The organism is Pseudomonas sivasensis (genome assembly GCF_021391435.1).
Lineage (GTDB): Bacteria > Pseudomonadota > Gammaproteobacteria > Pseudomonadales > Pseudomonadaceae > Aquipseudomonas > Aquipseudomonas sivasensis.
The window spans coordinates 2,848,121-2,905,791 of the sequence record NZ_CP090029.1 but is presented as its reverse complement, the minus strand read 5'-3'; the positions used below and the strand labels follow the sequence as shown (position 1 = coordinate 2,905,791).

Here is a 57,671-nt window from a genome sequence, read left to right as displayed (position 1 = left end):
CGCGGTTGCTCCACAGCGCAGAGACTTCGTAGTTGGTGCTGGTTTCGGGCTTGAGGTCCGGGTTGCCGAACATCACGAAGCGGTTGCGGCGCAGGTAAGCGTAATCCTCGACCACGGCACGCAGTTCCGGCGCCTTGAAGCCACGGGCGATGCCGCCCTTAAGGGTCCACTGATCGGTGGCGCGCCACACGCTGTAGATCCGCGGGCTCAGGTGCGCGCCGTACTCTTCGTGCTCATCCAGACGCAGGCCGGTGGTCAAGGCGAAGCTGTCGGTGACTGACCATTCGTTTTCGGCGAACAGGGCTTTTTGCACCACCGAGAATTTATAGTCGACGCGATCACCCAGGCCCTGGTTCCAGTCGGTCAGCTCGCTTTCGTTCCATTGCACGCCCACGGTGCTGACGTTATGGGCGGTGGGCACCACCAGTTTGGCGTCGAATACGGTGTTCTTGATTTCGGGTTTGCGCCCGTAGATATCGGTCTGGGCCGGGGTGGCCTTGCCTTCGCGGGTCGAGGTTTCCTGGGACAGGGCGATGTCCGAGGTTGCCCAGCCCCAGCGGCCTTGATGGGACAGGGACCAGTGATCGCGGTTGTTTTCCTGCTCGCGAGTGGCCCAGTTGGCGCTCATGCCGTCGCCGTTCTTCAGGCGCGTGGCACCCGCTTCCAGCAGGATGTCGTGGTCAATATTAGGAGTGAAAGCCAGGCGCGCGGTGAGGTCGCGGTGGTCGGCCTTGCTGAAGCCATTGGTCTGTTCGATGTCATCGTCGGCCTGGCGATCGAGGTAACGGCCCCACACCTGCAAGCCAAGGAAATCTTCCTTGAGCGGGCCGCTGAGGTAGAACTGCGTCTGGCGCGCATTGCCCTGGTCGCTGTGCTGGCGGGCTGAGTAGTCATAGCCGATGGAGCCGCCCCAGGTCGGCGAGACCTTGCGGGTGATCACGTTGATCACACCGCCGATCGCATCCGAGCCGTACAGCGACGACATCGGCCCCCGCACCACTTCGATCCGCTCGATGGCGGCGGCTGGTGGTACAAAGCTCTGTTCATAGCCACTGTTGCCGTTGACCCGTGACTCCCGCGCGCTCTGGCGTTTGCCGTCAACCATGATCAAGGTGTAATCGGCCGGCATGCCACGGATGGAGATGTCGGTTTCATTCGCCCCACCGTTGACCGTCACGCCCTCCACATCCCGCACCGCGTCGCCGAGGTCGCGGTAGGACTTGCGGCGCAATTCCTCGCCGTCGATCACCGTCACCGAGGCCGGCGCATCCTCCACACTCTGGGCATAACCGGCGGCCGTCACCACCACGTCGTTGAGTTCCAGGGCAACAGGTTCGTCGGCATGGGCGCTGAAGCTGCTGGCGACCAGCAGAGCCAGGGGCGTAACGCGAAAGGCAGGAAGCATGGGCGTAGACCTTAGGATTAGACTCAAAAGAGAATCGTAATCATCTAGCCCCGATTAAATTGGACAAAGTGTGACAGCTCAAGCCACCGGCACCAGCGCCACACGCCGTTCACGCAGTAGATGAAACGCCACAAACGCCATCACCGCAAAACCCGCCTGGATCATGATCATCGGTAAGGCACTGCCGTCGCGCAGTTGGCTCAGCAGCAGGCCACTGCAGGTGGCGCCGAACATCTGCGCAAAGCCCATCAGGCCTGCCGCCAACCCGGCTCGGTGCGCGTTGGGCATCACCCCGCCCGTGACCGCGCCGGGCAACACCAGCCCGCCGCCGAGCGTCGCCAGGGCAATGGGAATATCCAACCCCAACACCGATAAGCCGAACAGCCCGTAAATCACCGCCGCCAACACCCCGCCGAGGGCTACCAGCGTCACCCCCATCGCCACAATCCGCTGCGCCCCCAGGCGTAGGATATTGCGCCGGGTGTAGGTGGACCCGACGATCAGCATCGAGACGATCACGCCAAAATTGATGCCGTACTCCAGGCTGCTTAAGCCGAGCAGGTTGATAAACACCGCAGATGATCCGGCAATCACCGCGAACATCGCGCCGTAAGTGCACGCCAACGCCACGGCGAATGCGCGGTATGGGCGGCCCTTGAGCAAATCCAGGTACTGCCCGCCGAGGGTGCGCCAGTGGCCGGCCTTGGGGTCGAGGTAAGGGTTGCTTTCGCGAAAGAACAGCAGCACCAGCAGCAACACCACACTGCCGATCACCAGCGCCAGTAGGATCGGCGCACGCCAGCCCACCACGTTGATCAGCAGTCCGCCGACCATTGGCGCGACGACGATTGCGTAGAGCATGCCAATCATCGTCAGCGCCAGGGCCGGCCCCGCTTCGACCTTCCACACATCGCGCACCACCGTGCGCGCCAACACCAGCGCCGCACAGGCGCCGAGGCCTTGCAGCACGCGGGCGGCGATAAATTGATGCATGTCGCTGACCAGCAGCATCGACATAGTCGCCATCACATACAGCACTAACCCGCCGATCAATACCGGACGCCGGCCGATGCGATCCGACAATGGCCCAAACAGTAATTGCCCCAGTCCAAACGCTGCGACAAAGGCAGACAGCGCCATCAGTGCCGACCCCGACGGCGCCACCAGCGCCTGCTCAATGGCGCCGAGGCCGGGGATGATTAATTGGGTCGAGACTTCGCCGAGTGCCGTTAAGGCCACCAGTAGCAACAGCAAGCTTCGCGACGGAACCGGGGCATTCGACATGGGGATTATCCGGGGCTGGCTTAATTTATATTTCGACCATAATATGCGTAAAAAATTATGTCCATAATTTTTTGCCCACTGGTCAGCCCCTGGAGCCCGACATGAACCCTCTTCCCCTGCGTCTTTTCTCGCCCCTGGCTTTGCTGATGATCCTCAGCGGCTGTAACAGTCAGGCCGACACCGCCGCCCAAGCGCCCCAACCGCGCCCGGTACTCGTCGCCAAGGTCGAAGCTGCCGGCACGCAACAAAGCGCCTACACCGGTGTGGTCGCGGCGCGTACGGAAAGCGACTTGGGCTTTCGCGTCAGTGGCAAGGTGATCGAGCGCAAGGTCGATCCCGGCCAGCATGTCTCTCGTGGCGACACCTTATTGGTACTGGATATCGGCGACTTCGAGTTGGCCTTGCGCTCGGCCAAGAACCGCGTGAATGCCGCCCAGGCACAACTGCGCCAGCGCCGCGATGATGCCAACCGCTATGAACGCCTGGCGAGTACCGGTGCTGTGTCGCGGCAGATATTCGACCAATCGGCGACCAACCTGCGCGTCGCCGAAGCGGAATTGGCCTCGGCCCAATCCGACGCCAGCCAAATCGAGAACCGCCGCACTTACTCAGTGCTCAAGGCCGACGGCGACGGCATCATCACCGACGTACGCGTCGACCGCGGCCAGGTGGTCGCCGAAGGGCAGATCGTCGCGCGCCTGGCCCGTGATGGCGCCCGCGAAGCCATCGTTAACCTGCCGGAAAACCAGCGCGACCTGGCCTCGCAAAAAGCTCTGGCCTTCCCGTTCGGCGCCCCTGACCAGGCGGTAACGGCCACGCTGCGCGAACTCTCCGCCAGTGCCGATCCCGTCACTCGTACGTACCGCGCGCGCTATGTGCTGCACGGCGCCGTCGACCGCTTCGCCCTCGGCTCAACCATCACCGTGCGCCTTCAAGGTAACGGCCAGATGCAACAGACCCGCGTGCCCATTGGTGCGCTGCACGATACAGGGCAAGGCACCGGAGTGTGGGTGGTCGGCGCCGATAACACAGTCGCCTTTGCCCCCGTCAACGTCGCCAGCCTCGGCCAGGAAGATGCCCTGCTCAACAGCGGCGTGAACCCGGACACCGTCATCGTCGCCCTTGGCGCCCACCTGCTGCACAGCGGGGATGCGGTGCGCCTGCTGCCCGCCCAGGCGCTGGCCCTCAACCGCAAACAGGACCAATGAGCATGCGCGGCATCAACCTCTCTGAACTAGCGGTCAAGCACCGTGCGGTCACGTTGTTCCTGATCATTGCGATCCTTGCCGCCGGCATTTTCTCGTTCGGCAAACTGGGGCGAGCCGAAGACCCGTCCTTCACCGTCAAGGTGATGACCATCACGGCCGCCTGGCCCGGCGCCACTGCCCAGGAAATGCAGGAGCAAGTCGCCGACCGCCTGGAAAAACGCCTGCAGGAGTTGGATTACTACGACCGCGTCGAGACCATCGCCCAGCCAGGTTTTGTGTCGATGCGCATGACATTCCTCGAATCCACCCGCCCCGGCGAGATTCAGGACTTGTTCTACCAGACCCGCAAAAAGCTCAGCGATGAAGCGTCGAGGCTGCCCAAGGGAGTGATCGGACCGTTTTTCAACGATGAATATTCCGATGTGTACTTTGCGCTGTACGCCCTGGAGGCCGAACACCTGCCCCATCGCCAGCAGGTGCAAATGGCTGAAGAGCTGCGCCAGGGTTTCCTCAATCTGCCGGGGGTGAAGAAGGTCAATATCCTCGGCGAGCAGGCCCAGCGGATTTTCGTCGAGTTTTCCTATGAGCGCCTCGCGACCCTGGGCATCAAACCCGACCAGATCTTCGCCGCCCTCGCTGCGCAAAACGCTGTGGCGCCGTCGGGCTTTGTGGAAACCGCCGGTGCCCGCGCCTATATCCGTATCGACGGTGCCTTCGACAGCCTGGCGCTGATTGAAAACGTGCCCCTGGAAGTCAACGGCCGACTGCTGCGCATTGCCGATGTGGCGACCGTCAACCGAGGTTATGAAGACCCGCCCAGCTACCGTATCCGCCATCAGGGCGACCCGGCGCTGATGCTCGGTGTGATCATGGAGAAACACTGGAACGGCCTGGAACTGGACAAGCTCCTCAAGGACCAGGAAGCCCGGATCCAGGCAGACCTGCCACTGGGCGTGAACTTCGCCAAGGTCTCCGACCAGGCGAAAAACATCAGCCTGGCGGTCAATGAATTCATGCTGAAATTCTTCGTCGCCCTCGCAGTGGTGATGATCATCAGTCTGTTGGCCTTGGGCTTTCGCGTGGGCCTGGTGGTGGCGGCGGCAGTGCCACTGACGTTGTCCATAGTGTTCGTGATCATGCTGGTCACTGGGCGTGAGTTCGACCGCATCACCCTCGGCGCGCTGATTATCTCCCTCGGCCTGCTGGTGGACGACGCGATCATCGCCATCGAGATGATGGTGGTGAAACTGGAAGAAGGGTTTGACCGCATCCACGCCGCCACTTACGCCTGGAGCTCCACCGCCGCGCCGATGCTGACCGGCACACTGGTGACCATCATCGGCTTTCTGCCGGTAGGATTTGCGCGCTCGGCCGCCGGGGAATACGCCGGCAATATCTTCTGGATCGTCGGCTTCGCGCTGATTTCATCGTGGCTGGTGGCGGTGGTGTTCACCCCGTACCTGGGCGTCAAGCTATTGCCGAACATCAAACCGGTGCCCGGTGGCCACGACGCCATCTATGCCGGGCGCTACTACCAGAAACTGCGTGCGGTAGTGGAGCTCTGCGTGCGCAGGCGCTGGTTGGTGACCGGGCTGGTGGTGACGGCGTTTGTGCTGTGCGGACTGGGCATGGGGGTGGTGAAGAAGCAGTTCTTCCCCAACTCCGACCGATCCGAGCTGATTCTGGAGGTGTACATGCCGCCCGGCAGCGCCTTCAAAAGCACTGAGGCAGTCGCGGCGCAACTGGAAAAAGCGCTGATGCAAGAACCCCAGACGAGCATGGTCGACACCTACGTGGGCGGCGGCGCGCCACGGTTTTTCCTGTCGCTGAACCCTGAATTGCCCGATCCGGCTTTCGCAAAACTGATCGTGCAGACCCCGGACTCCCACGCACGCGATGCCCTCAAACTGCGCATGCGTGAGCGTATCGCGGCAGGCGAATTCCCTGCGGCGCGGGTGCGCGTCACGCAATTGCTGTTCGGTCCACCGGTGCCCTTCCCGGTGGTATTCCGTGTGTCCGGCCCGAATCTGGAAGTGCTGCGCGGCTTGTCAGAAGACGTGCGCAAAGTCGTCGCCGCTAACCCGTTGACCAAGGACGCCTTCCTCGATTGGGGCGAGCGCACCAGCGGTTATCGCCTGGTACTCGATCAAGACCGCCTGCGCCTGCTGGGCTTCACGCCCAACGAGGTCAAGTCCCAGCTCAACGCCCTGCTCAGCGGCAACCCGATCACCGAGGTGCGTGAAGGCAACCGCACCGTGTCCGTGGTGGCCCGCGCCCAGGGCAACCAACGCGAGAACCTCGGCAACCTCAACAACATGACCCTGACCAACAGTGCCGGCACCTCAGTGCCGCTGGCCCAGGTCGGGCATTTCCAAGCGGTGATGGAAGAGCCGATCCTCAAGCGCCGTAACCGAGCGACCACCGTGGAAGTGCGCGCCGACATCATCGACGGCGTGCAACCGCCCGACGTCGAAATGGCGGTCTACAAAGACCTGCAACCGCTGATCGCCAAGCTGCCAGCCGGCTATCAACTCAACATCGGCGGACCGGTGGAAGAAAGCGCCAAGGCCAACGTCGCCCTGGCCGCACTGTTTCCGATCATGATCCTGCTGACCCTCACAGTGATCATGTTCCAGGTGCGCTCCTTCGGCGTGATGTTCATGGTCTTCGCCACCGCGCCCTTGGGCTTGATCGGGGCTGTGCCGACGCTGCTGCTGTTCAATCAGCCGTTCGGGTTCAACGCGATATTGGGGCTGATCGGCATTGGCGGCATTCTGATGCGCAACACATTGATCTTCACCGACCAGATTCGCCAGAACCAGGAACACGGCATGGCGATTCGCGAAGCCATCGTCGAAGCCACGGTGCGACGTGCCAGGCCCGTGATCTTGACCGCACTGGCCGCGGCGCTGGCGTTCATTCCGCTGACGTTGTCGGTGTTCTGGTCATCCCTGGCCTACGTGCTGATCGGCGGAGTGCTGGTGGGCACCGTGTTGACGCTGCTGTTTTTACCAGCGCTATGCAGTTTGGTACTGGGGCGGCAGAAGATAAAAGCTGTCGAAACTTCCCACGCAAGCGCCGGATAAGCGCTACTCCCCGCTGCGAAAAACGCCTGCAAAGTCCCTCGCCTGAATACACAGTGCGAGGGATTGCAGATGGTTTTTTTCGTTAAGGCCCTGATTATTGCGACGACTCCTCCAAGGGATACACACTATTGCACCCCCAGAGGGAACACCCATGAAGTCACGTGAAATAACCATTATCAATAACGGTATACGTGAATGCGCAGTCGTCGAATACGCGGGAGGAAAGCCAACGCTTAGTCTATTACTAAGTAATGGCGAACGGAAAACGTACACCGCATTAGACCTGTTCGAAAGCTTTGGCTTATTGAGAGCAGACTTGAAAGATATTAGATTTTTGTGCAAAGGCGCAAAAATCAATGTTCACACGTCTGGAATGTCTTCACAGATGTCGAATGGTCTTGTCGCCTACGAGATGACTATGGGAAACCCTGATGGTGAACTCACCAGTATTTTTGCTTATGAGGAAAGCGACCTCACCAACGATATTCAGGAGCAACGCGATTTCTGCCAGCGCTGGTCCGAGTCAATTAAAGACTAAAAGCCCCAACCCCTGTGGTGAGCAGGCTTGCCCTGCGCAGGGCAAGCCTGCTCACCACAGGGGTTCACTCATTAAAATGAACCCTTTGCGTGGCAGTCCGAGCTTGAGGGAGGTGGTTACTTCAGTTTCCGGGATTAAATTATTCGCGCAAACCCGTATCAGGTATTTCTCGATCTGCTCAAACGAAAAAATTCGCTGCCTATCATAAAAATTTGACCCTGAAGACATTTCGGACTTAACACCTTTTAAGTACGGCGGTAGTTATTTAGGACATTCAGCGCCTAACCCAAACAGGAAATAAAATGAACGCGCAAGTGATAAAAGTAGTCATCGGCGAGCAGAAATTGGAGGTCACGGTAAGATACGACCTCGACAAACGGGTAATGACATTTTCTGAAGCCGATAACTTTAATAAGGTTTACCGTGAAAAAGACATTTATGCTTGCTTTGCTAAAGTCAGAACCGATTTCCCTCATATCGTATTTCTCTGCAAGGGCGCAAAGATAAACGTTATGCCATCGAGGATGGCGTCTCAAATGAGTGCCGGGCTTGTCGCCTATGAAATGACACTGGGCAAACAGGCATCTCGTGAAGACATCGTTCATATATTCGACTATGAGGAAAACAATCTTACGAACAACCCAAAAGAGCAAATCGATTTTTTTAAAATGTGGTTGGCGTCCTTAAATTCGCAAGACTATGAAAAATTCAACTGAGCGTTTTTCCATCTGGCCACTCACATTTCAGGTATCGCAGCCACTCTCTGGTGAGCAGGGGTTCACCGATCAAAATGAACCCCGTACCGGGTCAAATCACCGCTTCGCCAACTCCATAATCATCCGACTCAACAAGTAAACCCGAGGCGCCACGCTCTCCACCTCCGCGTACTCGTCCGCCGTATGGATATTGCCTCCCACAATCCCAAACCCATCCAACGTCGGCGTCCCTACCCCGGCTGACAAACTCGCGTCCGCCGCGCCGCCGCTGCCCTCAATCGTCAGCTTCTTACCCAACTCCCCATAAATTCCTTGGGCAATCGCTACCAACTTGTCCGACTCCGCCGTCTGCGGCATCGGCGGCAGGCCGCGTTTGAGGGTGGTGGTCACTTCGGTTTCCGGGATCAGTTTGTTCGCGGAAACCCGCACCAGGTCTTTCTCGATCCGATCAAACTCTTCCGGCAATGCCGCGCGGACATCTGCCTTGGCGGTGGCTTGGTCAGGAATCACGTTGGTGCGGTCGCCAGACTTGATTACGGTGAAGTTGATGGTGGTTTTCTTTTCTTCATCACCGAGCTTGCCCAGTTGCAGGATCTGATGCGCGGCTTCCATGGCGGCGTTGCGGCCCAGTTCGGGGGCGACGCCGGCGTGGGCGGCTTTACCTTTGACTTCGACCACCGCGGTGGCGCTGCCTTTGCGCCACACCACCAGGCCGTCGGCGGGGCGGCCGGGTTCCAGGTTCAGCGTGACGTCGTGGGCCTTGGCGGTGTTGCGAATCAGCTCGGAGGCGATGTCGGAGCCGGTTTCTTCGCTGGCGTCGAGGAGGAAGGTGATGCGCTCGTAGTCTTTGAAGCCCTGATTCTTCAGGACTTTGAGCGCGTAGATGCCGGCGACGATGCCGCCCTTGTCATCCATCACGCCAGGGCCATAGGCGCGACCGTCTTTGATATGAAACGGGCGCTCGGCCGCGGAGCCTTCCTTGAACACGGTGTCCATGTGGGCCATCAGCAGAATCTTCGCTTTGCCGGTGCCTTTGAGGGTCGCGATCACATGGCTACTGTTGGCGGCGGCATCCGGTATGCGTTCGATGTTGAAGCCCAACTGCTTCAACTCATCCACGGCAATGTCGCTGACCTGGGTCAGGCCCGGTCCGTAGCCGGAGCCCGAGTCGATATTCACCAGGCGCTCCAGCAGTTTCAGGGCCTCGGCCTTGTACTGTTCGGCATCCGCCTGGATCTGTTTGTGGGGTTCGGCGCTGTAGGCCGGAAGTGCGAAGGACAAGGCCAGCGTGGCGGCCAGGAGGGTACGGGGGAAGGCGAAGCGCATAGACCGATCCTTGTTTTTTGTTGAGGTGCAGCCACCCTACCCCACTAAACGGAGCGCAACCAACTCCCGTGCACCGCGCTGACACGGTTGCGCCCGCTGCTCTTGGCTTCATACAGGGCCTGGTCGGCATCGTTGAGCCAGCCGGTGGAGTCGACATGTTCCGGTTGATACCGCGACAGGCCGATGCTCAAGCTGGCACGCAGAGTTGGGTCCTGGGCGTACGCCAAGGCATTGAAGCGGTCACGCAAGGCATCCATCACTTCGGTGGCATGGTTGAGCGGCATTCCCGGCAGGATCACGCAGAACTCATCGCCGCCATAGCGCCCGGCCAGATCGGTGGCGCGCAGGTTCTGGCGCAGTATTTTGCTGAGTTGGCGCAGGACGATATCGCCCGTGACGTGGCCGTAAGTGTCGTTAATGGTCTTGAAGTGGTCGATGTCGATCAACGCAATCGCGGCGCCCTGCTGCTCGCGACGGCAGCGTTGGAACTCGATTTCCAGATGATCTTTCCAAGCGCCGTGGTTGAGCAGACCGGTCAGGCTGTCGGTGCGACTCAGGGCGAGTAATTCACGTTTGTGCTGGGACAGATTCACGGCCTGGCGGTAGCAGATCCAGCCAAGCGCCAGGGAATAGAGCATCAGAATCGGCAAGCATGCATAGACTTGAGCTTGGGTGGTCGTGGCTACAAAGGCCGGCGCGAAGATCAGCAACGAGGTGCCGATGCCAAGCGCTTGCGCCACCCACCCCGCCAACATAAGGCGCGGGCCGCCGAGGGCGACGTTGTTCATGGTCATCATCGACAGCGTGGTTATGCTGGGCAGTGGGTTGAAGTGCATGGCCCCAACCCAGAACCCGCCGCAGAACGAATCGAACAACACGTTGCGGTGTTCACTGCGCAGCATGTTGGCGGTTCGTAGAGACAGTCGGTACGCCAGATGAGGCCAGACGACGGCGTTAATCAGCATCCACGCCCATACCCACACAGAGGGGTTAAGTGGATACATGCCAAACACCACACACACCAAACCGAGCGTCAGCCCCAACGTGCGGGATTTATACAAGCGGGTAGCAAGCGGAAGTCCCTTTCCTCCGGCGGCTGGCATGGTTGGGTGTCATCCTGGATGAATGCCTGGAGTCTATCAGGGCGCCATTAATTCGCCACTACCACTCATAAGCTCATTCCACGGCGCAAATGCACGAGCCAAAGCGCTTAGTGAGAAAAGCCCCGGGCCAGCATCAACGCCACACCCAGCAGCAACACCGCCGTGACCCGCTGCAACAACACGCGGCGTTTGGGGTTTTCCAAGACGTGCTTGATGCGCTGGCCGAAGTAGCAATACAGACAGCCACTGGCAAATTGCAGCATCAGGAACGTCGCGCCGAGGATCGCGATATCCGCCGCCGAACTGTGCTCCCCTGCCCCGGCAAACTGCGGGAACACAGCGCTGAACATGATGATGGTCTTGGGGTTGGAAAACCCGGTCAGCAGCCCTTTGCCGAACAGGCTACGTGAGCCCTCCACGGCGCCGGCCTTGCCGATCGCCACACCGCTGCTGGTCCACTGCTTGTAGGCCAGGTAGAGAATGTAGGCCACACCGACAAACTGGATGGTCTGGGTAATGGCAAGGTTGCCCTTGATCAGCTCCGAGAAGCCCACGGCAAATATCAGGATCGAAATCAGGTAAGACACGCTGGCGCCGATCTGCGCCGGGATCGAGCTGCGCAAACCGTCCTTCAAGCCCAGGCTCAGCAGCAACAGGGTCATGGGGCCAGGGCTGAAAGTCATGGTGGCGCAGAACAGCAGGAAATAGAGAAACGAAGACAGCGTTAACGCAGTGGTCATGGGCCAGGGCCTTGAGTAGGTAGAAACGAAAGCCGTGGGACGGGCACACCGGCGCCCGCCCCGGTATCCATCAGGCGACAGCGATCTCGGTGGTCAGGGATTCGCGGTACATCACCGCCAGCTCACCAAGGGCGGCCTTTGCGGTCTGGTTGCGGGTTTCGAAGGCCACCAGGCCTTTCCAGTTGGTTTCGACAATGGCCTGCACCACGTCGGCGTAATCGCAGTTGCCGTCATGAATACCAAAGTGCTGGTCCTGCACACCATTGTTATTGCTGAAGGAAATACCCTTGATCAGGTGGTGATACTTGCGCACCACCTCGGCCGGCAGACCGTTTTCGATATTGGCGTGGCCCGCATCGAGGAAGAAGTACACGTTGGGGTGGGCCTGCAGACGCTCGAACACAAAGGCGTATTCGGCTTCATGGGTGAAGATGTAGTGGAACGGCCGGTAATTGACGTAGTTCGACAGGTTCTCAAGGTAGATGTCCACGCCCTTGGACTCGGCGTAACGCGCCAGTTCCTGGACCGACTTGAGGTAGTGCTCCAGGGCGACTTTCTTGGCCATCAGCACCATTTTTGGCTCGACGATGCAGCCACCGTGGATGATCAGCGGCGCGCCCAGGCGGCTGGCAATATCAACTTCTTTCTTCACGTATTCGACGGCCGCCACGCGAAAGGCGTCCACATCACTGCCCAGCGGCGCCTTGAAATTGCCGTGGTACACCGGTTTCACACCAGTGGCCGCGATCTGCTCCTGCAGGCTGGCGATGCGCTCATCGGTCCAGTCATCGACCATTTCGCCGAACAGGCTGCCATCGATATACCAGTGGGTGCACCCGCCTTCGATGGCAGTGTCCAGGCCCTTCTCGGCGGCCAGGTATTTCTGGTGGGCCACACCGGTACAGAACGGCACGGCGGCGTTAATCAGTTTGTTTTCCATGAAGCGATTCCTTTCGTGATGGAGCGTTACAGTTCAATGGCCATGAAATCGGCCTTGGTCACGCCGCAATCCGGGCATGTCCAGTCTTCCGGCACCTCTTCCCAAGGGGTACCGGCCGGGATTCCGTCTTCAGGAATGCCCAATTCTTCTACGTACATAAATCCGCAGGGCGCACACATATAAGTCTTCATGAGAATGCGAAATCCATGGTTCGCTGGTAGGAAAGTTCGCCAATTCCGGGCGAGATGGCGCGCAGTCTAGGGGAGCGGCATTGCACAAGGCAGGTGAAGTGATGCCTAATCCGGCCTAACTTCACCGGTAAAATCACCAGCAAACACAAGGAAGGTTTATGTTTGTATCCGCCATCGCCTTTGTGGACGGCACGCCGAAGGTGCAGCAGATCGTCGAGGCGTTCAGCCAAGCCATCGAAAACGGCGAATGGGCGCCCGGCAGCAAATTACCGTCGGTGCGCGAACTGACCCAGACCCTGGGCGTCAGCAAGTTCACCCTCAATGAAGCTCTGGACCGCCTGCGCGGGCGCCACCTGCTCACCTCCAGCCAGGGCCGTGGCTACTTCGTGGCGATGGACAGCGCGCGCCCGGCATCGGTGGCGTGGGTCGACCTGCTGCCCCAGGACCTGCTTAGCGTGTTGCGTCGCCCGTTGGTCACCGCAAGCGGCGAACTGCGCCCTGGCGGCGGCCACCTGCCGGAAGAATGGCTGGACGCCGATGCTATCCGCCAGGCCATGCGCAGCGTGGTGCGCGCGCCGTCGCTGCGCATCGCCGGGCTGGGCACACCGGCCGGACTACTGCCGTTGCGCCAGGCCCTGCAACAGAAGCTGCACGGCGAAGGTTTGTCGGTGCCGGTGGAGCAGATCATCACCACCCCCAACACCGTGCAGGGCCTGGACATGCTGATGCGCCTGCTCGCCCGTCCCGGCGACACGGTGCTGCTCGACGCGCCGTGCTACTTCAACTTTCACGCCAACCTGGCGTTGCATGGGGTCAAGGTGGTGACGATCCAGCGCCGTCCCGATGGTTTCGATTTCGCCGCCCTCGAACAGCTATTGGCCGAACACCGTCCCAGCCTGTACCTGACCACCAGCGTGCTGCATAACCCAACAGGTCACTCCTTCAGTCCCAGCCAGGCGTTTCGGCTGTTGCAACTGACCCAGCAGTATCACTGCCATATCGTCGAGGATGACCTCTACGGCGACCTGCACCCCAACCCGCCACCGCGCCTGGCTGCCGTCGCCGGCCTGGAGCAAGTCACCTATCTGTCGGGGTTCTCGAAGATTCTGAGCGCCAACACCCGCGTCAGTTTTGTGGTGGCCGCACCGCAACTGGCGGCCAATTTGACCAATATGAAGTTAATGAGCGGCGGCGTGACTTCGGAGCTGTTCGAGCAGATCGTCTACCGCATGCTCAGCGAAGGCAGCTACGCCAAGCACCGCAAGCGCATGGTCCAGCGCTTGATGGAAGCCGGTGGCCGCGTCGAGCAATGGCTCAAGCGTTGCGGGTGTGAATTGCCGATGGCGTATGAAGGCGGGATGTTTATCTGGGCGCGGCTGCCGCCAGGGGTCAACGGCGAGCTGTTGGCTCAGGAAGCCTTGAAACGCAGCATGGTGCTGGCGCCGGGCGCGCTGTTTGGCTACGACCCGGCCCATCGCGATTCGATGCGTTTCAACGTGGCCCACAGCGATGAGCCACGGGTGCAACGGGTGTTTGAAGCGCTGTTGCGCCAGAGTATCGGGCAGGATCACGCCCCTGCCTGAATCAACCTACGATATCGCCGCGTTGCAGTTTGCCCTCCACGACAAGGACAAAGTTCGCCTCACCAGGCTTGCCGGTAATCTGTAACGCGCTCATTTCCAGAACCGGGTCATACACAAGCTTTGCCTCACCGACGGCGCCGGAAAATTCGCTGACAAAGCTCAGCGCTGACTTGCCCAGTGCTGCCGTAAGGCCAGACACATCGACCCGGTCTTCGCCACTGACAAAGTCCATGATCCGGTCGAGGGCGACCTCAGTCGATTCACGGGTATGCCCATAGACGAATACGTCCTTGCCCTTTTCTCCCCAAAGTATGTCGGCCCCTTCTGCTCCGTATAAACGGTCGTCGCCCTCGCCGCCTTTCAGCGTGTTGGCAACTTCATTGCCCACCAGCAAGTCATTGCCGGCACCGCTGATGACGTTCTCAAGGGTTGTCCCGTACGCGATAGCGATATTGCCCTTGAGGCCGCCCACATCGGAGAAGGTCCCTTCTTTCAAGCTGATTTGCTGATCTTGCCTGTAGCCGGAGAAGTCCAGCGTATCAACACCACCGCCATCCCAAATGGCAGCCACCATCTTGTCTTCAGGGGCATGAACACTCAGGAAGTCTCGATCCGTATTGGCGTTGAAACCATAGGTAGTGTCATTTTTGCGGGTGTCACGGTTGGCACCGTATTTCTTCTGGTAAGCGCTGATATCGTCCAGTTGCGGCGCCGACGACATGAAGCCGCGGTGGTGCATGTACGTACTGCGCTCGCCTCTGTAGCTCATGACGGTATGACTACGAGAGTCCTCTGAGGAATCGACCTGCCCTGGCTTCAACCCGGCGGCACCGTACGCCCCTGGATGGCTAAGGCCCATAGCGTGTCCCAGCTCATGAACAACGGTGCGCCGACCGGAATTACCAAGGGCCGCGTTGGCCACCGCAGACTGGGTTTTTGTGTTCACAAACCAGACATCACCACTGTTTTTATTGCCGGGATAAGGCAAAAAAGCATGGTTGGTGTAGGAATAGGGACGGCCATTGCGATCGATCATATGGCCGTAATTGCCGATCGTGATATGCCCCTCGCTGCTGGGACTTCTTGCCCCTTGGGTAAACCTGACGTTGGCGACATCTTCGATAGATTGCAAGCTGAGCCGGGTCTGTTGCCGCTGGTGCTCGCCAATCGGAGTAAACCCGACTCTGCCGAACCGTCGTGTATCCGCGCCGGCAGGCGGGACACGAAACTCGTAGGTCACATCGGTACGACCGTCACCATTCTTGTCCGGCCAACCAGGGCTCTGTCGCCAGAGCTGTTGGGTGGCGTCCTCCGACGACTTGGACGGCAATCCGTTGTGCTCGATGCCCTCACCGCGTTTATCGCGCTGCAGGAAGTGTTGGAGGTTCTGGAAGGTAGTGCTGGTGTGGGAGGAAATAGTCGTCATGCTCATACTCTGATCAGGCGAGGAAGGTCCCCGGATCATCAGCATTGCGCCTGAGCTGCGATGTCAGGCTTGTGCGCAACCACCAAGCGTTCGCGCTGATAACAGCCTGGCAATCGACGCTCCAGACGGTAGGAAATAATCACCGCCCCGCGCGTCCCTTGAGCATGCAGTGATTGACCCGCACGACGCTGGCGTGCGGCACACCCTACCCGGCGCAGCACCTCTATCGGCGATGGGCCAATGACCGCACGCAACGATCCCCCAGGCTCTGCACGCCCTGCACCAACACCACCAGCACAATCACCGTGACTACCATGATCTGGTTGTTGAAGCGCTGGTAACCGTAGCGGATAGCGAGGTCGCCCAAGCCGCCACCGCCGATCACCCCGGCCATGGACGAAAAACCGATCAGCATCACCAGGGTCAAGGTCACTCCGGCCACCAGTGCCGGCAAGGCTTCGGGCAACAGGACCTTGAGGATCACATGGCGAATATCACCGCCCATGGCCACGATGGCTTCGATACGACCCTTGTCCACTTCATCCAGGGCGGTTTCGACAATGCGCGCAAAGAACGGAAACGCGCCAATAGTGATCGGCACCACGGCGGCGGTGCTGCCCAGGGTGGTGCCGACGATCAGGCGCGTCAGCGGGATCAGCGCGATCAACATCACCACGAAGGGCAATGAGCGCCCCAGGTTGATCACCCCGCCCAATACCCGGTTGAGGCGCGGCAACGGTAACAAGCCATCGCGTCGGCTGATAAACAGCAACACGCCCAGAGGCAGGCCGATCAACAGGGTGAATAGCCCGGCCAGCAGCACCATATAGAGGGTTTCGCCGGTGGCGTTGAGCAGCAACTGCAGGATGTCGTTCCAATCGGTTTTCATACGGCCCTCACCACTTGCGGGCTCGGCGTCAGCGAGCGGCCCAGGCGCGAGGATGGGTCGGCCTGCAACTGCAGCAGCGTGCCACTTTCCACCACGCGGCCATCCGCCAGGGACACCGCGCTGTCACAGATCGCCTTGACCACGTCCAGTTCGTGGGTGATCAGCACGATGGTCACGCCAAGCTGTCGGTTGATGTCGCGCAACAGCTCAAGAATCGAGGTGGTGGTTTCCGGGTCGAGGGCGCTGGTGGCCTCATCCGACAGCAGATACGCCGGCCGCGCCGCCAATGCACGGGCAATGCCCACGCGCTGCTTCTGTCCGCCAGACAACTGTGACGGAAACGCCTGGGCCTTGTCGCTCAACCCCACCAACGCCAGCAGCTCTGCAACTCGCGCCGCACGTTCGGCCTTGGGCACATTGGCGATTTCCAGCGGCACCGCGACGTTATCCGCCACGTTGCGCGAATGCAGCAGGTTGAACCCTTGGAAGATCATGCCGATGCGCTGGCGTTGCTGGCGCAGTTGCTTGTCGTTCAGCAGGGTCAGGTCCTGGCCATCCAGCAGGATGCGCCCGGATGTGGGCCGTTCGAGCAGATTCAGGCAGCGCAGCAAGGTGCTTTTACCTGCGCCACTGCGCCCCACAATGCCAAAAATCGCGCCGTCGGCGATCTGCAACGACACGTTATCCAGCGCCGCTGGCTGGCCGTCGGCGTAGGTTTTGCTGACGCCCTCGACAACGATCATTCGACGGCCACCGGAATCACCGAACCGGCGTATTTCTCAGTAATGAACTTGGCCACCGCTGGCGAACGCAGATCGTTGGCCAGTTGTTGGATGCGCGGGTCTTGCAGCAGCTTCGGTGTGGTCACCAGGATATTCGCGTAGGGGTTGCCCTTGGCCTGCTCCAGGCCCAGTGCATCCTTGGCCGGTTCCAAGCCAGCTTCAAGGGCGAAGTTGCCATTGATCACAGCCAGGTCTACATCGTCCAGAGCGCGCGGAATCTGCGGCGATTCGATTTCCAGAATCTTCAAATGCTTGGGGTTTTCGGCAATGTCCTTAGGTGTGGCCTGGTCCTTGGAAGCGTCGTTGAAACCGGGCTTGAGCTTGATCAAGCCATTGGCTTGCAGCAGGTACAGGGCACGGCTGAGATTGGTGACATTGTTCGGCACAGCGACGGTGCCTTTGTCCGGCACCTGAGCGAAGTTGGTATGGCGGCGGGAATAGATGCCCAGTGGCTCGATATGCACGGTGGCGGCCACCGCGAACTTCTGGCCCAGGGCCTGCTCCTGGGAATTGAGGTACGGCAAGTGCTGGAAGTAATTGGCGTCCACATCGCCATGGGCCAGCAATTCGTTGGAATTCACGCCGCTGGGGATTTCGATGATCTTCAGGTTCAGGCTCGGGTCGAGCTTCTGCACGTATTCAAGGATCTGTGCATGGGGAATCGGGTCAGCGGCCACGCGCAATGCATCAGCGGCCGACACACTGAATGAGGCCAGCAACGCCGCCAGGGTAAGGGTGGTGGTTTTCAACATGGATGATCTCCTGATCAGGCGGACAGTGCGTGGGGTAACGTGGCGTCGGCGTAGAAGCGTTGGGCGACATCGGGGTGGGAGCGCAGGCGGCCCTTGAGGTAATTCCAGCCCACGTCACGCAGCAACGGGTTGCGCGGATCGCTCTCCGGGCCATGGGCGTCGCGCAACAGTTCGGGCGTCAGTTGGTACACCGGCACCACCGCGTCCAGTTGCGCACCAAGGAAAAACGCCAGGGACAAGCGCTCGCTGCCCACCGGCGGAGACACCACCCGGTGCACGGTGGCGCGCAGGTAACCGTTACTGGCCAGTTCAAGCAGCTCGCCGATGTTGACCACGAGGGTGTCGGGGCGCGGCGCGGCATCGATCCAACGGCCCTCTTCCACTTCCACCTGCAAACCGGCCTGCTGGTCTTGCAGCAGAAAGCTGAGGAAACCCGAGTCCTTGTGTGCGCCCACGCCTTGGCGACTTTGCTGGGCGTGGCGGCCGGGGTAGCGGATCAGCTTGATGTGTTCGTTGGGTTTGTCGCCATACAACGCGTCGAAAGCGTTTTCCGGCAGGGACAAGGCCTGGGCGAAGGCGCGCAGCAGGCGCAGGGCCATTTGTGTCATCGCCTGTTGCCAGCCCAGTACCAGCGGTTTGAGTTGGGGTAACGCGGTCGGCCATTGGTTGGGGCCTTGCAGGCGTGCCCAGGCGGCCGGGTATTGATCCAGCGCCAACGGCTCTCGTTCTGCGCCGACGTCGAACTGTTCACGCAGGTCCGGCTGGCCACGGGTGATCTCGGACGCCGCGCGGTTGTAACCGCGAAAATGCGGCGAATTGAGCATGCCCACCGCCAGCTTGTCGGCCTCGGGCAAGGCAAAAAATGCGCGCGCCTGCTGCTGCACCTCGGCCAGCAGCGACGGGTCGATGCCGTGGCCGGTGAGGTAGAAAAATCCGATATGCCGCGCTGCCAGGCGCAGCTCATCGAGAAACTGCTGGCGCTGCTGCGGGCTGCCGTCGAGTTGCGACAGGTCCAACAGCGGCAAGGTGGTGATTGACTGCACGTGGGCCATCGGCGGCTCGCTCCTTGAACAGAATCCGTTAGAAGCATCCAAGCTAAACGATCTTAAAAACCCCCAATAAATATCTTTTTGGAATTAGCTTAGGCGCGCCGTAGAGCCTTCCCGCGCCCCCTGGCCCCTGCGACAGTCAAGCCATTGTTGTTCGTTGACCAACCTTGTTACACACCATATAGTGTGCCCACAAACAGAACAGACCACTACATAGTGTGCAGTATCGGTATTTACCGACCACACTATGCGCACTATTTCAATGCCTAGTAGCCTGCAAATCGCATATTTTTTGGACGGCTTTACAGGCCGTCAAAACAGAACAGAAGGGAGTATTTCAATGCTGAGTTGGGATGAAGTCGACAACGAAGACACCGGTGCAGCGGTGATCAAGGGCGCCAACGCCGGCCACGCCAGTGAAGCCAACATGGACCGCCTCGACGGTGCCGGCGCCGCTGCCGCGCTGGAAGCACGCCATGTGACTGCCAACGACTCCGCCGCCATCGTGCGCGCCAAGGCTGCCCTGGACAAACTCGACGTCGCCGAAGGCCTCGCCGAACTCGAAGGCACCTCCGCCCGCGTCGCCGTTGACGAAAAACGCATGATCAACTGCCGCGCCGACCTCAACCAACTCGTGCCCTTCAAGTACGACTGGGCCTGGCAGAAGTACCTCGACGGCTGCGCCAACCACTGGATGCCGCAAGAGGTCAACATGACCGCCGACATCGCCCTGTGGAAAAACCCCGAAGGCCTGACCGACGACGAACGCCGCATCGTCATGCGCAACCTGGGCTTCTTCTCCACCGCTGACTCCCTTGTCGCCAACAACCTGGTGCTGGCCGTGTACCGCCTGATCACCAACCCGGAGTGCCGCCAGTACATCCTGCGCCAGGCCTTCGAAGAAGCAATCCACACCCACGCCTATCAGTACTGCATCGAATCGTTGGCCATGGATGAAGGCGAGATCTTCAACATGTACCACGAGATTCCATCGGTCGCTAAGAAAGCGGCTTGGGGCCTGAAGTACACCCGTTCGATCTCCGATCCGAAGTTCGAAACCGGCACCGTTGAGACCGACAAAGAACTGCTGCGCAACCTCGTTGCTTACTACTGCGTGCTGGAAGGCATCTTCTTCTACTGCGGCTTCACCCAGATCCTCTCCATGGGTCGCCGCAACAAAATGACCGGCGTGGCGGAACAGTTCCAGTACATCCTGCGCGATGAGTCGATGCACTTGAACTTCGGTATCGATGTGATCAACCAGATCAAAATCGAAAACCCACACCTGTGGGATGCCGAGATGAAGGAAGAAGCGACCCAGATGATCCTGCAAGGGACTCAGCTGGAGATTGAATATGCTCGCGACACCATGCCGCGCGGCGTATTGGGCATGAACGCGGCGATGATGGAGGATTACCTCAAGTTCATCGCTAACCGTCGCCTGTCGCAGATCGGTCTTAAAGAAGAGTATCCGGGGACCACTAACCCGTTCCCGTGGATGAGCGAAATCATGGACTTGAAGAAAGAGAAAAACTTCTTCGAAACCCGTGTGATCGAGTATCAGACTGGCGGCGCGCTGAGCTGGGACTAACTATCCGCACAGATCCAACGTGTGAGAGGGGGCTTGCTCCCGATAGCAGTGGTTCAGTTAAAACATCTTTGACTGATACACCGCATTCGGGAGCAAGCCCCCTCCTACATTGGGAACGCGGTGTTCCATCAACTTTGCAAATTGCCTTTTATGCCCAACCAAACCATTAAAACCCCGTGCGTCGGCCTGTGCTCCACCGTTTACGGTGACCTGGTCTGCCGAGGCTGCAAGCGTTATCACCATGAAGTGATCCAGTGGAATGGCTACAACGCCGAGGAAAAGCAGGCGGTATGGCTGCGCCTTGAGCAGTTGCTGGTGCAAGTGATGACCAGCAAGCTCGAAGTGTTCGATCCGCAGCGCCTGCGCCAGCAACTCGAAGACCGCAAGATTCGGTTCATGCCGCATCAGTCGCCGTATTGCTGGGCTTACCAGCTAATTGCCCGGGGTGCGCGGGTGATTTCCAAACTCGACGCTTACGGGTTGGCGTTGTTGCCGGAGTTTCGTGAGCGACACCTGGCGGATTTGCGCGATGCGATCGACCGCGAGTTTTTTCTGCTGTCAGAAGCGCATTACGAGCGGTATATCGCCCCAGGTTTTATCCGCGAGGCATTTGGTCCACCGTTGATCGCTGCCTTTTAAACCCTCAATTGTGGTTAAAATGCCGCCCGCTCAACGACCGACGCTCAACGATGACCCCAGACGCACTTGCCACTCTGCACGCCCACCTGCTTACCGCCCTGGCCAGCGCACCGGCTGAAACCCGACGCCTTTTCCATGGCCGTGGCCGCTGCTGGCCTGGGCTGGAACAGTTGACGGTGGACTGGCTGCAAGGGGTTATTCTGGTCGCGCTGTTCAAGGAGCCCGAGCCGGCGCACCTGCAGGCGTTGCATCAGCTGCTGATCGACTTCGACTGGGCTCGATTCGGCGCCCACACCGTCGCGCTGCAACACCGCTACCTGCCGCAAAGCACCACCGAATGGCTGGTGGGCGAGGCCATCGACGAATTGACCATCACCGAAGGCGGCCTGCGCTACCTGATTGACTTGGGCAAAAAGCAGAACAGTGGGCTATTCCTCGACATGCGCTACGGCCGCAACTGGGTGCGCGAACAAGCCAAGGGCCAGCGCGTGCTCAATCTGTTTGCCTATACCTGCGGTTTCTCAGTGGCAGCCATCGAAGGCGGCGCCGACCACGTGGTTAACCTCGACATGGCCCGTGGCGCCCTGAGCCGCGGCCGTGACAACCATCGCCTGAACGGTCATGACTTGAGCAACGTCACCTTTCTGGGCCACGACTTGTTCAAGTCTTGGGCCAAGGTCACCAACAGCGGTCCCTACGACCTGGTGATCATCGACCCGCCGTCCTTTCAGAAAGGCAGCTTCCTGCTCACCAAGGACTACCAACGAGTACTACGCCGCCTGCCGGATTTGCTCACGGCGCAGGGCACGGTGCTCGCCTGCATGAACGACCCGGCCTTTGGCGAAGACTTCCTGATCGACGGCGTGACCCGCGAGGCTCCAGGCCTGCGATATGTAGAACGCCTGGAAAACCCGCCGGAATTTCCGGATATTGACGCGCAAAGTGGCCTCAAGGCCCTGGTGTTCCGTCAAGGCTGATGCCGAAACGTCCTACGCTTGCTACGCTAAGTGATACGCCGGGCGGTGAACCTTATGACCCCCTTCCCGGTCGATACCTGCATTCCCCGGCCAGACTCGACGGCGTCACGTTGTCGGCTGCCCCGTTTCACCCTTTGGAGAACCGCCCGTGATATCGACCCTGCATGTAGCCAGAATCAAAGCCTGGGGCGCCCACGGCTTCACTGCCACCGGCGTGGTGCTGGCGTTTTTGGCCACTCTGGCGCTGCTGGAGAACTCACCCAAGGCCTGCCTGCTGTGGCTGGGCCTGGCGCTGGTGGTGGACGGCGTCGACGGCTCCCTGGCGCGACGGTTGAATGTCAGCACGGTTCTGCCCAGCTTTGACGGCTCGGTACTGGACCTGGTGATCGACTACCTCACCTATGTGTTCATTCCGGCACTGTTCATCTACCGCTACATCGACCTGCCGGAATTCACCCATCTGTTCACGGTGTCGGTGATCCTGGTCTCGTCGCTGTTCTGCTTCTGCAACGTCAACATGAAGAGCAAGGACAACTACTTCGTCGGCTTCCCCGCCGCCTGGAACGTGGTTGCCCTGTGCGTATACATCATCCAGCCGGAGGCCTGGGTCACGCTGCTGACCGTGATCGGCCTGGCCCTGCTGACTGTGACGCCGATGAAGTTCCTGCACCCGTTCCGGGTCAAGCGCTTCATGCCAATCAATATCGCCGTGACCACGATCTGGTTGCTGTGCAGCTTTTTGATGGTGGTGGATTATCCCAATACCAACCCGTGGACGTTCGGGTTGTGGTCGGTGATGTCGGCGTATTTCCTGGGGATTTGCATCTGGCGCACGGCGCTGGAGTGGTTGGGCACCCACAAATAGCCAACCGGACACGGTAAAACATGTGGGAGGGGGCTTGCCCCCGATGACGGTGCATCAGTGACAGATAAGCTGACTGGCACACCGCAATCGGGGACAAGCCCCCTCCCACATTTGGTTCTGCGTCCCTCTGGGAGGTAAGATGGCGGCCCTTCGCACAGCGCTTTGCTGCGCACTGCCAACCATAAGCCCTGCCCAATGCCTTTCGAACTTAGCGTAGACCTCACCACCCTCGCCATTCTCGCCGTCGTGGCCTTTGTCGCCGGTTTCATCGACGCCATCGCCGGTGGCGGCGGCCTGCTGACCACGCCCGCCCTGCTCACCGCAGGCATGCCACCGCACTTGGTATTGGGCACCAACAAGCTCAGTTCTACCTTCGGTTCGGCCACCGCCAGCTTTACCTTCTACCGCCGCAAGCTGTTCCACCCACGCCAGTGGGTTCACGCCATCGTCGGCACGTTGATCGGTGCATTGACCGGCGCGGTCGTCGCCCACTACCTGCCCGCCGAAACCCTGAACAAAATGCTCCCGGTGATCGTCTTCGGTTGCGGCCTGTACCTACTGTTTGGCGGCACGCCCAAGGCAGCGCTGGATAACGACGCGCCGATCAAGAAGAAATGGCAGTCCACCCAAGGCTTCGGCCTGGGTTTCTACGATGGCGTGGCCGGCCCCGGTACCGGCGCGTTCTGGACGGTCAGCACCATGTTGCTGCACCCCATTGACCTGGTGAAGGCCAGCGGCGTTGCGCGCAGCATGAACTTTGTCAGCAACGCGGCAGCGCTGTCGGTGTTTATCTTCAACGGGTCAGTGGACTGGATAGTCGGGCTGGCAATGGGCGTGTCGGTGATGTGTGGCGCATTCTTTGGCGCACGCAGCGCAATCAGCGGCGGCGCCAAATTCATTCGCCCGGTGTTCATCACCGTGGTCCTCGGCCTGACGGTGCGCCTAGCCTGGCAGCACTGGTTCAGCGTGGCCTAAGCGACGGGCCAGGTAGAGGTCGATCAGGTAGCGCGCAATCGAACGTGAAGCGGGCAACGGCGGCAGATCGTGGATGTTGAACCACTGCGCGTCCTCGATCTCGTCAGCCTGGGGCACGATATCGCCACCGGCGTACTCGGCGTGAAAGCCCAGCATCATCGAATGGGGGAACGGCCAGCACTGGCTGCCCATGTACTGAATGTTCTTGACCTCCACCTGCACTTCCTCGCGCACCTCGCGAATCAGGCAGTCCTCGGCCGACTCGCCCGGCTCGGCAAACCCCGCCAGCGTGCTGTACACGCCAGTGACAAAACGCGGTGAACGCGCCAACAGAATCTCGTCGCCGCGGGTCACCAGCACGATCATGCTCGGCGAGATCCGCGGGTAACTGCGCAGGTCGCAGGCCTGGCAGAACATCGCTCGCTCCCGCGGCACCTGGACCATGGCCTGGCCGCAACTGCCGCAAAAACGATGCTCCCGCGCCCAGGTGCCGATCTGGGCGGCGTATCCGAGCACTTTGTACAGGGTGTGATCGCCTTGCAGCATAAAGCCGCGCAGGCCTTGCCAGCCGCAGCCCGGCACGTCAGCGGCGGAGTTAAGTTCCAGCAAGTACACCGGCTCCCCGTCGAGGTGTCCGATACCGTGCTCGGCGAACACCGACAAGTCCTGGCGCTTGAGCCATTCCCGAGGGAACAGCGGGCCATTGGTGTCATGTAAAAAGCCGTCGCGGCTGCGGGCGACAGCCCAGCCGCCGGGAGTGTCGTTGTCCAGCAACGTTGTGGTAATCCAGCCTTGGGTCATGTCAGTCAATCCACGAATTCGGGTTTCTGCTTACTCATATGGGCCGCGATGGCCACGCGCAGGTCGTTGGATTGCAACATAGCCGAGTTCCAGGTGGCAACGTATTCGAGACCATCATTGACCGTATGGTCACGCATATAACTGATCATGGCCTTGGTGCCGGTCACAGCAATCGGCGACTTGGCGGCGATCTGATGCGCGATTTCCAGTACGCCGGCCAGCAGTTGCTCGTGATCGGGATAAACGCGGTTGACCAGGCCAATGCTGCGCGCTTCCTCGGCACCGAATTGGCGACCGGTATAGGCCAGCTCACGCAGCATGCCGTCACCGATGATGCGTGGCAGGCGTTGCAGGGTGCCGACGTCGGCAGCCATGCCGATGTCGATTTCCTTGATGGAAAACTGTGCGTCTTCAGCCGCGTAGCGCATGTCGCAGGCGCTGATCAGGTCGATGGCGCCGCCGATGCAATAGCCGTGGATCGCCGCCAATACCGGCTTGCGGCAGTTGTCGACCGCGTTGAACGAGGCTTGCAGCTCCAGGATTTTGCGGCGCAGCAGCCGCGCGTTGCGGCCCACGTCCTTGCCAAAGGCGTTGGCCACGGAGGCCAACATCATCAGGTCGATACCGGACGAGAAATGCTTGCCGGCGCCGCTGAGGACCACGGCACGCACGGCGTCGGTGTCTTCGACCCATTGGAAAATGTCGATGATCTCGGTCCAGAACACCGCGTTCATCGCGTTGATCTTTTCCGGGCGGTTGATCTGCACATGGGCAACGTTGCCAGTGACTTCGACGACGAACGCTTGGTATTCGGACATGGCAGTGATCCCTGACTGGCGAGTGATAAGGCCCGAACTATAACAAGGGTCCACCACGGCGCATCGGCCAAAAGCGGGACTGGCAAAAAACCCTGCCAGGCGCCATCCTTGGCGCTTTAAGCCGCCTTCTGTGCGGCGCTCGACGTTTTAAGGAAATGCCATGCACGCCCAACCCCTTGCCCCCGCCGATTTCGACTTCATCGAAGAAACCCTGCTCAAGTACGGCGATGACCATTCGGTGCTGAACCTGGCGGAGCTCGACGGTTACTTCACCGCATTGGTGTCCAGCCCGGCACAGGTGGATGTAGCCGAGTGGTTCCCGGCAATCTGGGGTGGTCAGAACCCTGAATGGGACAGCATGGACGACGCCCAGCGCTTTCTGGAGTTGTGCGTACGTCACAGCAACACCCTGGCCGCCCAACTGGCGACCGACGCACAAGGCTTCAAAGCACGCTTCGACGACACCGAACATCAAGGCCAAACCGTAACCCTCGCGGAAGAATGGTGCTTTGGCTATATCCGAGGCGCAGCCATCGGCAACTGGCCGCAACTGCCTGCCGAACAGGCCGCGCAGTTGGAGAAAATCTCCTGGTGCGCCGAGCAGGACAACTTCGAGTTGCCGGCCGACCTGGATGTGCAGGCTCACCAGCAACGCGTCAGCGAGATCGAACCGGCCGCGCGGGCCCTGCATGATTACTGGTTGAGCCGGCGCTAAACCTCGACAAGCACTGCACCTTTGGCCGATTATTCGGGTCCGCCCGTCGGCCACTCCGTCCCACCTTGCCTTGATCAGGAGCCTTGTACCTTGAGTTCGCAGAAAACCGTGACCGTTACACCGCCCAACTTCCCCCTGAACGGCAAGGTCGCACCGCCCGGCTCCAAGTCCATTACCAACCGCGCCCTGCTGCTGGCCGCCCTGGCCAAGGGCACCAGCCGCCTCAGTGGCGCGCTGAAAAGCGACGACACCCGCCACATGTCGGTGGCCCTGCGCCAAATGGGCGTCACCATCGATGAGCCGGATGACACCACCTTTGTCGTCACAGGCAGCGGCAAGCTTCAATTGCCTGCGCAACCGCTGTTCCTGGGCAATGCCGGCACGGCGATGCGCTTTCTCACCGCCGCCGTCGCCACCGTCGAAGGCGCCGTGGTGCTGGACGGCGACCACTATATGCAGAAGCGCCCGATCGGCCCGCTGCTGACCACCCTCAGCGAGAACGGCATCCAGGTCGACAGCCCGACCGGTTGCCCACCGGTGACCGTGCACGGCGTGGGCAAGGTCCAGGCCAAGCGTTTTGAGATCGACGGCGGTTTGTCCAGCCAATATGTCTCGGCCCTGTTGATGCTGGCCGCGTGCGGTGAAGCTCCGATTGAGGTGGCGTTGACCGGCAAGGACATCGGCGCCCGTGGCTACGTGGACCTGACCCTGGACTGCATGCGTGCCTTCGGGGCGCAGGTTGATGAGGTCAACGACACCACCTGGCGTGTAGCCCCCACTGGCTACACCGCCCATGACTACTTGATCGAACCCGACGCGTCCGCTGCCACGTACCTGTGGGCTGCTGAAGTGTTGACCGGTGGCCGTATCGACATCGGCGTGGCCGCGCAGGACTTCACCCAACCGGACGCCAAGGCCCAGGCCGTGATCGCCCAGTTCCCGAACATGCAGGCCACCGTGGTCGGCTCGCAGATGCAGGACGCGATCCCGACGCTGGCCGTGCTGGCCGCGTTCAACAACACCCCGGTGCGCTTCACAGAGCTGGCCAACCTTCGGGTCAAGGAATGTGATCGCGTGCAGGCACTGCATGACGGCCTCAATGAAATCCGTCCGGGCCTGGCGACCATCGAAGGCGATGACCTGCTGGTGGCCGCTGATCCTGGACTGGCCGGTACATCGTGCAACGCGCTCATCGACACCCACGCCGACCACCGCATCGCCATGTGCTTTGCCCTGGCTGGTTTGAAAGTGTCGGGTATCCGCATCCAGGATCCGGACTGCGTCGCCAAGACCTATCCTGAGTACTGGAAGGCCCTGGGCAGTCTTGGGGTCGCGCTGAGCTACTGAGTCAGCGGCGCCAAAATGGGGAGGGAATGCACATGACAATTCGCCAACCCTGCCCACCCGGCGCCTGTGTCTGCGACCGCGAGCAATTGCTTGAAGCCCCCGGCGCCGACCTGCGCATCCTCAACCTCACGCGCCAGGAAGAAAAACGCCTGCTCGACCGCCTCGAAGACCTCAAGAGCCTGCAAGACCTGGAGCGCATGCAACAGCTGATGTACCAGCAATTGGGCATTCGCGTGCATATCGCGCCGGGGCACACCGAGGTCAAGAGCATGCGCGGGATCCAGATCGTTATCGACGAACTGCCGGGCATGTGCCGCAAGACCCGGCAATCGATCCCGGCGGCGATTCGTCGAGGTCTTGAGAAACGCCCGGAAATCGCCTACCGCCTGCTGGATGCCCACGACCTGTTTCGCGAGGGTTGACTCAACCGGCGACCGTCTCGGCTTCGAACAGCCGCTGCCCGACGGCCTTTGCCGTTTTCAGATGCGCCTCGGCTGCTCCGCCCTCTGAGTCCAACAACAACTCGGACGTCACCACCTTCGCTCCACAGTAATCAAAGATGCCGTAGTCGATCTGCGTGCGCATCGCCGTGGCATAGCCGTGGCGGTCAAACGCGCCGGCATCCGCAGCGCCGAGGGCCAACAGGTGCACCTGCAAATGCCGCAGTTTTTTCACCACTGGGGTATCCGGGCCGTAGTCGATCGCCCAGCCATTGACGAACACTCGATCGACCCACCCCTTGAGCAGCCCCGGCAGCGACCACCAGTAGATAGGGAAAGCGAGCACCAAGGCGTCGGCGCGGTCGAGCCGCGCCTGTTCAGCGAGCACATCGGCCGGTGGCGTGGCGTGGTTACGGTGTACGCGGTGGTCGGCGGCGGTGTAGCGCGGGTCGAAACCTTCGGCGGCGAGGTCGGCGATTTCGTAGGTGTGGCCGCAACCGCTGAGGCCTGCAGCGACTTGCGTGGCGATGCTGTGGGTGAGGGATTGTGGGTCGTGATGAGCAACAACGATCAGTGCGTGCATGACATTGACTCTCTTTCGGTTTAGGCTGGGATTAGTTACTTTTGGTAAGTTAATTCAAATAAATTACTTTTGGTATATAAGCATGTCAAGCACTGAATCCCCTGCCCCACGTCGTCGTTTGTCCCGTGAGGATCGCCTGCATCAATTGTTGGAAGTGGCCTGGCAACTGGTGCGCGAGGAAGGCACCGACGCCCTGACCCTGGGCCGCCTGGCGGAACTGGCGGGCGTGACCAAGCCGGTGGTCTACGACCATTTCGTCACCCGTGCGGGGTTGTTGGCCGCGCTGTATGAAGACTTCGACGGGCGTCAGAACCAAGCCTTTGCCGATGCCATCGAAGCCAGCAGTGAAACCCTGCAAGACCGCGCCTGGGTCATCGCAGCGTCCTACGTGGACTGCGTGTTATTGCAGGGGCGGGAAATTCCGGGCGTGACCGCCGCGTTGAGCGGTTCACCGGAACTGGAAGCGCTGAAGCGCAAATACGAGGCCATTTTTCTCGACAAATGCCGTGACGCCCTGGCGCCCTTCGCCCCCAACGGCACGCTGTCACAAGCCGGCCTGCGGGCCATGCTGGGCGCAGCGGAAGCCTTGTCCCACGCAGCGGCCGACGGCGAAATCAGCCGAGAAGAAGCCCAGCACGAATTGTTGGCGATCCTATTGGCGATGGTTAACCGCGCGCCTGTTTTGTCGCCTGACCCACTGCAATCGCTGCCTCGCTAAAGCTCGGGAGCGCCTACAGGGGATCGGTGGTTGGCGCTCTGTTTCAGCCCCGCTCCTGCACGAACAACCGGACTTTGCGCGTCAATTGGTCAAGATGCCTATCCCGCTGCTTCTCAGCGTCGACCATCGCCCGCTTGCCGTGTTTTTGCAGCAGGTAGGTATGGATCTGCCGCACTTCGAGGGAGCTATAGATCGCGGCCACGTCCAGCACGCCCATCAGGCCATCCGTGCCGTAGTCGCGAGTGTTCATCAGCACCTGGGTGCCACGTGCGGCGCGGACTTGAAAGCCCAGGGCTTCGAACGCAGGCACCTTTTCCACGGCACACGCCAATTCGGCATGGGGATAGCGCGCCAGCACGTCTTGCATCATCCCCCGTGCCACGCCCTGGCGGCGCAAACCGGCTTTTACAGCCATGAAGGCAATGCCACAGGCTTCGGGATCATCCTTCACCGGCAGGCAGAGCAAAAAACCGATGACGGTCTCCGAGTCCTCGGCGTCGGTAGCCACGATCAGTTCGACGTCAATGCCCTTCTCCCCATTCAGCGCCTGCAGGTAAAGGTGCACTTCAAAGCCAACCGCATACTGGTAGATGTTGTAGAGCAGGTTGCTCGGCGGCAACGCGACGCTGCTGATGTCAGTGAGGTTGTCTACCACCATCTGCAGGATCTGGCCGTTGATGGGCTCGGGGCATGGTGTGGTGTAGCGGGTAAGGCTGAACATGCAAATTCCTGGGGGTTCACGTCTAGGCAGCGGGGATTGTACCTGTTGCGCACGGTCTATTGCCCGCAGACCTCACGCAGGCACCCGCGCAGCCAGCGGTGCGCCAAGTCCGCGTCCAGCCGTGGGTGCCAGAGCATCGCAACAGTAAAGGTCGGCAACGTCAGCGGCAGGGCAAAGCAAAACAGGTCGCGACGGTGGGCGGTGTAGCGTTCCGGCACACTGGCGATCAGGTCGGTGTCGCGGGCCAGGGAGATGGCAGTGGAGAAACCCGCGACGATGCTGGTGATCTGCCGCGTGAAGCCCAAGGTTTCAAGCGCATCGTCGATCTGACCGCGCGCCTGCCCACGCCGCGAGACATAGACGTGCTGGCCCTCGGCATAACGCGCGACGCTGATTTCACCCCGGCTCAGGGGATGGCCGTTGCGCACTACGCCAATCAAGCGGTCGCGGAACAACGCCTGGGTCAGCACTTCAGGGCTGGCAGTGGGATCGACCACGCCGGTTTCCAGATCGACACTGCCGTCGCGCAGCAGCGTGCTGTCCTTGTCGTTTTTATTGATAAAACGCAGGCGCACGCCGGGCGCCTCTCGGGCGATGCGTGCCAGCAGCGCCGGGCCAAAGTTTTCGACGAACTCTTCACTAGTGCGCAAGGTGAAGGTACGCGCCACCACCGCCATGTCCACAGACTGCGCAGGCCGCAGCACCGCGTGGGCAGCCTGAACCAAATCACTGACCTGTTCACGCAGCTCCACCGCCCGTGGCGTGGGCACCAGGCCGCGACCGGCGCGCACCAGCAAGGGGTCGCCGGTGGTTTCACGCAGGCGGGCCAAGGCGCGACTCATGGCTGAGGGGCTCAAACCCAGGCGCTTGGCCGCGCCGGCGACGCTGCCTTCGGCGAGCAGCACATCCAGGGTGATCAGCAAATTCAGATCAGGCATAAGAGGTTCTCATCAGGCGTTTGGTGCAGGTATTCACTGCAACTCCTGCGTCTTCCGCCATGTTAGGCGACGCCGTAGATTTGTGACAGTTGCTTTCATTCAAGGAATTGCCCATGTCTACGTCCCCGCGCGGCAGCCTCATCAGCCTGTCGCTGTCCATGCTGCTGGCCTCACTCGGCACCAGCATCGCCAATGTGGGCCTGCCCAGCCTGACGCAGGCGTTCGACGCGTCCTTCCACGCCGTGCAGTGGGTGGTGCTGGCGTATCTGCTGGCGATCACGGCGGTGATCCTCAGCGCCGGCCGCCTGGGTGATCGCCTGGGGCGACGTCGGTTGCTAATAGGCGGCTTGCTGCTGTTCAGCCTGGCCTGCGGGCTGTGCGGCGGCGCGTCCTCGCTCAACGCGCTGATTGCCGCGCGCAGCCTGCAAGGCCTTGGTGCAGCGATCATGATGGCCATGGCCTTGGGCATGGTCGGCGATACCGTGCCCCAGGGCCGCACCGGCCGGGTGATGGGTTTGCTGGGCACCATGTCGGCGGTCGGAACCGCCATGGGCCCCAGCGTCGGAGGCGTGTTGCTGAGCCTGTGGGGCTGGCGTGCATTGTTTCTGGTGGGCGTGCCGCTGGGCCTGCTGGCCGTCGCCCTTGCCTGGCGTTTTCTGCCGGTGGATCAGCGACACACGCCGGCATCCAGCGACCTGGGTATCTGGGCGTTGTTAAAGGATTCGTCATTGCGCACGGGCTTGGCGATAAGCGCGCTGGTAGCGGCGGTGATCATGGCCACCTTCGTTGTCGGGCCGTTTTACCTGTCCCGTGGTTTGGGGATCGACCCAGCCTCGATGGGCCTGGCCATGGCGGTCGGGCCCTGTGTCGCAGCAATCACCGGCATACCGGCGGGCCGCCTGACCGACCGCCTGGGCAGCCAACGCATGACCTGCAGCGGGCTCGGCATTCTGCTGTGCGGTGCCCTGCTGCTGACGTTGGCTTCGGAGTTGTTCACCTACCTGGGCGCGCTGATTGTTTTGACGGCGGGCTACAGTCTCTTCCAGGCGGCGAACAATACCGCCGTGATGCGCAATGTCGCTGCGATTCGGCGCGGCACGGTCTCGGGTCTATTGAACCTGTCGCGCAACCTCGGCCTGATTGTCGGAGCTTGGGCACTCAGCGCCGTATTCGCTTGGACTGCACCCGATATAACCCACGCCACCCCACAATCACTGGCGAATGGCCTGCACGCCACCTTCGCCGTCGCGTGCGGCCTGATCCTCCTGGCCGCAGTGATGGCATCGGGCCGCAACCGCGCCGTGAACGGCCTTCATAACCCCCACTGAGGCAAAAAAACAAAAAAGGCGTTGCGCCAGATGGGGTTACATCGCGCATCATGGGCACTTTCAAGCTCAAGGGTAACGTCCATGCGCGTTCTGTCATTGATGATGGGTCTTACGACGCTGGCCGCCAGTACGGTGTTCTGCGCCAGCGCGATGGCGAATGAAGAAAGTCAGCTGGTGCAACAGATCAACGAGTACCGCAGCCAGGTGCAGCGCTGCGGTGACCAGGGTTCCCAGGAACTGCCGCCACTGGCGAGCGACACACGGCTGGTGCTGCCGGCCACTAACGTCGGCGACCTTCAGCAGGCGCTGGCCCGGGCCGCGTATCCGATGGTGAACGTGCAGGCCATCAGCCTGTCCGGTCCCAAGGATGCTCAGTCCGCGATGAAGGCGGTGCGCGAGAGCTTCTGCCGGGTGGTGCTGGATCCGCAATTTATCGACATCGGCGTGAGCAACAGCGGTCAGGACTGGCGCATCGTGCTGGCCCGGCCCTTACTGTCCAGCGGACTGGGGGATTGGCAGACTGAAGGCCGGAAACTGCTGGACTTGATCAACGCCGCCCGTACACAACCTCGCCAATGCGGCACCCAGGCATTTACCGCGACCACCCCGTTGTCGTGGAACGACACCCTGGCCAGCGCCGCCAACAGCCACACGCGCAACATGGCCAACGGCAATTTCTTCGACCATCTGGACCACGACGGCCGCACGCCCGGCGACCGCGCCGAGCTGGCCGGATACATCGCCAAAAACATCGGCGAAAACATCGCCGCCGGCCTGGACACCCCGCGCAAGGTGGTCGATGGCTGGCTCGCCAGCCCCGGTCATTGTGCCAACCTGATGAACCCGCAATTTCGAGAACTGGGCGCGGCCTACGCCATGGACCCGAAGAGTGATGCGGGCATTTACTGGACCGGTTTGTTCGGCACGCAATGAAGGTTGGGCAAGCGCCCAACCTCGGCGGATCCAAACGACTCAAATGAGTAAAGCATCAAAACGCCATCTATCGGATAATTGCGCTGAACTGGCAGCGTTCAACCGGGTCTGTAGCTTTGCGCCACCCACTGAAAGGCGCGCTGAAGACTCTCGATAACAAGGTGTTCCCCCAATGATGAATTGGCTGCAAAGCAGCAGCGACATGGCTGAACGGGTAATTCAGCATGATTGGGCCAACACGCCTCTCGGTCCGCTGGAGCAATGGCCGGACGTTCTGAAGACCACCGTCGCGCTGTGTTTCGCGTCGAGCTTTCCCCAGGCCATTGTCTGGGGGCCCCAGTTGATCACGATCTACAACGACGCCTTTATTCCGATACTGGGCAATAAGCCCTATGCCTTGGGAAGACCGTTCAGTGACATATGGCGCGAGGTGTGGGCTGACGTCAGCCATATCGCCGACGCGGCGTTCCAGGGGCATGCCACCTATATCGAAAACTTTCCCCTCGTGGTTGAACGCGGCCAGGCGCGGGAACAAGCCTACTTCACTTTCTGCTATAGCCCGATCCGTGATCCCCAAGGCCACGTGGTCGGCTTGCTCGACACCGTGACCGAAACCACTGCCACGGTGTTTCTCGCCAGACGCCTGGAAGTGCTGGATGCCATTGGCAACGCCGTGGTCAATGCGGCCGATGCCGAAGCCATCATGACCCGCACTACCCAGTTGCTCGCCGAACACCTGCAAGTGAGCAATTGCGCCTACGCCGACATGGACGCCGATGAAGACGGCTTTACCATTCGCGACAACTGGACCGCGCCCGGCTCGCCGAGCATTGTCGGTCGCTACAGCCTGGCGGCGTTCGGCGAGGCGGCCGTCAACTGCCTGCGGGCTGGCGAGCCTCTGGTGATCTGCGACAACCTGCGCGAGCTGCCACCCGAAGAGTCTGCGGCCTTCCAGTCCCTGGGGGTGACTGCGACTATCTGCATGCCTCTGATCAAGAACGGACGCCTGACTGCATTGATGGCCGTCCACGACAAATCCCCACGCCCATGGTCACCCTACGACCTGGCCTTGTTGAGGGAAGTCACCGAGCGCTCCTGGGCCCATATCGAACGCGTGCGCGCCGATGCCGAGGTCCGTGAAGGTCTGGCAGCGTATGCCGAGCTGAACACCTACCTGGAACAGCGGGTAGAGGAACGCACGCAGGCGCTGGCCCAAGCCGAAGCCGCGTTGCACCAATCCCAGAAACTCGAAGCCATCGGACAGCTGACCGGCGGCGTCGCCCATGACTTCAACAACCTGCTCACGATCATTCGCTCCTCGGTGGATTTTTTGCGGCAGCCAGGCCTGTCGGAAGAGCGCCGCCAGCGCTACATGAGCGCCGTTTCGGATACCGTGGAGCGGGCCAGCAAGCTGACCAGCCAGTTGCTCGCCTTTGCCCGTCGACAACCGCTCAACCCGGAGGTCTTCGACGTAGGCCAGCGGGTACAGAACATTGGCGAGATGCTGGAAAGCGTCACCGGCGCACGCATTCAGGTGCAGGTCGAGATGCCGTCACAGGCCTGTTTCGCCCGCATCGACGCGAGCCAGTTTGAAACCGCGCTGATCAACATCGCCCTCAATGCCCGGGACGCCATGGGCGGCCAGGGTACGCTGAGCCTACGGGTGGTCGGGCGCAAGCCGCTGCCACGTATCCGTGGCGATGCGGGGTCACGCCAACCGTATATCGCCATCTCCATGGCCGATACCGGGCCGGGTATTGCCGCCGACACCGTGGAGCGGATTTTCGAGCCGTTCTTTACCACCAAGGCCGTCGGCAAAGGCACCGGCCTGGGTCTGTCGCAGGTCTTCGGGTTCGCCAAGCAGTCGGGGGGCAATATCGATGTGTCCAGCACGCCCGGCCAAGGCAGCGTATTTACCCTGTATTTGCCCCAGGTCGAAGCACAGGATGTGCCGCCCCAAAGCCCTCAGGGAACGCTCGCCATGCCCCACGACACAACCCAGTGTCGGGTGCTGATCGTGGAAGACAACCTGGAGGTCGGGCGGTTTGCCCGCCAAATCCTTGAAGACTTGGGCTATCAGACCGCCTGGGCGACCGATGCCGAACAAGCCCTGAGCTTGGCCGGCCAGGATGGAATGGCCTTTGACGTCATCTTCTCCGACGTCGTGATGCCCGGTATCACCGGCGTCGCCATGGCCAAGCTGCTACGCCAGCGTCGTGCCGACCTGCCGGTGGTGTTGACCTCGGGTTACAGCGAGGAGCTGGCAGAAAGCGGCTATGAAGGCTTCGAGTTTCTGCCCAAGCCTTACTCGGCCGAACAACTTTCGCAGGTATTGATCAAGGCAACACTCAAGGACTGAGCGTCGCCCTACTCCGCCACGGCCACTTGGTTGCGGCCAAGCGCCTTGGCCCGGTACAGCGCCTTGTCGGCGGTGTTCATCAGGCCATGCAAGTCCCCATCCAGCGCATGGGCCGAAGCGACACCCAAGCTGGCTGAAAGCCCCGTGACCGGTTCGGCCGGCAATCCGGAAATCGCCTTGATCAACTGCTCGGCAATACCCCGTGCGGTTTCCAGCGAGGTATTGGGCAGCAATACCGCAAACTCCTCACCGCCCAGACGGCCATACACATCAGACTTGCGAAACGACGCACTGATCACCCCTCCAATCTGGCGCAACACTTGGTCGCCGGCCTGGTGTCCGTAGGTGTCGTTGATGTGCTTGAAGTGGTCCATGTCCAGCATCAGCGCGCACAGCGGCTGTTGGTTGTGTCGGCATTGTGCGTACAGCGAATGGGCATGTTCGAAGAATGCACGACGGTTCATCAGCCCGGTCAGCTCATCGGTCTGTGCGGCACGGGTTGAAATGTTGTGGGCTCTTTCCATTTGCCGAGTCAGGCGAAACGCCTTTTCTAGCGCATCGGACAATTTACGCGTGGCGCTGGCGACAAAGGTGGTGAACACCAGTACCGCGATGGCAACACCCACCTGCATGGGAGCCGGCTGGAACAGCAGCCAGAAGGTGCACGGCAGCAATACCAGACCGATAGACGCCAGCGTCATGTAGCGATAGGCCGAGTAACACGACACCGCGCTGACCGACATGCCCACGGTGAACAACATCACCAGCACTTGGGACAGCCGATCATCCGCTGGCATCACCGCTAACGCACCGGCGCCCCAGATACCGGCAGAGAGCACGAGAGTGACCCAGTAGCGGCGCTCCCAGCGAGCCGGCGTGCGCTCGCTGTTGGGGCAGCGAAACCAGTCCATGAACATCTTCACCCGCAGCAGCGACGACGCTGTGAGCAACAGCATCCAGACCAGCATAACGTCGTGGTCGAAGCGATCCCAACACAGCCAGCAGAGCATGGTAGCCGCCAGGTAACTGCCCAAAATGGCGGCAAATGACTGCCGGAACAGCTGGTGCAGACGGTCAGTCCGCACCTGCTCCTCTATAACGCAATCCTGGTCCTGCTCACGCCCAAGGCCATTCATGAAATTCGCCTGATTCGACTGCCATGACAAAGGCGCCATTGTGGCACCCTGCCAGCACCGCGGACAACTGAATCCCGCGCGGCAGAGCGGTTAACCCCCTTCAGGTCGCAGAATCAACACCCCCAGCGGCGGCAAATTCAGCGACAGCGACACCGGTTGCCCATGGCGCGGTTCATCCTGGGTAAAGACTTCGCCGCCATTACCGAAGTTGGAACCGGCATACATGTCCGCATCACTGTTGATCACCTCACTCCAGCGCCCGGCAAACGGCACACCAACGGAATAGGACTCGCGCGGCACCGGTGTGAAGTTAGCCACCACCAGCACGGGCTTGCCGTCTTTGCTCCAGCGCAGCCACGCGTAGACACTGTTGATCGCGTCATCGCCGATCAGCCATTGGAAACCTTGCGGCGCATCGTCCTGCTCGTGCAGGGCCGGCTCTTCGCGGTACAGACGGTTCAAGTCGCCGACCAGCTTCTGCACGCCTTTGTGCTCGGCGTACTGCAACAAGTACCAGTCCAGTTGCTGGTCGTGGTTCCACTCGCGCCACTGGCCGAATTCGCAGCCCATGAACAACAGCTTCTTGCCGGGATGCATCCACATGAACGCCAGGTAGGCACGCAGGTTGGCAAATTTCTGCCAGCGGTCGCCGGGCATCTTGTCGATCAACGAGTGCTTGCCGTGCACCACCTCATCATGGGAAATCGGCAGGATAAAACGCTCGGACCAGGCATACACCAGGCCAAAGCTCAGCTCGTTGTGGTGATGGGCGCGATACACCGGGTCTTGCTGGATGTAATGCAGCGAATCGTGCATCCAGCCCATGTTCCACTTGTAGTTGAAGCCCAGGCCGCCCTGTTGGGTCGGCTGGCTCACACCGGGCCAGGCGGTAGATTCCTCGGCGATCACCAACGCGCCGGGAGCTTCCAAGGCCACTACGTCGTTCAGGTGACGCAGGAAGTCGATGGCTTCCAGGTTCTCCCGACCGCCGTGGCGGTTGGGCACCCATTCACCAGCCTTGCGCGAGTAATCGCGGTACAGCATCGACGCCACCGCATCCACACGCAGCCCGTCGATATGGAAGTGTTTAAGCCAATGCAGGGCCGACGCCAGCATAAAGCCGTGAACTTCGGTGCGGCCCAAGTTGTAGATCAGCGTGTCCCAATCCTGGTGGAAACCTTCCAGCGGGTTGGCGTATTCGTACAGCGCCGTGCCGTCAAACTGTGCCAGTCCGTGGGTATCGGTGGGGAAATGCGCCGGTACCCAGTCAAGGATCACGCCGATATCGGCCTGGTGCAGCGCATTGACGAAATAGGCGAAATCTTCCGGCGAGCCAAAGCGCGCACTGGGGGCGAACTGCGACAACGCTTGATAGCCCCAGGAGCCGCCAAAAGGGTGCTCCATGATCGGCATCAGTTCGATATGGGTGAAACCCAGTTGCTGCACGTACGGGATGAGCCGTTCCGTCAGTTCACGCCAGCCGTATTGGCGGGCGACTTCGCCGGCCTCATCCAGCTCGCATTGCCAGGAACCCACGTGCAACTCATAGATCGACAGCGGTGCGGTGGATTTCTGCTTTTCGCTGCGCGACTGCATCCACTCATGGTCCTGCCAATCCACCTGCAACGGCGGAGCGACTTTCGACGCAGTGTCCGGCGGCAGTTGAGTGGCCAATGCCATGGGGTCAGCCTTGAGCGGCAAAATCCCATTGGCACCCAGGATCTCGTACTTGTAGGCCGCACCCGGTTGCAGACGCGGGATAAACAGCTCCCATACGCCCGAAGGATGGCGCAGGCGCATCGGATGGCGGCGACCGTCCCAGATATTGAAATCGCCCACCACCGACACCCGCCGCGCATTCGGCGCCCACACGGCAAAGCGCACGCCCTGCACGCCATCGACGCTGGTCACCTGTGCACCCAGGCAGCTGCTGAGGTCGCGATGGTTGCCTTCGGCAAACAGGTACAGGTCCATTTCGCCCAGCAACAACTGGCTGAAACTGTAGGGGTCTTCGGTAATTTGCTCACCGCCGGCCCACTGGATCTTCAGCAGGTAGGCCTGGCGCGTGGTGAAGTGCCCGACAAACAAGCCCGGCACCTGGGTCGCGTCCAGGCTGCCGATCGGCTCGCCACTGTCCTGCGCCAACACCTGGACGCTCAGAGCTTCCGGCAGGAATGCGCGGATAAATTGCCCACCCTGCTCGTCATCATGTGGCCCGAGGATCGAGAACGGGTCATGGTGCTCGGCGCGCACCAGCGCTTCGACGTCCTTGGACGCCGGCATGGCAGTCAACTTGGGCTGCAGCGGTTCTTTATGCGTGTAATTCATGACGTCTCCCCACCGCGTGCAGTTTTAGATAGAGGTGCTAGCCCGCTGAGCAACCCGTGCAGCCCTTGCAGGGGCACCGGTAGCCAAGTCGGGCGATTCTCCGCTTCGTAAGCCACTTCGTACGCGGCCTTCTCCAGGCTGAACAAGGTCAGCGCGGCGTCCTGGCCTTTGGCATCCTGCCAGTCATGCGCCAGTGTAGACGTAGCTGCCTGATAAGCCTGGATAAATGCCTCGCGTGCTTCATTCAGATAGCGATCGGTCACGCGCCTGCGGGCCAGATCGGCTTGCGGCGAATGATCCACACCTTGCACATTCAAGGCCATGGCCGCCGCGTAATCAAACGAGCGCAGTACGCCGCTCACATCTTTATACGGGCTGTGCTTGCCACGCCGCTCATGCAATGGCCTGGCTGGCTCGCCTTCAAAGTCGATCAGGTAAGCATCGCCCTTCACCACCAGTACCTGGCCCAGGTGCAAATCACCGTGAACCCGAATACGCAGCCCGCCCAACGTGGCTTTCGCCAACGCCTGGACATGGGCGCCGATGGCTTTTTTCTGCGCCAGCAAGTCACTGACCAGTGCCTGATCCGCCGGGTTCAATGTGTGTTGATGCAACTTGAGCAATTGCAGCGCGCGGTCAAGCTGTGCGCCCACGTCCTTGGCCCAGGCCTGAGTGTCCTTGGCCGTAGTGACTTCGGGTTTGAAGTCCTTGTTGTCAGTCTTCGCGCCTAGCACCAGGTGCATTTCCCCCAAGCGCTGGCCGAGCAACCCGGCAAAGTCCGCCAGTTCACCCAAGGCGTTGTAGTGCTGTTCCTGCTCGGAGATGGCCTGCGCCAGTTCATCGCGAATCGCGCGTTCCAGGTTGTTCTGGGTCCAGCTCCAGGCGTCGCCCTGATTGCTCAAGTAACCCTGGGCAATCATCAGCAGGTTGTCCTGGCCATCGGCGTCGCGACGAATCATCGAGCCCAGCAGCGGCGAGATATTCGGGTAATCGGCGGCGGTGAGGTAGGCGCTCATTTCCAGCTCCGGGTGCACGCCGGCGCTGACTTTGCGGATCAACTTGAGCACCAGGCTCTCGCCCACTACCACCGAACTGTTGGACTGCTCGGCCGACAAGTAGCGTACTTGGGCGTCGTCCGTCAGTTGCAGCGGGGCCAGGTGCGGCGTGGCTTCAAAGCGTAAATCGCCTTCGCTGGAAGTGAGCACCGTACCCGCCTGCAGCCCCTGGATCACCGCGCGGATGAAGTGCTCCAGGCTGAAGGCATCGGTGACCAGCCCCACCTGCCGCGTACGCCGCACACGAGCCAGGGCCAATTGTTGCGGCAAGGCACTGGTGAACTGGTCTTCACCCAGGAAGCCAAAGGGCAGTTGATAGCGACTGACTTGGCCGCCGCTGGTGACATCAATTTCACTGAGCAACACCGGATGCTCCGGGTCGCCAAACCGCACGCCGTAAGCGATGTTCACGCTGTCGATGGCAGTGTCCTTACCGGCGAACCAGCGCCGCTTGGGCAGCCAGGCCGGCAACGAGGTCTGCTCCAGGGTGGTGCGACAAGGTTCTTCGAGCAATTCTTCCATGCGTTTTTTCAGTACCAGAGTGGTGAAATCAGGGATGCTCTGCGCCGGTTCCACATGCCAGCTGGGCATCTGGTTTTCCGCCGCCAATACAAACCAATAGAAGCCGTAGGGCGCCAGCGTCAGCAGGAAATTCAACTGGCCAATGGGCGGGAAAGCGTTTCCGCCAAGCATCTCCACCGGCACCATTCCCGCGAAGGCAGAGAGGTCCAATTCCGCCGCCTGGGCGCTGCGGGACACGTTGGCCACACACAGGATAATTTCCGTACGGCCGTCTTCCCCGGTGTATTCACGGGTATAGGCCAGGATGCGGCGATTGCTCGGCGAGAGCATTTTCAAACTGCCCCGCCCAAACGCCTTGGATTGCTTGCGCACCGCCAACATGCGCCGATTCCAGTTGAGCAGTGAGTGCGGGTCTTGAGTCTGGGTTTCGACGTTGACCGACTGGTAGCCGTACAGCGGGTCCATGATCGGCGGCAGCACCAGGCTGGCCGGATCGGCGCGGGAGAAGCCGCCGTTACGGTCGATGGACCACTGCATCGGCGTGCGCACACCGTCGCGGTCGCCGAGGTAGATGTTATCGCCCATGCCGATTTCATCGCCGTAATACAACGTCGGCGTACCGGGCATCGACAGCAGCAGGCTGTTAAGCAATTCCACGCGACGGCGATCCCGCTCCAGCAACGGTGCCAGACGGCGACGAATCCCCAGGTTGATGCGCGCGCGTCGATCTGCGGCGTAGTAATTCCACAGGTAATCGCGCTCTTTGTCGGTGACCATTTCAAGGGTCAACTCATCGTGGTTGCGCAGGAAGATTGCCCATTGGCAGTTGGCGGGAATCTCCGGGGTCTGGCGCAAAATATCGGTGATGGGGAAGCGATCTTCCTGGGCCAGTGCCATGTACATGCGCGGCATCAGCGGGAAGTGGAACGCCATGTGGCATTCATCGCCGTCGTCGCCCTTTTTGTCACCGAAATACAGCTGAGTGTCTTCCGGCCATTGATTGGCTTCGGCGAGCAACATGCGGTCCGGGTAGTTGGCGTCGATTTCGGCGCGGATCTGCTTGAGCACATCGTGGGTTTCGGGAAGGTTCTCGTTGTTGGTGCCGTCGCGCTCGATCAAGTAAGGGATGGCGTCCAGGCGCAGGCCGTCAATGCCCATGTCCAGCCAGTAACGCATCACCGACAGCACGGCCTTCATCACTTGCGGGTTGTCGAAGTTGAGGTCGGGCTGGTGAGAATAGAAACGGTGCCAGAAGTACTGGCCGGCGACCGGGTCCCAAGTCCAGTTGGACTTCTCGGTGTCGAGGAAAATGATGCGCGTGCCATCGTACTTCTGGTCGTCATCGGACCACACATAGAAGTCCCGCGCCGCCGAACCAGGCTTGGCCTTGCGGGCGCGCTGGAACCACGGGTGCTGGTCGGAGGTGTGGTTGATCACCAGCTCAGTAATCACCCGCAATCCACGCTTATGGGCCTCGGCGATAAAGCGCTTGGCGTCGGCCAGGGTGCCGTAGTCGCTGTGTACGCCACGGTATTCGGCGATGTCATAGCCGTCATCGCGGCGAGGCGAGGGATAAAACGGCAATAACCAAATGGTATTCACGCCGAGGTCGGCGATGTAATCGAGCTTGGCGATCAGCCCGGGGAAGTCACCGATGCCGTCGTTGTTGGAGTCAAAAAAGGATTTGACGTGAACCTGGTAGATCACCGCGTCCTTGTACCAGAGCGGGTCTTTGATAAAGGTGGCAGGGTTAGGTTTCTTCGCCATTGGAAACTCCTGAATGACTTAAATTCTGCGGACGCGATGCGATCGTTGTGGGAGTGGGCAAGCCCCCTCCCACAATGGATCTGCGCAAGACTTAGGCAACCGTGATGCGCCAGATTCCAAACGGCATCTGCGGATCAAGGCGTGTCCATTGGGTCTTGCCATACCAGGTCCAGCGATGGCCGTTCATCAGGTCTTCGCCTTGGGTCTGCGCATCATCCGGCAGCCCCAGCTCCCACAGTGGCAACTCAAAATGCGCTTCCTGGGCGTTGAATGGATCGAGGTTGATCGCCACCAGAATGAAGTTACTGCCATCCTCACTGCGCTTGCCGAAGTACAGGATGTTGTCATTCCAGGCGGTGTAGAGCTTCAACCCCAGATGCGTCTGCAACGCCGGATTTTGCCGGCGGATACGGTTGAGCTGGGCAATCTCGGCAATGATGTTGCCGGGCGCGGTGAAGTCCCGTGGGCGGATTTCATATTTCTCCGAGTCCAGGTATTCCTCTTTGCCGGGCACCGGCGCTGATTCACACAGTTCAAAACCGGAATACATGCCCCACAGGCCCGAGCCCATGGTCGCCAGCGCGGCCCGGATCAAAAAGCCTGGGCGGCCGGACTCGTGCAGGAAGGCTGGGTTAATGTCCGGCGTATTGACGAAGAAGTTCGGCCGGTAGCACTCGCGCCACGGCGACTGGTTCAACTGAGTGAAGTACTCGCTCAGTTCAGCCTTGGTATTGCGCCAGGTGAAGTAGGTGTAGCTCTGGGAATAACCGACCTTGCCCAGCCGCGCCATCATCGCAGGCGTGGTGAAGGCTTCAGCCAGGAAGATCACCTCGGGGTACTTTGAACGCACATCGCTGATCAGCCATTGCCAGAACGGCAGCGGTTTGGTGTGGGGGTTGTCGACGCGAAAGGTCTTCACGCCCTCTTCCACCCAGCCCACTACGATGTCGCGCAACTCCGTCCAGAGACTGGGAATCGCGTCCGCCGCATAGAAGTCGACGTTAACGATGTCCTGGTACTTTTTCGGCGGGTTTTCCGCGTATTTGATCGTCCCGTCCGGACGCCAGTTGAACCAACCCGGATGCTGCTTGAGCCACGGGTGATCCTGGGAGCACTGGATGGCAAAGTCCAAGGCGATTTCCAGGCCATGATCGGCGGCAGCCTGGACCAGGCGGCGGAAATCATCGCGACTGCCCAGTTGCGGGTGGATGGCTTCGTGGCCGCCCTCCTCACTGCCAATGGCGTACGGGCTGCCCGGATCATCGGGGCCGGCGGTGAGGGAATTGTTCTTACCCTTGCGGTGGCTGCGGCCGATGGGGTGGATCGGCGGGAAGTACAGCACGTCGAAGCCCATGTCATGGATCATCGGCAGGCGTGCGTGCACATCGTTGAAGGTGCCGTGACGGGCCGGATCATCAGTGATCGAGCGCGGAAACAGCTCGTACCAACTGGCGAATTGCGCCGCTTCACGCTCCACATCGATCGGGTATACGGCACTGATGCTCAAATAGGCGCGGTGATCGGCCTGAGTCATCAAATGTGCACTGTCTTCGTGCAGAAACAGTGCGACCTGCTCGGTTTCCAGCAGGCCGGACAGTTCGTGGTGCAGCAGCATCAAGCGATCGCGCAGTTCGTTGTCACTGCGTTCGGCGGCCTGCAACACCAGGCTGCGGCCTTCCTGCAACTCCAGGCTGACCGGCACACCGGCCTCGTGTTTTTTGCGCAACTCATAGCAAAAGCTGGCGAAGGTATCGATCCAGGCTTCGATGCAGTATTCGTGAGGGCCCTGGTCGGTGACGGTAAATGCGCCCTCCCAACCGTTGTTGCCCACATCCGCCATCACCACGCTGTGCCAGCTTTCGTCCTGCAGCGGGCGCCAGCGGATCAATACGGCGAGTTTGTCGTGGCCATCGGCGAACACCTTGCTGGTCACGGTGACCCGCTGGCCCACTGCGGCCTTAACGGCGAATTCACCGCCATCAATCACAGGCATGGTGCTTTCGATTGCAATCCTGGGCAGCAACAGCGCCTGGGACAGCGGCAATAAGGAAACATCTGGAACCTGAGTTTCAGCAGTCATCGAGCATCTTCCCCTTACGCCCTGTGGACGCTCTTTGCTTGATCCGAATTCTGAGACGGCGACGCTCTCCCTAAGCAAGGCCGTAATAGGTCCGAGCCTGAGGCTTGGTCAAAAGTTCAGGTGGATGTTCCGCCATTGAGCGGGGAATCAAATCGCCCGGGCGGTTGTCCACCGGTAGAGCAAAGCACAAAGGAGGCCACACCGATGAATATCCCGATCCCGGCTGAAACCCCTGATCCTAATATCGACAATCCGACACTGCCGCCCACGGAACCGGAGCCGATTCCAGAAAAAGAGCCGCCCGAAAATGAGCCACCACCGGTGGAAGAGCCGCCGACAACCATGCCCCCTGTGATCGTCAGTCCTTCTCGAAACGCTTGACGATTTTCGGCATCACGCTGAACACCGCCAAGGCCAGCAACGTACTCAGGACCGCTGTCGATTCCCGGCCCAACCCGGCCGAGACCCCAATCGCAGCGGTCATCCACAGGCCGGCGGCGGTGGTCAGGCCTTTGACATGCCCCTCTTCATCATCCTTGCCTTTGATGATCGTGCCTGCGCCGAGAAAGCCGATCCCCGCGATCACGCCCTGCACCACGCGACTCATAGCATCCGCCTGATTACCTGACATCTGCGGCACCATCACAAACAGCGCGGCGCCCAACGCCACCAGCATGTGGGTCCGTACCCCGGCGGCCTTGCCCTTGCTCTCGCGCTCAAACCCCAGGATGCCGCCGAGTACGGCGGCGATCAGCAGGCGCACGGTGATCTGGGTCAGTTGTTTGGCATCGCCGATATCGGCGAACTCGGCCTGCAGGGTTTGCCACACTTCATGCCACCAAGCGTCCATGGATCCTGTCCTTTAAAGAAGCGGTTAAGTCATGGACAGCGCCTACCGCCAGTCAGTTGCCTTGAACCACGCCACGGCACCATCCCCTAAGGTTCATAGCCGATGAGAAAGGAGTTCGACATGACCCTGCGTATTGAAAACCACCTGTGCTATTTCACGCTCGACGACAATGGCCAGGAACAGAGCGTCCCCGCCACCCGAGTGAAGATATTGACGGACGATGACAAGTCCATGTCCTACGTAGAACTTGCGGGCGAGCGCACCTACATCACCGAAGCTGAAGCAGACGCCTTGACCGTCGAAGGCGCGACAGACGGACGCAACCATGTGAAGGCCACGGAGCCTGGTTCGCTGATTTGATTGATCTGTATCATTACCGCTGAAATGCCCCTGCACCCCAGGCGCGCCGGGGTGCAGCAGATTGTCGCAGAGCTCACCACACCGACCATCTGATCCGCTTTTTATCGCGCTAGCTGAGTCTGTTATGCAAACAGTCCCCGGCCCATAGTTCATCCGCCTGATGGAGGCTGATGAGCGAACGACCATGAGCGAACGAATCCCAACCGTGGAAACCTTTGAGCCCATACACCCAAAGAAGGTGAAGGCCAAATCCAGCGACACCCTGATCCATACCCGCAGCTTCACCGGACTGTTCCGCACCTTGCGCGTAGCCGGTGCCGGCTTTCTGTTCCTGGCGTTTTTCGGCACCGTGTGGCTGAACTGGGGCGGGCGCCAAGCCGTGCTGTGGGATCTGGCGGAAAGCAAATTCCATATTTTTGGCGCGACGTTCTGGCCCCAGGATTTCATCCTGCTGTCGGCGCTGCTGATTATCTGCGCCTTCGGCCTGTTCGCGATCACCGTGTTCGCCGGCCGCGTGTGGTGCGGCTATACCTGCCCGCAAAGCTCGTTCACGTGGTTGTTTATGTGGTGCGAAAAGGTCACTGAGGGCGAACGTAACCAACGCATCAAGCTGCAAGCCGCGCCCTGGAGCCTCAACAAACTGGCAAGGCGCTCGGCCAAGCACACGCTGTGGCTGGGCATCAGCGTGCTGACTGGGCTGACCTTTGTCGGCTACTTCACGCCTATCCGCCCGTTGGCCGAGGAACTGCTGACTTGGCAAATGGGGGGCGTGAGCCTGTTCTGGGTGCTGTTTTTCACCGCCGCGACCTACATCAATGCCGGTTGGCTGCGTGAGGCGGTGTGCATGCACATGTGTCCGTATGCGCGGTTCCAGAGCGTGATGTTCGATAAAGACACCCTGACCATTTCCTACGACAGCGCCCGTGGCGAGAACCGTGGCCCGTGCAAACGCGAGGTCAAGCCGGCCGATGTCGGCCTGGGTGACTGCATTGACTGCCACCTGTGCGTGCAGGTCTGCCCCACCGGCATTGATATCCGCGATGGCCTGCAAATGGAATGCATCGGCTGCGCGGCCTGCATCGACGCCTGTGATTCGATCATGGACAAAATGGGTTATGCCCGTGGTCTGGTGAGCTATACCAGCGAGCATCAACTGCAAGGCGGCAAAACCCGTCTGCTACGGCCCCGTCTGATCGGCTACAGTGCGGTGCTGCTGGTGATGATTGCCGCGCTGGTAGTAGCACTGGTGGAGCGGCCGATGGTGTCGCTGGACGTGACCAAAGACCGTGGCATGTTCCGCGAGAACGCCCAGGGCCAGATCGAAAATATCTACAGCCTCAAGGTCATCAACAAGACCCAGCAACGCCAGGATTATCGGGTGGAGCTCGTGGAGGCCGACGGTTTCCAACTGCAAGGCAAGACCGAGATCAGCCTGGCGCCGGGGGAAATCATAGATGTGCCGGTGTCGGTGGCATTGCTCGCGGAGAAACCCGCGAGCAGTTCCCAGACGTTGCGCTTCAAAGTGATGGATGTAGATGAGCCAGGGATCTATAGCGTTGCCGACAGCCGCTTTGTGGCGCCGTTGAACCGCTGAGATCTATCTAAATCAGTGAGAATCCAATGTGGGAGCGGCTTGCCCTCTCCCGGATTGGATCTGCGCTCGTATAAACATTGTTAAGGCCCCTATGAAACGCTACGAAAAATTCGCCGAAGACATTGCCGAACTGATCCGCTCTGGCGTCCTGGGGCCTGGCCAACGTGTGCCGTCGGTGCGCTACGCCAGCCAAACCTACGGCGTCAGCCCGTCCACGGTGTTCCAGGCCTATTACCTGCTGGAACGCCGTGGCCTGATCCGTGCGCGGCCGCGTTCCGGCTACTTCGTCAACACCCATGCACCGAGCCCGTTCTCTGAGCCGGCGGTGAGCGAACAGGTGCACGAGTCCACCGAGGTGGATGTCAGCGAGTTGGTGTTTTCCGTGCTCGACTCGATCAAAGACCCCAATACAGTGCCCTTCGGCTCGGCGTTCCCCAGCCCGATGCTGTTCCCGTTGCAACGCCTGGCCCGATCCCTGGCCAGCGCCAGCCGTGAAATGGACCCGCGCCTGGTGGTCACCGACATGTCGCCGGGCAATCCGCAGTTGCGTCGACAAATTGCCCTGCGCTACATGGTCGGCGGCCTGATGCTGCCGATGGAAGAACTGCTGATCACCAATGGCGCCCTGGAAGCCCTGAACCTGTGCCTGCAAGCCGTGACGGAACCCGGCGATCTGGTGGCCATCGAGGCTCCGGCGTTCTATGCCTGCCTGCAAGTGCTGGAACGCCTGAAGCTCAAGGCGGTGGAAATTCCGGTGCACCCGCGCGACGGCATCGACCTCGGCGCCCTGGCGCAAGCCCTTGCGCGTTATCCGATCAAGGCCTGCTGGACCATGACCAGTTTCCAGAACCCCATGGGCGCAACGTTGCCGGAAGAAAAGAAGCAGGCACTGGTTGAGCTGTTGCGCAGTCACCAGGTGCCGCTGATTGAGGACGATGTGTACGCCGAGCTGTATTACGGGCAACAGGCGCCCAAGCCGGCCAAAGCCTTCGACACCGAAGGACTGGTGATGCACTGCGGTTCCTTTGCCAAGAGCCTGGCGCCCGGCTACCGCGTCGGCTGGGTCGCCGCCGGGCGCTATGCGCAAAAGGTCGAACGTCTCAAGCTGATGACCTCGCTGTGCCCGTCGATGCCGGCCCAGGCGGCGATTGCCGACTACCTGCAACATGGCGGCTATGACCGCCACCTGCGCAAATTGCGTTATGCCCTGGAGGAGCAACAAAGCGCCATGCTCGCCGCCATCGCTCGGTATTTCCCGGCGCAAACCCGCGTCAGCCAGCCGGCCGGAGGGTATTTCCTGTGGCTGGAATTGCCGGAGCAAACGGACTCATTGAAGTTGTTCCAGATGGCGCTGGCGCAAGGCATCAGCATTGCACCGGGGCCGATTTTTTCGGCGACCCAGCGCTTCAGAAACTGTATTCGCCTGAACTATGGCAGCCCGTGGACCGAGGCCTCGGAGAAGGCGATGGAGACGTTGGGGCGGATTGTGCGGTCGTTTTGAGGGAGGGGGGTTGCTCTTTCTGACGCCATCGGGAGCAAGCCCCCTCCCACATTTTGATCGGGTTCACACAGTCCAAGTGTGGGAGGGGGCTTGCTCCCGATGGCGCCCGCACAGACGCTACCGACTCAACGGCCGCCACCCAAATCTAAAAAAGTCCCGGTGGCATACGACGCCTTATCCGACAACAACCAGATAATCGCTTCCGCCACTTCATCCGGCCGCCCTCCACGGGCCATGGGAATGCCGGACTCCAGCTTGCTGACCCGATCCGGGTCGCCGCTCAGGGCGTGGAAGTCGGTAAAGATATAGCCGGGGCGTACTGCGTTGACGCGGATACCCTCACCTGCCACTTCTTTGGACAGGCCGATGGTGAAGGTGTCGAGGGCGCCCTTGGAGGCTGCATAGTCCACGTATTCACCCGGCGAACCCAGGCGCGCCGCCACCGAGGACACGTTGACGATGCTGCCACCCTGCCCGCCATGTTTGGGCGACATGCGCAACACCGCGTGCTTGGCACACAGGATCGGCCCCAGCACATTGGTCCTCATGATGTTAAGGATGCGGAATTCGGACATCTCATCGACCCGCGACTTGTGCGCCACGGTGCCGGCATTGTTGACCAGGGCGGTCACGCGGCCCAACTCGGCGTCGACGCGATGAAACAACGCAATCACTTCATCTTCGATGCTGACATCAGCTCGCACAGCAATCGCCTGGGCACCCAGGCCACGGACCTGTTCCAGTACGCCCAGGGCGGCTTTTTCATCGGAGCGGTAGTTGATGCAGATGCGATAGCCTTCGCGCGCCGCCAGCAGTGCCGTTTCGGCGCCAATACCGCGACTGCCCCCGGTGATGATGACAACTTTGTCCATGCGTACGGTCTCCTGATCCAACCTGGCGTTAGGGTTGGATCCGATACTAACCGTCAGGCACTGTTTTTGTCAGGCGCCTGTGCGTCCTCGGCCCGCAGAATATCCGCCATGAAACCATCGGCCGGCAGCGGATGCCCCAGCAAGTAACCCTGCAGGGAGTTACAGCCCAGCCGCGTGAGGAAACTCTGCTGCACGTCCGTTTCCACGCCTTCGGCGACAATCCGCAATCCCAAGGCCTGGCCGAGGGCAACGATGGCCGAAACGATGGCGGCGTCATCGCTGTCGTGCTCAAGGTCGCGCACAAAACCGCGGTCGATCTTCAACTCGTTGGCCGGCAGGCGCTTGAGGTACATCAGGCTGGAATAGCCGGTGCCGAAGTCATCGATGGACAGGTCGACGCCCATGTCCGAGAGCTGCTGCAACACCGTCATACTCGCGTCGGCATCGCTCATGGCGGTGGTTTCGGTGATCTCCAGGGTCAGGCTGTTGGCCGGCAACTGATGACGATCAAGGGCGTCGGCCACACTCTTGACCAGCCCCGCATGGCAGAACTGCAACGCCGACAGGTTCACGGCGATGCGCCAATGCTCATAACCCAGCGCGTACCACACGCTCATCTGACGGCAGGCTTCATTAAGCACCCACTCGCCGATGGGAATGATCAAGCCAGTCTTTTCCGCCAGTTCGATAAAGGTGGCCGGCAACAACAGACCCTGCTGCGGATGCTCCCAGCGCACCAGCGCTTCGGCGCCCACCGCAATACCACTGACCGCATCGAACTTGGGTTGGTAGTACAAGCGAAATTGCTCTTGGTCGAGGGCGTTGCGCAGGTCCTGCAACAACTGCAATTGCTTGCGCGCATTGGTGTTCATCGACACGTCGAAAAAGCTGTAGCCGTTCTTGCCCATGCCCTTGGCGTGGTACATCGCGGCGTCGGCGTTCATCAACAATTCCTGGGGGTTGCCACCGTTACCTGGGAACACAGCGATGCCGATACTGGCCGAGATTTTCAGCTCATGCTCGGCCACCTGGAATGAGCGGTTGATCAGCCCGACCTGCCGCTCGGCCAAGCGCAGGGCATCGTCTGGCTGGCTCAGTTGCACCAACAGCACAAATTCATCACCGCCGATGCGCGCCAGGGTGTCGTGGCCGCGCAAGTCTTCGCGCAGGCGCAGGCCGACTTCGCGCAGCAACTGGTCGCCCATGTGATGGCCAAAGGCATCGTTGACTGGCTTGAAGCCATCCAGGTCGATAAACATCAAGGCGAAGCAACCGCCCTGCTCGTTAACCGCCTGTATGGCCTGTTGAATCCGATCGGCCAGCAACGTGCGGTTAGGCAGACCGGTGAGCATGTCATGCAGGGCCAGGTGGGTCAGTTCCTGATTGGCCAGGCTGAGGGAATCGGCGAGCACCGCGGTGCGGGCTTCCAGCCGCGCGTCGAGCAACGAGGTCAGCAATGCGATGGCAAGCACCGCCAGGGTGGTGACCAGCACCAGGTTATCCAGCCCCTTACCGGTCAAGCCGTCCAACGCGGCAGCGCAGTAGCTGTCATCGGCAAAGCGTGCTGCGGCCATTCCGGTGTAATGCATACCGACGATGGCAAAACCCATCACCACCGCCGCCCCGCCGCGTGCCAGGCGTACATACGGCGTGTTGCGCCGCAGGTTGAAAGCTATCTGCAAAGCGGCGCCCGAGGCCACGACCGCTATTAACAGAGAAGCTCCAAACAAGGTGGGGTCGTAGTCGATACCGGGGGTCATGCGCATCGCGGCCATGCCGGTGTAATGCATGGTGGCAATGCCGGTGCCCATGACCAGCGCGCCAAACACCAATTGCCAGGCGGGCAAGCGCGGTTGGCTGACCAGCCATAAGGCAAAGCCACTGGACATCACCGCGATCAACAACGACAGCGCAGTAATGCCGATATCGAAGCCCAAGGCAAACGGCAGGCGCAGGGCCAACATGCCGATGAAGTGCATCGACCAGACGCCCACGCCCATGGCCAATGCCCCGCCGGCCATCCACAAATAAACCGCGCGGCCCTTGGCGGTCGCAATGCGGCCGGTCAGGTCCAGCGCGGTATAAGAGGCCAGGATCGCGACGCACAGGGAGATCACGACGAGGGAGGTTGAATAACTACCGATGAGCATGGGATTTCTCGCGGGCAACAGTTTTGAGACGTCCGTGCCAGGGTGGCAAAGCGCGCGATTGTAGCGAGATTAATTCTGGTGCAGGTGATTAATTATCATAGGGCCATCACCTGTAATTTGACGTCAAACTACTGGCCAGGTCCGGAGTGGTCTATAACTCGTGTGCGACGTCACCTGCGTATCAAAGGCAGTGTGTCGCTTCAGTGTTGGCGGGGCTCGGGATAACAAAAACTAAAAATTTTAGAGGATTGTTACCCCTTTTCCAGTATAGACGCCCGTATTTAGAAATCGGGTTTAACACAAACTCCCAGCATCCTGCACTCCATAAAAATAAAATTTTTATTCCGTAAGGATATATAAAACTGTCATATCTTACAGGTGACTTTCATGCTGAGAGCGATAAACTTTACTCCACATGACATTCGGAGTTTCAGAAATGGCCATCATCGCACTTCTATACCCTAATAACACTGAGAATACTGGCCACCTGAAAGGCACTCAATGTATTCGAGACAAAGGCGGCGAAATCAAGTCTTATAGAATCGAAAACATCGGAGATGCTCAAGCAGTGACCGACATAACACCCTATGTAGAGCGAAAAATTGCTGAACGCGGCACTTTCCCCATTGACGATGGCGAGTACGTAGTAAGCACTCATCTATGTTATGACAAACAAATATGTTATGAAAAACAAAAAATATATGAAGTCTGGGGGAGAATCGACGCTTTCGAGGACACAGTCATTACCTATCATTTTCCCGGTGGAAAAGAATACCAATTAACCGACGGGGATAACCGAGTATTGAAATTTCGAGTCGCTTGTAAAGTTGACCAAATTCTAAAATACCTACCACGGTACACAAAAATAATTCTGGAATACAAAGGTCGCTCTACAACAGAATTTGGGAGTTTGATATCGTATAACCAAGACTCTTTAGAGCTGCATGTTGAGAACAACTCCAAGTCATACAAATTTGCTGATTTAATATCTCTCAGAGCCATTTAACTCAGGTTGGCAAACAATGATGAGTGAGCCGAACAAAGAGCCCTTTCGTTCGGCTATCGCGCGTTGGCCTGTTGATCTTCGCTCAGCAACTACAGACTCAATTGGCTAAGACCGCACCAAGTGCGCGCAACGAGTCCTGACCACGTAGCATTATTCTCCCTCACGCCTACTCGGCTATTGACGTCTGCCCATCCCAACCGCCCCCCAACGCGGCAATCAGTTGCACGCTGGCTACCAACCGGCTCTGCAGCAGCGTTAACACCGTGCGTTCATTGCTGAGTGCGGTCGCCTGTACCGTCACCACATCCAGGTAGGCAATCAACCCCGCCTTGTACTGGTTCTGAGTCAAGCGCAGGGATTCGCGCGCCGCTTCCAGCGCTTCGTTACTGACCACCGCCTCGTCTTCCAGCACCTTGAGTTGCACCATGTAGTTTTCCACTTCACGGAAGCCGTCGAGCACCGTCTGGCGATACTTGGCCACGGTTTCGTCGTAGGACGCCACAGTGCGGTCGACTTCCGCCGAGCGCTGGCCGCCGTCGAACAAGGTCATGGCCAGCTTCGGGCCCACTGACCAGAAGCGGTTTGGCAGGCTGATCCAGTCAGCGTACGTGCTGCTGGAATAACCACCGGCCAGGCTCAGGCTCAAGTCTGGGTAGTAGGCGGCCTTGGCCACGCCAATATTGGCGTTGGCAGCGATCACCGAGCGCTCGGCCGAGGCGATGTCCGGGCGGCGCTCCAGCAACTGCGACGGCAGGCTCACCGGAATCTGTGGCAGTGCCGGGATGTCCTTGCTCACGGCCAGGTTGAAGTTGGCCGGCGCTTCACCGATCAACACTGCAATGGCGTTTTCCAGCTGCGCACGCTGCCAGATCAGGTCGATCAGACTCGCCTGGGTGCTCTTGAGCTGGGTTTGCGCCTGGGCCACCGCATCTTTGCCGGAGACACCAGCGCGGTATTGGTTTTCGGTCATTTGCAGGGAGCGCTGGTAAGTGTCCAGCGTGGCTTGCAGCAAGCGGGTCTGTTCGTCCATCACGCGCAATTGCAGGTAGCTCTGCACCAGTTCCGATTGCTGGCTCAAGCGCATGGCCGCCAAGTCCGCCGAGCTGGCTTCGGCGCTGGCTTCATTGGCTTCCAGACCACGGCGCAATTTGCCCCAGATGTCGGCTTCCCAGCTCACGCCCAATTGCGCGTTGAGGGTGTCGCGGATACCACTGCTGGAACTGCTGAGGCTCGCACTGCTGCTGCCGGTGCCCTGGCTGGCGCGGGTTTTACCGGCGCTCAGGTCGACCGTCGGGTAAAACGCCCCGCGCGAACTGCGCACCAGTGCCTGGGCCTGGCGAAAACGCGCCTCGGCCTGTGCCACCGTCTGGTTAGCCGTATTCAGGCGCACCACCAGGTCGTTGAGCTGGCGGTCGCCGTACAACTCCCACCAAGCGCCACGGGCCAAGGAATCACTCGGCGTGGCCTGACGCCAGCCCTGGGCCTCCTTGAATTGCACGGGTTCGATAACATCCGGGCGCTTGTAGTCCGGGCCGACGGCGCAGGCGCTGAGCAATACGCCGCAAAGCACCAGGCTCGCGACACGGGAACCGCGGGTCATGGCCAATTTGGCAAAGGTTGAATCGGTCATAGCGCAGTGTCCAGGGCAGCATCGGTACGCACGCCGCGCCATTTATTGAAACGATGGCGCGCGCGGTCGAGATAAAGGTAAACCACCGGGGTGGTGTAAAGGGTCAGGACCTGGCTGAAGACCAGGCCGCCAATGATGGTCAGGCCCAGGGGGCGACGCATTTCGGCGCCGTCGCCAGCGCCGAGCAGCAAGGGCAAGGCACCGAGGATGGCCGCCAGCGTGGTCATCAGGATCGGCCGCAGACGCAACAGGCAAGCGCTGCGAATCGATTCCAAGGGGCCCAAGCCGTCGTTACGCTCCAGTTGCAGGGCCAGGTCGATCATCAGGATTGCGTTTTTCTTCACCACGCCGATCAGCAGGAACAGCCCCAGCAAGGAGATCAGGCTGAACTCGCCCCCTGTCAGGTAGATCGCGAGCATGGCGCCGACGCCGGCCGACGGCAGGGTCGAGAGGATCGTCAGCGGGTGAATGTAGCTCTCATACAGAATGCCCAACACCAGGTACACCGCCACGAGCGCGCCGAGGATCATGAACGGCTGGCCTTTCTGGGTGGCTGCGAAGGCATCGGCAGTGCCGGCCATCTTGGCGATCACGTCTTCGGGCAAACCGACCTTGGCAATCGCCCGTTCGATGGCGGCCGTGCCCTGCTCCACCGTCACCCCTTCGGCCATGTCGAAGGCGATGTTTTCCGAGGCGAACTGGCCTTCGTGACTGACCCGGTCATCGGCCAGGCTGTTCTCGTAATGGGCAATGGTCGACAACGGCACCCGCGCGCCATCGGCAGTAATCACCTGCATCTGGTTGAGGGTGATCGGGTCCTGGGCGTATTTGGGGTTGACCTCCATGACCACCTGATACTGGTTAAGGCTGTCGTAGATCGTAGAAATCTGCCGTTGGCTGTAGGCGTTGTTCAACACTCCGGTGACCATGTCCATGTCGATGCCCAGGCGCTTGGCCTGGTCGCGGTCGACTATCAGCGTGACCTGGGCTGCGCCCCGGCCTTCACGGGCGTCGATGGCGGTGAGTTGCGGCAGTTCACGCAACGCAGCGACGACTTTCGGGTACCACAGGCGCAATGCGGCCAGATCACCGCTTTGCAGGATGTAGGAGTACTGCGCGCTGGTCTGGTCGCGGCTGCCGCCAAATTGCAGGTCTTGGTCAGCCATCAGGAACAGGCGCCCGCCCGGCACCAGCGGCACTTCCTTGCGCAGGCGCTCAATCACCGCCTGGGCAGAAATCTTGCGTTCGCTGATGGGCTTGAGGCGTACCAGCATTACCGCGTTGTTGGTGCCGTTGTTGCCGCCGATAAAGCCCGCCACGCTGAGCACCGCCGGGTCCTTGAGCACCGCCTTGCGGAAAGTCTCCATCTTCGGCTGCATCACGCTGAACGACAGCCCGTCATCGCCGCGCACAAAGCCGATTAACTGGCCGGTGTCCTGCTGGGGCATAAAGGTTTTCGGCACCACCACGTACAACGCCACGTTCATGCCGATGGTCAGCAACAAGCTGAGCAAGGTCAGGCGTCGATGGCGCAGTACCCAGTCCAGACTGGTGGCATAACCGGCAACCATCCGGTCGTTGATCCTCTGGCTCCAGCGCTGCAAACCGGTCATCCGGTCTTTGACGTGGGGCTTGAGCCAGCGAGCGCAGAGCATGGGGGTCAAGGTCAGCGAGACAATCAACGACACAATGATCGCTGCGGACAAGGTGATGGAAAACTCGCGGAACAGGTTGGTGACAATCCCGCCCATAAACAGAATGGACAAGAACACCGCCACCAGCGACACGTTCATCGACAGCAAGGTAAAGCCGACTTCCTGGGCGCCCAAGTACGCCGCCTTCATGGGCGGCACACCATCGTCGATATGCCGGGAAATGTTCTCCAGCACCACAATGGCATCGTCCACCACCAGGCCGGTGGCCAGGATCAACGCCATCAGCGAAAAGTTGTTCAGCGAGAACCCGTACAAGTACATCACCGCGAAAGTGCCCACCAGCGACACCGGCACCGCCAGGGTCGGGATCAGCGAGGCGCGGAAGTTACCGAGGAACAGGTAAACCACCAGAATCACCAGCCCCACGGCAATCAGCAGGGTCATCTCGGCTTCGTGCAAGGTGGCGGTGATGACCGGCGAGCGGTCCATGGCCAGGCTGAGCTTGACGCTGGACGGCAGCACCGCCTGCAACGCCGGCAGTTGAGCCTTGATCTGTCGGACGGTCTCGATGATGTTGGCGCCGGACTGGCGGTTGATCACCAACAGCACCGCCGGCTCGTTGTTGAAGAAGCCGCTGTTGTAGCGGTCTTCAACGCCGTCGCTAATCTTCGCCACATCCGACAGGCGCAAGGCCGCGCCATTCTGGTAGCGAATCAGCAGCGGCTCGTAGTCCTTGGCTTTTTCCAACTGGTCATTGGCCTGGATCTGCCAGTTGCGCTCGCTGTCTTCCAGCGAGCCCTTGGGCCGCCGCTGGTTGGCGTTGGCAATGGTGTTGCGCACATCGTCCAGAGCCACGCCGTACTGGTCGAGGGCCTTGGGCTCCAGCTCGATGCGCACCGCTGGCAGGGAACTGCCGCCGATCTGCACTTCGCCCACACCCGGCACTTGGGACAGGCTTTGGGACAGGATGGTCGAGGCCAGGTCGTAGAGCTGGCCCTTTTGCAACACGTCCGAGGTCAGCGACAGCACCATGATCGGCGCCTGGGACGGGTTGATTTTCTTGTAGGTGGGCATGCTGCGCATGCCGCTGGGCAGCAGGTTGCGTGACGCGTTGATCGCCGCCTGCACTTCACGCGCCGCGCCGTTGATATCACGGTCGGAGTCAAACGCCAGGATCACTCGGGTAGAGCCCTGGCTCGACGAACTGCTCATGGTGGTGATGCCGGCAATCGCGCCAAAGGAGCGCTCCAGCGGCGTGGCCACGGTCGAGGCCATCACCTCGGGGCTGGCACCCGGCAAGCTGGCCGAGACCACGATCACCGGGAAGTCGATCTGCGGCAGCGGCGACACCGGCAACAGGTTAAAGCTCACCCCGCCCAGCAGCATGATCGCCAGGCTC

The 57,671-nt window shown here is 60.5% G+C and carries 48 protein-coding genes (2 of these 48 running past the window's edge); 22 read left to right on the top strand and 26 right to left on the bottom strand.

Annotated features, from left to right (window positions below):
• Both LRO94_RS12935 and LRO94_RS12930 read right to left on the bottom strand, forming a co-directional pair.
• On the bottom strand, window positions 1-1,405 hold the 5' portion of the coding sequence (locus tag LRO94_RS12935; RefSeq protein WP_122681667.1) for a TonB-dependent receptor domain-containing protein. Its footprint begins 533 nt before the window's first position; the window shows 1,405 of its 1,938 coding nt (coding positions 1-1,405); its start codon is at window positions 1,403-1,405; its stop codon lies off the left edge, out of view.
• A gap of 78 nt (window positions 1,406-1,483) precedes the next feature.
• Window positions 1,484-2,689: an MFS transporter gene (locus LRO94_RS12930; RefSeq protein ID WP_179179125.1), complete on the bottom strand. Its 1,206-nt coding sequence runs from the start codon at window positions 2,687-2,689 to the stop codon at window positions 1,484-1,486.
• Between the two features lie 101 nt (window positions 2,690-2,790).
• Between LRO94_RS12930 and LRO94_RS12925 the strand changes: the two genes are divergently transcribed.
• From LRO94_RS12925 to LRO94_RS12910, 4 genes are all read left to right on the top strand, one after another.
• The gene (locus LRO94_RS12925) at window positions 2,791-3,897 is read left to right on the top strand and encodes an efflux RND transporter periplasmic adaptor subunit (RefSeq protein WP_099602823.1); all 1,107 of its coding nucleotides are present in this window, start codon (window positions 2,791-2,793) and stop codon (window positions 3,895-3,897) included.
• A gap of 2 nt (window positions 3,898-3,899) precedes the next feature.
• Complete coding sequence (locus LRO94_RS12920) at window positions 3,900-6,983, top strand: efflux RND transporter permease subunit (RefSeq protein ID WP_032891108.1); 3,084 nt, start codon at window positions 3,900-3,902, stop codon at window positions 6,981-6,983.
• A gap of 151 nt (window positions 6,984-7,134) precedes the next feature.
• On the top strand, window positions 7,135-7,521 hold the full coding sequence (locus LRO94_RS12915) for a hypothetical protein (RefSeq protein WP_032891106.1): 387 nt from the start codon (window positions 7,135-7,137) through the stop codon (window positions 7,519-7,521).
• A gap of 302 nt (window positions 7,522-7,823) precedes the next feature.
• Entirely contained in the window at window positions 7,824-8,237 is a 414-nt protein-coding gene (locus LRO94_RS12910; RefSeq protein WP_179179126.1) for a hypothetical protein, read from the top strand.
• 96 nt (window positions 8,238-8,333) lie between these two features.
• Here LRO94_RS12910 and LRO94_RS12905 read toward each other — a convergent pair whose 3' ends face one another.
• From LRO94_RS12905 to LRO94_RS12885, 5 genes are all read right to left on the bottom strand, one after another.
• A complete protein-coding gene (locus LRO94_RS12905; RefSeq protein WP_032891104.1) occupies window positions 8,334-9,563 on the bottom strand; it encodes a M20/M25/M40 family metallo-hydrolase in 1,230 nt (409 codons plus the stop codon).
• A gap of 44 nt (window positions 9,564-9,607) precedes the next feature.
• Complete coding sequence (locus tag LRO94_RS12900) at window positions 9,608-10,666, bottom strand: diguanylate cyclase (RefSeq protein ID WP_179179127.1); 1,059 nt, start codon at window positions 10,664-10,666, stop codon at window positions 9,608-9,610.
• 107 nt (window positions 10,667-10,773) lie between these two features.
• Window positions 10,774-11,406, bottom strand: a complete 633-nt coding sequence (locus LRO94_RS12895) for a LysE family translocator (protein WP_032891099.1) — start codon at window positions 11,404-11,406, stop codon at window positions 10,774-10,776.
• 70 nt (window positions 11,407-11,476) lie between these two features.
• Window positions 11,477-12,346 carry a sugar phosphate isomerase/epimerase family protein gene (locus LRO94_RS12890; protein ID WP_032891098.1) on the bottom strand — a complete coding sequence of 290 codons (870 nt, stop codon included), beginning with the start codon at window positions 12,344-12,346 and terminating at the stop codon, window positions 11,477-11,479.
• 26 nt (window positions 12,347-12,372) lie between these two features.
• Window positions 12,373-12,537 carry a rubredoxin gene (locus LRO94_RS12885; RefSeq protein WP_016968943.1) on the bottom strand — a complete coding sequence of 55 codons (165 nt, stop codon included), beginning with the start codon at window positions 12,535-12,537 and terminating at the stop codon, window positions 12,373-12,375.
• Between the two features lie 158 nt (window positions 12,538-12,695).
• On the opposite strand from LRO94_RS12885, the gene LRO94_RS12880 reads away from it, so the two are divergent.
• On the top strand, window positions 12,696-14,120 hold the full coding sequence (locus LRO94_RS12880; protein ID WP_179179128.1) for an aminotransferase-like domain-containing protein: 1,425 nt from the start codon (window positions 12,696-12,698) through the stop codon (window positions 14,118-14,120).
• A 1-nt stretch (window position 14,121) separates the two neighbouring features.
• Here LRO94_RS12880 and LRO94_RS12875 read toward each other — a convergent pair whose 3' ends face one another.
• From LRO94_RS12875 to LRO94_RS12855, 5 genes are all read right to left on the bottom strand, one after another.
• Window positions 14,122-15,546, bottom strand: coding sequence for a M10 family metallopeptidase C-terminal domain-containing protein (locus LRO94_RS12875; protein ID WP_050442881.1), 1,425 nt, complete (start codon window positions 15,544-15,546; stop codon window positions 14,122-14,124).
• Between the two features lie 223 nt (window positions 15,547-15,769).
• Complete coding sequence (locus LRO94_RS12870) at window positions 15,770-16,435, bottom strand: methionine ABC transporter permease (RefSeq protein WP_032891095.1); 666 nt, start codon at window positions 16,433-16,435, stop codon at window positions 15,770-15,772.
• Window positions 16,432-17,178, bottom strand: a complete 747-nt coding sequence (locus LRO94_RS12865) for a methionine ABC transporter ATP-binding protein (protein WP_081797886.1) — start codon at window positions 17,176-17,178, stop codon at window positions 16,432-16,434. Before LRO94_RS12865 ends, LRO94_RS12870 begins: the two co-directional genes overlap by 4 nt.
• Complete coding sequence (locus tag LRO94_RS12860) at window positions 17,175-17,969, bottom strand: MetQ/NlpA family ABC transporter substrate-binding protein (protein ID WP_032891093.1); 795 nt, start codon at window positions 17,967-17,969, stop codon at window positions 17,175-17,177. Before LRO94_RS12860 ends, LRO94_RS12865 begins: the two co-directional genes overlap by 4 nt.
• Before the next feature lie 14 nt (window positions 17,970-17,983).
• The gene (locus tag LRO94_RS12855; protein ID WP_032891092.1) at window positions 17,984-19,021 is read right to left on the bottom strand and encodes an isopenicillin N synthase family dioxygenase; all 1,038 of its coding nucleotides are present in this window, start codon (window positions 19,019-19,021) and stop codon (window positions 17,984-17,986) included.
• Window positions 19,022-19,358: 337 nt separating this feature from the next.
• Between LRO94_RS12855 and LRO94_RS12850 the strand changes: the two genes are divergently transcribed.
• From LRO94_RS12850 to LRO94_RS12830, 5 genes are all read left to right on the top strand, one after another.
• Entirely contained in the window at window positions 19,359-20,609 is a 1,251-nt protein-coding gene (locus LRO94_RS12850; protein ID WP_179179129.1) for a ribonucleotide-diphosphate reductase subunit beta, read from the top strand.
• Between the two features lie 150 nt (window positions 20,610-20,759).
• Window positions 20,760-21,248, top strand: coding sequence for a DUF1289 domain-containing protein (locus LRO94_RS12845; protein ID WP_032886826.1), 489 nt, complete (start codon window positions 20,760-20,762; stop codon window positions 21,246-21,248).
• A gap of 50 nt (window positions 21,249-21,298) precedes the next feature.
• Window positions 21,299-22,225: a class I SAM-dependent methyltransferase gene (locus LRO94_RS12840; protein ID WP_122681678.1), complete on the top strand. Its 927-nt coding sequence runs from the start codon at window positions 21,299-21,301 to the stop codon at window positions 22,223-22,225.
• A 148-nt stretch (window positions 22,226-22,373) separates the two neighbouring features.
• On the top strand, window positions 22,374-23,090 hold the full coding sequence (gene pcsA, locus LRO94_RS12835; RefSeq protein WP_032886829.1) for a phosphatidylcholine synthase: 717 nt from the start codon (window positions 22,374-22,376) through the stop codon (window positions 23,088-23,090).
• 195 nt (window positions 23,091-23,285) lie between these two features.
• Complete coding sequence (locus LRO94_RS12830) at window positions 23,286-24,065, top strand: TSUP family transporter (protein WP_032886830.1); 780 nt, start codon at window positions 23,286-23,288, stop codon at window positions 24,063-24,065.
• Here LRO94_RS12830 and nudC read toward each other — a convergent pair.
• The gene (nudC, locus tag LRO94_RS12825) at window positions 24,033-24,866 is read right to left on the bottom strand and encodes an NAD(+) diphosphatase (RefSeq protein WP_032886832.1); all 834 of its coding nucleotides are present in this window, start codon (window positions 24,864-24,866) and stop codon (window positions 24,033-24,035) included. The two genes, LRO94_RS12830 and nudC, sit on opposite strands and share 33 nt — an antisense overlap.
• A gap of 5 nt (window positions 24,867-24,871) precedes the next feature.
• Window positions 24,872-25,684, bottom strand: coding sequence for a crotonase/enoyl-CoA hydratase family protein (locus tag LRO94_RS12820; RefSeq protein ID WP_032886833.1), 813 nt, complete (start codon window positions 25,682-25,684; stop codon window positions 24,872-24,874).
• A gap of 160 nt (window positions 25,685-25,844) precedes the next feature.
• Between LRO94_RS12820 and LRO94_RS12815 the strand changes: the two genes are divergently transcribed.
• The 3 genes from LRO94_RS12815 to LRO94_RS12805 all read left to right on the top strand — a co-directional run bounded on the left by LRO94_RS12815 (window position 25,845) and on the right by LRO94_RS12805 (window position 28,168).
• Complete coding sequence (locus LRO94_RS12815) at window positions 25,845-26,399, top strand: UPF0149 family protein (protein ID WP_032886834.1); 555 nt, start codon at window positions 25,845-25,847, stop codon at window positions 26,397-26,399.
• Between the two features lie 90 nt (window positions 26,400-26,489).
• Window positions 26,490-27,746, top strand: coding sequence for a 3-phosphoshikimate 1-carboxyvinyltransferase (locus LRO94_RS12810; protein ID WP_032886836.1), 1,257 nt, complete (start codon window positions 26,490-26,492; stop codon window positions 27,744-27,746).
• A gap of 32 nt (window positions 27,747-27,778) precedes the next feature.
• Window positions 27,779-28,168, top strand: a complete 390-nt coding sequence (locus LRO94_RS12805; RefSeq protein WP_032886837.1) for a hypothetical protein — start codon at window positions 27,779-27,781, stop codon at window positions 28,166-28,168.
• A 1-nt stretch (window position 28,169) separates the two neighbouring features.
• Here the strand turns inward: LRO94_RS12805 and LRO94_RS12800 are convergent, their stop codons facing one another.
• Window positions 28,170-28,769: an NAD(P)H-dependent oxidoreductase gene (locus LRO94_RS12800; RefSeq protein ID WP_122681680.1), complete on the bottom strand. Its 600-nt coding sequence runs from the start codon at window positions 28,767-28,769 to the stop codon at window positions 28,170-28,172.
• Between the two features lie 82 nt (window positions 28,770-28,851).
• Here LRO94_RS12800 and LRO94_RS12795 point away from each other — a divergent pair, with 82 nt between their 5' ends.
• On the top strand, window positions 28,852-29,487 hold the full coding sequence (locus tag LRO94_RS12795; RefSeq protein ID WP_179179130.1) for a TetR/AcrR family transcriptional regulator: 636 nt from the start codon (window positions 28,852-28,854) through the stop codon (window positions 29,485-29,487).
• 43 nt (window positions 29,488-29,530) lie between these two features.
• On the opposite strand, the gene LRO94_RS12790 is transcribed toward LRO94_RS12795, so the two are convergent.
• Complete coding sequence (locus tag LRO94_RS12790) at window positions 29,531-30,208, bottom strand: GNAT family N-acetyltransferase (RefSeq protein WP_032886840.1); 678 nt, start codon at window positions 30,206-30,208, stop codon at window positions 29,531-29,533.
• 56 nt (window positions 30,209-30,264) lie between these two features.
• Complete coding sequence (locus LRO94_RS12785; RefSeq protein WP_095185856.1) at window positions 30,265-31,146, bottom strand: LysR family transcriptional regulator; 882 nt, start codon at window positions 31,144-31,146, stop codon at window positions 30,265-30,267.
• 113 nt (window positions 31,147-31,259) lie between these two features.
• Here LRO94_RS12785 and LRO94_RS12780 point away from each other — a divergent pair, with 113 nt between their 5' ends.
• The 3 genes from LRO94_RS12780 to LRO94_RS12770 all read left to right on the top strand — a co-directional run bounded on the left by LRO94_RS12780 (window position 31,260) and on the right by LRO94_RS12770 (window position 35,766).
• The gene (locus tag LRO94_RS12780; RefSeq protein ID WP_179179131.1) at window positions 31,260-32,474 is read left to right on the top strand and encodes an MFS transporter; all 1,215 of its coding nucleotides are present in this window, start codon (window positions 31,260-31,262) and stop codon (window positions 32,472-32,474) included.
• Window positions 32,475-32,555: 81 nt separating this feature from the next.
• Window positions 32,556-33,407, top strand: coding sequence for a CAP domain-containing protein (locus tag LRO94_RS12775; protein WP_032886845.1), 852 nt, complete (start codon window positions 32,556-32,558; stop codon window positions 33,405-33,407).
• Between the two features lie 172 nt (window positions 33,408-33,579).
• Window positions 33,580-35,766: a GAF domain-containing protein gene (locus LRO94_RS12770; protein ID WP_095185858.1), complete on the top strand. Its 2,187-nt coding sequence runs from the start codon at window positions 33,580-33,582 to the stop codon at window positions 35,764-35,766.
• An 8-nt stretch (window positions 35,767-35,774) separates the two neighbouring features.
• Here the strand turns inward: LRO94_RS12770 and LRO94_RS12765 are convergent, their stop codons facing one another.
• From LRO94_RS12765 to LRO94_RS12750, 4 genes are all read right to left on the bottom strand, one after another.
• Window positions 35,775-36,941 carry a GGDEF domain-containing protein gene (locus LRO94_RS12765; RefSeq protein ID WP_032886848.1) on the bottom strand — a complete coding sequence of 389 codons (1,167 nt, stop codon included), beginning with the start codon at window positions 36,939-36,941 and terminating at the stop codon, window positions 35,775-35,777.
• Between the two features lie 51 nt (window positions 36,942-36,992).
• Entirely contained in the window at window positions 36,993-39,230 is a 2,238-nt protein-coding gene (gene glgB / locus LRO94_RS12760; RefSeq protein WP_095185859.1) for a 1,4-alpha-glucan branching protein GlgB, read from the bottom strand.
• Window positions 39,227-42,574 (bottom strand): maltose alpha-D-glucosyltransferase, encoded by a 3,348-nt coding sequence (treS, locus tag LRO94_RS12755; protein WP_179179132.1) that lies wholly within the window; start codon window positions 42,572-42,574, stop codon window positions 39,227-39,229. Before treS ends, glgB begins: the two co-directional genes overlap by 4 nt.
• A gap of 91 nt (window positions 42,575-42,665) precedes the next feature.
• Entirely contained in the window at window positions 42,666-44,654 is a 1,989-nt protein-coding gene (locus LRO94_RS12750; protein ID WP_099602871.1) for an alpha-1,4-glucan--maltose-1-phosphate maltosyltransferase, read from the bottom strand.
• 204 nt (window positions 44,655-44,858) lie between these two features.
• Here LRO94_RS12750 and LRO94_RS12745 point away from each other — a divergent pair, with 204 nt between their 5' ends.
• Window positions 44,859-45,035 carry a hypothetical protein gene (locus LRO94_RS12745; protein ID WP_163033259.1) on the top strand — a complete coding sequence of 59 codons (177 nt, stop codon included), beginning with the start codon at window positions 44,859-44,861 and terminating at the stop codon, window positions 45,033-45,035.
• Here the strand turns inward: LRO94_RS12745 and LRO94_RS12740 are convergent.
• Entirely contained in the window at window positions 45,013-45,504 is a 492-nt protein-coding gene (locus LRO94_RS12740; RefSeq protein ID WP_032886852.1) for an MgtC/SapB family protein, read from the bottom strand. The two genes, LRO94_RS12745 and LRO94_RS12740, sit on opposite strands and share 23 nt — an antisense overlap.
• 120 nt (window positions 45,505-45,624) lie before the next feature.
• On the opposite strand from LRO94_RS12740, the gene LRO94_RS12735 reads away from it, so the two are divergent.
• The 3 genes from LRO94_RS12735 to mapR all read left to right on the top strand — a co-directional run bounded on the left by LRO94_RS12735 (window position 45,625) and on the right by mapR (window position 48,959).
• Complete coding sequence (locus LRO94_RS12735; protein ID WP_032886853.1) at window positions 45,625-45,864, top strand: DUF3203 family protein; 240 nt, start codon at window positions 45,625-45,627, stop codon at window positions 45,862-45,864.
• 184 nt (window positions 45,865-46,048) lie between these two features.
• Window positions 46,049-47,458, top strand: a complete 1,410-nt coding sequence (ccoG, locus tag LRO94_RS12730) for a cytochrome c oxidase accessory protein CcoG (protein ID WP_179179133.1) — start codon at window positions 46,049-46,051, stop codon at window positions 47,456-47,458.
• A gap of 91 nt (window positions 47,459-47,549) precedes the next feature.
• Window positions 47,550-48,959 (top strand): GntR family transcriptional regulator MpaR, encoded by a 1,410-nt coding sequence (mapR, locus tag LRO94_RS12725; RefSeq protein WP_032886855.1) that lies wholly within the window; start codon window positions 47,550-47,552, stop codon window positions 48,957-48,959.
• A gap of 125 nt (window positions 48,960-49,084) precedes the next feature.
• Here mapR and LRO94_RS12720 read toward each other — a convergent pair whose 3' ends face one another.
• Window positions 49,085-49,831 (bottom strand): SDR family oxidoreductase, encoded by a 747-nt coding sequence (locus tag LRO94_RS12720; RefSeq protein WP_032886857.1) that lies wholly within the window; start codon window positions 49,829-49,831, stop codon window positions 49,085-49,087.
• 53 nt (window positions 49,832-49,884) lie between these two features.
• Window positions 49,885-51,981, bottom strand: a complete 2,097-nt coding sequence (locus LRO94_RS12715) for a putative bifunctional diguanylate cyclase/phosphodiesterase (RefSeq protein ID WP_095185863.1) — start codon at window positions 51,979-51,981, stop codon at window positions 49,885-49,887.
• A gap of 436 nt (window positions 51,982-52,417) precedes the next feature.
• Between LRO94_RS12715 and LRO94_RS12710 the strand changes: the two genes are divergently transcribed.
• Window positions 52,418-52,987: a hypothetical protein gene (locus LRO94_RS12710; RefSeq protein ID WP_179179134.1), complete on the top strand. Its 570-nt coding sequence runs from the start codon at window positions 52,418-52,420 to the stop codon at window positions 52,985-52,987.
• Between the two features lie 166 nt (window positions 52,988-53,153).
• On the opposite strand, the gene LRO94_RS12705 is transcribed toward LRO94_RS12710, so the two are convergent.
• Entirely contained in the window at window positions 53,154-54,617 is a 1,464-nt protein-coding gene (locus tag LRO94_RS12705; RefSeq protein WP_032886861.1) for an efflux transporter outer membrane subunit, read from the bottom strand.
• Window positions 54,614-57,671 carry the 3' portion of an efflux RND transporter permease subunit gene (locus LRO94_RS12700; protein WP_032886862.1) on the bottom strand. Its footprint extends 50 nt past the window's final position, so only the last 3,058 of its 3,108 coding nucleotides appear in the window; its start codon lies off the right edge, out of view; it ends in the stop codon at window positions 54,614-54,616. Before LRO94_RS12700 ends, LRO94_RS12705 begins: the two co-directional genes overlap by 4 nt.

What these genes read in the sequence shown, in the direction of transcription:
- LRO94_RS12930 (WP_179179125.1), bottom strand. Translation starts at nt 2,689, where the DNA reads ATGTCGAATGCCCCGGTTCCGTCGCGAAGCTTGCTGTTGCTACTGGTG.
- LRO94_RS12925 (WP_099602823.1), top strand. Translation starts at nt 2,791, where the DNA reads ATGAACCCTCTTCCCCTGCGTCTTTTCTCGCCCCTGGCTTTGCTGATG.
- LRO94_RS12920 (WP_032891108.1), top strand. Translation starts at nt 3,900, where the DNA reads ATGCGCGGCATCAACCTCTCTGAACTAGCGGTCAAGCACCGTGCGGTC.
- LRO94_RS12915 (WP_032891106.1), top strand. Translation starts at nt 7,135, where the DNA reads ATGAAGTCACGTGAAATAACCATTATCAATAACGGTATACGTGAATGC.
- LRO94_RS12910 (WP_179179126.1), top strand. Translation starts at nt 7,824, where the DNA reads ATGAACGCGCAAGTGATAAAAGTAGTCATCGGCGAGCAGAAATTGGAG.
- LRO94_RS12905 (WP_032891104.1), bottom strand. Translation starts at nt 9,563, where the DNA reads ATGCGCTTCGCCTTCCCCCGTACCCTCCTGGCCGCCACGCTGGCCTTG.
- LRO94_RS12900 (WP_179179127.1), bottom strand. Translation starts at nt 10,666, where the DNA reads ATGCCAGCCGCCGGAGGAAAGGGACTTCCGCTTGCTACCCGCTTGTAT.
- LRO94_RS12895 (WP_032891099.1), bottom strand. Translation starts at nt 11,406, where the DNA reads ATGACCACTGCGTTAACGCTGTCTTCGTTTCTCTATTTCCTGCTGTTC.
- LRO94_RS12890 (WP_032891098.1), bottom strand. Translation starts at nt 12,346, where the DNA reads ATGGAAAACAAACTGATTAACGCCGCCGTGCCGTTCTGTACCGGTGTG.
- LRO94_RS12885 (WP_016968943.1), bottom strand. Translation starts at nt 12,537, where the DNA reads ATGAAGACTTATATGTGTGCGCCCTGCGGATTTATGTACGTAGAAGAA.
- LRO94_RS12880 (WP_179179128.1), top strand. Translation starts at nt 12,696, where the DNA reads ATGTTTGTATCCGCCATCGCCTTTGTGGACGGCACGCCGAAGGTGCAG.
- LRO94_RS12875 (WP_050442881.1), bottom strand. Translation starts at nt 15,546, where the DNA reads ATGACGACTATTTCCTCCCACACCAGCACTACCTTCCAGAACCTCCAA.
- LRO94_RS12870 (WP_032891095.1), bottom strand. Translation starts at nt 16,435, where the DNA reads ATGAAAACCGATTGGAACGACATCCTGCAGTTGCTGCTCAACGCCACC.
- LRO94_RS12865 (WP_081797886.1), bottom strand. Translation starts at nt 17,178, where the DNA reads ATGATCGTTGTCGAGGGCGTCAGCAAAACCTACGCCGACGGCCAGCCA.
- LRO94_RS12860 (WP_032891093.1), bottom strand. Translation starts at nt 17,969, where the DNA reads ATGTTGAAAACCACCACCCTTACCCTGGCGGCGTTGCTGGCCTCATTC.
- LRO94_RS12855 (WP_032891092.1), bottom strand. Translation starts at nt 19,021, where the DNA reads ATGGCCCACGTGCAGTCAATCACCACCTTGCCGCTGTTGGACCTGTCG.
- LRO94_RS12850 (WP_179179129.1), top strand. Translation starts at nt 19,359, where the DNA reads ATGCTGAGTTGGGATGAAGTCGACAACGAAGACACCGGTGCAGCGGTG.
- LRO94_RS12845 (WP_032886826.1), top strand. Translation starts at nt 20,760, where the DNA reads ATGCCCAACCAAACCATTAAAACCCCGTGCGTCGGCCTGTGCTCCACC.
- LRO94_RS12840 (WP_122681678.1), top strand. Translation starts at nt 21,299, where the DNA reads ATGACCCCAGACGCACTTGCCACTCTGCACGCCCACCTGCTTACCGCC.
- LRO94_RS12830 (WP_032886830.1), top strand. Translation starts at nt 23,286, where the DNA reads ATGCCTTTCGAACTTAGCGTAGACCTCACCACCCTCGCCATTCTCGCC.
- nudC (WP_032886832.1), bottom strand. Translation starts at nt 24,866, where the DNA reads ATGACCCAAGGCTGGATTACCACAACGTTGCTGGACAACGACACTCCC.
- LRO94_RS12820 (WP_032886833.1), bottom strand. Translation starts at nt 25,684, where the DNA reads ATGTCCGAATACCAAGCGTTCGTCGTCGAAGTCACTGGCAACGTTGCC.
- LRO94_RS12815 (WP_032886834.1), top strand. Translation starts at nt 25,845, where the DNA reads ATGCACGCCCAACCCCTTGCCCCCGCCGATTTCGACTTCATCGAAGAA.
- LRO94_RS12805 (WP_032886837.1), top strand. Translation starts at nt 27,779, where the DNA reads ATGACAATTCGCCAACCCTGCCCACCCGGCGCCTGTGTCTGCGACCGC.
- LRO94_RS12800 (WP_122681680.1), bottom strand. Translation starts at nt 28,769, where the DNA reads ATGCACGCACTGATCGTTGTTGCTCATCACGACCCACAATCCCTCACC.
- LRO94_RS12795 (WP_179179130.1), top strand. Translation starts at nt 28,852, where the DNA reads ATGTCAAGCACTGAATCCCCTGCCCCACGTCGTCGTTTGTCCCGTGAG.
- LRO94_RS12790 (WP_032886840.1), bottom strand. Translation starts at nt 30,208, where the DNA reads ATGTTCAGCCTTACCCGCTACACCACACCATGCCCCGAGCCCATCAAC.
- LRO94_RS12785 (WP_095185856.1), bottom strand. Translation starts at nt 31,146, where the DNA reads ATGCCTGATCTGAATTTGCTGATCACCCTGGATGTGCTGCTCGCCGAA.
- LRO94_RS12780 (WP_179179131.1), top strand. Translation starts at nt 31,260, where the DNA reads ATGTCTACGTCCCCGCGCGGCAGCCTCATCAGCCTGTCGCTGTCCATG.
- LRO94_RS12775 (WP_032886845.1), top strand. Translation starts at nt 32,556, where the DNA reads ATGCGCGTTCTGTCATTGATGATGGGTCTTACGACGCTGGCCGCCAGT.
- LRO94_RS12770 (WP_095185858.1), top strand. Translation starts at nt 33,580, where the DNA reads ATGATGAATTGGCTGCAAAGCAGCAGCGACATGGCTGAACGGGTAATT.
- LRO94_RS12765 (WP_032886848.1), bottom strand. Translation starts at nt 36,941, where the DNA reads ATGGCGCCTTTGTCATGGCAGTCGAATCAGGCGAATTTCATGAATGGC.
- glgB (WP_095185859.1), bottom strand. Translation starts at nt 39,230, where the DNA reads ATGAATTACACGCATAAAGAACCGCTGCAGCCCAAGTTGACTGCCATG.
- treS (WP_179179132.1), bottom strand. Translation starts at nt 42,574, where the DNA reads ATGGCGAAGAAACCTAACCCTGCCACCTTTATCAAAGACCCGCTCTGG.
- LRO94_RS12750 (WP_099602871.1), bottom strand. Translation starts at nt 44,654, where the DNA reads ATGACTGCTGAAACTCAGGTTCCAGATGTTTCCTTATTGCCGCTGTCC.
- LRO94_RS12745 (WP_163033259.1), top strand. Translation starts at nt 44,859, where the DNA reads ATGAATATCCCGATCCCGGCTGAAACCCCTGATCCTAATATCGACAAT.
- LRO94_RS12740 (WP_032886852.1), bottom strand. Translation starts at nt 45,504, where the DNA reads ATGGACGCTTGGTGGCATGAAGTGTGGCAAACCCTGCAGGCCGAGTTC.
- LRO94_RS12735 (WP_032886853.1), top strand. Translation starts at nt 45,625, where the DNA reads ATGACCCTGCGTATTGAAAACCACCTGTGCTATTTCACGCTCGACGAC.
- ccoG (WP_179179133.1), top strand. Translation starts at nt 46,049, where the DNA reads ATGAGCGAACGAATCCCAACCGTGGAAACCTTTGAGCCCATACACCCA.
- mapR (WP_032886855.1), top strand. Translation starts at nt 47,550, where the DNA reads ATGAAACGCTACGAAAAATTCGCCGAAGACATTGCCGAACTGATCCGC.
- LRO94_RS12720 (WP_032886857.1), bottom strand. Translation starts at nt 49,831, where the DNA reads ATGGACAAAGTTGTCATCATCACCGGGGGCAGTCGCGGTATTGGCGCC.
- LRO94_RS12715 (WP_095185863.1), bottom strand. Translation starts at nt 51,981, where the DNA reads ATGCTCATCGGTAGTTATTCAACCTCCCTCGTCGTGATCTCCCTGTGC.
- LRO94_RS12710 (WP_179179134.1), top strand. Translation starts at nt 52,418, where the DNA reads ATGGCCATCATCGCACTTCTATACCCTAATAACACTGAGAATACTGGC.
- LRO94_RS12705 (WP_032886861.1), bottom strand. Translation starts at nt 54,617, where the DNA reads ATGACCGATTCAACCTTTGCCAAATTGGCCATGACCCGCGGTTCCCGT.